This is a genomic window from Candidatus Competibacteraceae bacterium, assembly GCA_016713505.1.
Classification (GTDB): Bacteria; Pseudomonadota; Gammaproteobacteria; order Competibacterales; family Competibacteraceae; genus Competibacter_A.
Genome location: JADJPA010000001.1, coordinates 1 through 57671, shown reverse-complemented (window position 1 = coordinate 57671; position 57671 = coordinate 1). Strand labels below are relative to the sequence as shown.

Here is a 57671-nt window from a genome sequence, read left to right as displayed (position 1 = left end):
AAATCTGGGCATCATCGCCTTGCCGGTCGGCGCGCTGACGCTGGTGCTCGGCCTGTGGTTCCCCGGCCAGCGCATCGTCGCCGATCCGGGTCGGTGGCCGCTGGAGCTGCACATTTTCATCGCGATTTTGGCGTATTCGCTGCTGTCGCTGGCGGCGGTGCAATCGATTTTGCTCGCCGTCCAGGATCACCGTCTGCGCCACCGCCAGCCCGGCGGCTTCCTGCGCGGGATTCCGCCGCTGACCGCGATGGAAAGTCTGTTGTTCCAGCTCATCACCGTCGGCTTTATCTTGTTGAGCGTCACTTTGATCAGCGGTTTTTTCTTTCTCGAAGATCTGTTCGCCCAGCACGTGGCGCACAAGACCCTGCTTTCCCTGATCGCTTGGTGCGTGTTCGGGGTGCTGCTGTGGGGCCGCTGGCGCTTCGGCTGGCGCGGCCAGACCGCCATCCGGTGGACCTTGAGCGGCTTCGGCTTTCTGGTGTTGGCCTTTTTCGGCAGCAAGCTGGTGCTGGAGCTGATCTTGCGGCGCTATTGAGCGTGTTCCGGCCGATCCGGCGCCGGACTTCGGCGTTGCTCCAAGCCATGCCTTGACAGCCCGCGCCGGCAACCTTAAAAACAATGGGTCACACTCTGAACGAGGTTCTCCCGATTTGGAAGATATTCCCATAGGCGCTTTGTGCGTCGTTTTGGTACTGCTGCTCGGCTGTTCGGCTTTTTTTTCCGGTTCCGAAACCGGCCTGATGACGCTCAATCGCTACCGCTTGCGCCACCGCGCCAAATCCGGCGACAAAGCCGCGCAACGCACCAACAAGCTGTTGGAACGCCCGGATCGGCTGATCGGCCTCATTTTGTTGGGTAACACCTTCTTCAATATGCTGGCTGCCTCCCTGGCCACCGTGGTCGCCATTCACTTTCTGGGCGAGACCGGTATCGTGGTTGCCACCGCGATCATGACCGTCGCCGTATTGGTATTTGCGGAAGTCGTTCCCAAAACCCTGGCGGCCTTGTATCCCGAACGCATCGCCTTCCCCGCCGCCAGCGTATTAAGCCCGCTGCTCAAAGCCTTTCATCCGCTGATCTGGTTGATCAATGCGGTGGCAAACTGCTTGTTAGGCCTGTTCCGGGCAGCCGTCCAGACCGCGAGCCAGTCTTCGCTCAGCCCCGATGAGTTACGCACCGTGGTGCTCGAAGCCGGAGCAATGATCCCCAAACGGCACCGCGCGATGCTGCTCAGCATCCTGGAGCTGGAGGAGATCACCGTCGATGACATCATGGTGCCGCGCAATGAAATTGCCGGCCTCGATCTGGCGGATGACTGGCAACGGATCGTCGCTCAACTCAAGCGCAGTCCGTACACGCGTCTGGTGGTTTATCGCGAAAGCATGGATCAGATCGTCGGCTTTTTGCACCTGCGCAACGTGCTGAACCTGATGACGCGAAAGCCACGGTTCGACCGCGCCGACCTAGAAAATTTGTGTCGGGAGCCTTACTTCATCCCGGAAACCACTACCCTGACCCAGCAATTGGTCAATTTTCAACAATTGCGCCGGCGCTTCGGTCTGGTGGTGGACGAGTACGGCGATGTGTTGGGTCTGGTGACGCTGGAGGACATCCTGGAGGAGATCGTGGGCGAATTCACCACCGATCCCGCCACGCTCGGCAAGCCTAGTCTGATTCCGCGCGGCGACGGCGGCTACGTGGTGGACGGCCGCACCGCCCTCCGCAGCCTGAATCGCGCTCTGGACTGGAGGCTGCCCACCGATGGCCCGCGCACCGTCAACGGACTGGTCATGGAGCATTTGGAAGCCATTCCCGAACCGGGCACGCAGCTCAGCTTGGCGGGCCATCCGACCGAAATCATCGAAACCGCCGGCAATCAGGTCAAAACCGCCGTCATCTGGCCCGATCCGAACCCGGATTCCGCGGACAGCACCGCTTAATCGACCAGTTTCTCGATGGTTTGCCGGGTTTCGGTCCGCCATAGCCAGTCCTCGATGCCGTTCTCGGGCTGATATTCCGCCACCGCTTCCCGCAAGATCGCTCGCACGGTCGGATAATCGAAGGCTTGCGCGGCGGCGTCCAGCCGTTTCAGGCAGTCCCGGATGTCGGACCAGGACTGGCACCCCTCGCGGGCACGGCGAATCATCGGGTGCGCGGTCGGCAGATCATCGGCGCCGATCAGCAATTCCTCGCGCAATTTTTCGCCGCTGCGCAAGCCGGTGAATCGAATCTCGATATCGCCATCGGCCTGGTGTTCGTCCCGGATTTCCAACCCCGACAAGCGGATCATCCGCCGCGCCAAATCAAAAATCCGCACGGATTCCCCCATGTCGAGCAAGAACAAATCGCCGCCCTTGGCCATGGCGCTCGCCTGAATCACCAACTGGGCTGCTTCGGGGATGGTCATGAAATAGCGTTCGACTTCCGGATGAGTCACGGTCACCGGTCCACCCTTGCGAATCTGCTCGCGAAACAGCGGCACCACCGAACCGGAAGAATCCAGCACGTTGCCGAAACGCACCATGCAAAATCGGGTCGCGCTCCCCTCGCCCGCCAGTCCTTGCAAAATCAACTCCGCCAGCCGTTTGGTGGCGCCCATCACGTTGGTGGGGCGTACCGCCTTGTCGCTGGACACCAGCACGAAGGTTTCGACGCCGACCGCGCTGGCGGCTTCGGCGGCGTACAGGGTGCCGAATACGTTGTTCCGCACCCCTTCGATGGGATTGTGCTCGACGATGGGCACGTGTTTGTAGGCGGCGGCGTGATAGACGGTCTGCACGTCAAAGCGCTCCATGACGCTCCGCAACCGCCGTCGGTGGATCACCGAACCCAACAGGGGAATCAATTCGATGGGCGGTTGACCCATGTTCGCCAGCATCGCGCCAAGCTCTTGCTCGATGGTGTACAAGGCGTACTCGGAGCGCTCGAACAACACTAACCGGCTGGGGCGCAAGGCCAGGATTTGCCGGCACAATTCAGCGCCGATCGAACCGCCCGCGCCGGTGACCATCACCGCCTTGCCGCTCACTCGGGTCCGCAGTAAGGTCTCGTTGGGCTTGACCGAATCCCGACCCAGAATATCCTCGACATCGATTTCGCGAAATTCATCGATGCGCCGGGCGCCGCTGGTCAGTTCCGCCAAGGCGGGCAAATCCATCACCCGCACCGGCAAGCCCGCCAACGCTTCAAGTATCTGCTGGCGGCGCTGGTGCGAAATGGAAGGCAGCGCCAACAGCACCAACTTGGCCTCGTGGCGGGAGATCAGCCGCGACAGCTTGACGGGCGCTCTCACCTTGAGTCCGAGCACCACGCTCCCCCACAAGCGGGCGTTGTCATCCACGAAGACGACCGGCTCGAACTCAGCGCTGTAACGCAGCGCATTGACCAATTGCGCGCCCGCCTCGCCCGCGCCGTAGACGATAACCGGCGTCCGGCGGGCGCTCAAGCGGAACCGCCGCCGCAGATAGCGGCGCAGCACCAAGCGGCCCCCGCCGACCAGCGCCGTAAGGACGAGCCAACAAATCAGCCACGACGAACGCGGCACCACCCCTTCCCGCAGGAACACCCAAACCGCCATCATCAGCAGGATGCCGGCGCTCGCTCCCAACAAGATGGTATAGAGCAGGCTTTCGTCGGCGTAGCGCAGAATCGGCCGATACATGCCGACCGCGGCAAACGTTGGAATGACAACGATCACCGCCAGCGGAAACAGCCACACGGCGTCTTGCAGCAGGTAGGGCCACCAATCACCGAGGCGGATGGCGAAGGAAGCCCAGACCGCGACCAACACGGCGAGCGTGTCGCCGGCGACCAGCAGCAGGCGGCGTACCAGGGCGGGCAGATTCAGGAATTGTTCGAGCATCACGGGATAGATACTCTAGCACGCCGCCGTTCGAGCCGCCCGACTCCCCACATCAGGAGGCTATAAACCAACCACCAACCCACGAGCAAACTTATTTGGCCGGCGGGCGACAGACGGACCGCCCACACCGCCGAACCGGCGCACGCCAGCATCAGCGCATATTCCGTCAGCACCGTCCGGCGATGGCCCCAACCGAGCAACACCAACCGCTGGTAGTAATGCGTTCGATGGGCCTCCAAAACGTTCTCGCCGCGCAGCAAGCGCCGCAGTAAAGTCACGGTCGCATCAACGACAAACGGCGAAAAAATAAGCAGCGCCGCCCACAGCGGAAACAGGCCGATTTTATTGCCCCACAGGCTGCACGCCGCCGCCAGAAAACCCAGCATGATGGAGCCGGTGTCACCCATGAAGAGTCTGGCGGGTGGAAAGTTGTGAACCAGAAATCCGGCGCTGGCGGCCGCCGCGATCAGGCAGGCGCTCATGAAAGCACTGTCTGCCCGACCGAGCCAAGCCAGCGTCGCGAAGCCGATCAAAGCCATGCCGCCGGCGAAACCGTCCATGCCGTCCATGAAGTTATAGAGATTGATCATCCAAACGCCAAACAGCAGAGTCAGAAGGAAAGCGAACCCGCTGGAAAGCGGCATAACCAACCCTGGCAGCTCGAACCAATCGGGTTTATAGCCCGCCAAAACCAAACTGAACGCCGCCCAAACGTGCGCCGCGAGACGCCATTGAAACCGAATCCCACCGCGGTCATCGAGTAGCGAGACGACGGCCAGCGGAGCCAACCCGAGTAGCAGCAATCCCAGGCCAGGACGAGAAACGGGAAGCGTCCAGCCAACCAGAAAGCCACCGATCAAGCTTGCGGCCAGCATGGCGAGACCGCCAGTGCGCGGGATGGGCCGCTGGTGTAACGACCGATCGTTCGGATGATCGAGCAGAGTGATGCGTGCAGCCGGCCCAGCCAAATAACCCGCAAGCACCGACGCGGTGGCGAACACCACCAGGCCGACCCACACGCTCATCACGATACCGGCCCACCCGAGGATTGTCGGAAAAGTCCGAACAGAAAAAACTCAATCACTGCCGCTAGCGCACTGAAGATGGACGGCAACGGTCACTTTCATACACAATACCGGCCCGCCTTGGAGCCTTTCAACGCAGACGGACGGTCAGCTCCTAGAGGCTGATTTCCGCCTCTCGCCAGCCGAAAGAAAGATCGAGAAAAGTCTCTACTATTATCGATCTGCTCTAAAAACCGCCCAAAAAACATAGGCTTGATGACATGCATTCTACAGATTCCGGGCCGAGTCCATTGACCCTTGACGCCTTGGTCGCCGCCGTTCGCCAAGAGGCACGACGGCGCGGCGATACCGAATCGGCTCCAGGTACGATGCCTTTCCGCCGCTCGCAACCCTCGCAGAGGCGCCAACGCTTCGTCAATGAGATCCAGATCGCTCATGGCGGCCATGTTAGAGATTTTCTTCCCCTTTATGGTGAAGAGTTTTTAATTATCGCCTATCAATCGATGCTGGGGCGCAGCCTCGATTCCTCTGGCGCCCATCATTACCTAAGAGCCTTGCTAAACGGCCGGGTCAGCCGCTGGGAACTCCTGGCCCGCCTGCGACTTTCGCCGGAAGGCCGCGCCAAAAAAATGCGGTTGCGCGGTCTGTCGCTCGCTTGTCTGGCTTCCCTGATTTATCGCTTACCCCTCATCGGCCCCACGGCCGGCTTCATCGCCCAAATGCTGGCGTTCCCGCCATGGCTGCTGCCCCAGCGCTCCCACGAGATGCTATTGGGCCATATAGAGCGCCATGTCGGCTGAAAAATAAAATCCCTCCTAACAAACAAGCACTCTAAATCAAGGATACGTTTTGAGAATTGCCATTGCCACGGTACAAGTCCCTTTCATGCAGGGTGGCGCTGAAGCACTCGCTGAAGGATTACAAGAAGCTAGCCTGCAAGCCGGACATCAAGCCGATATTATTTCACTGCCTTTTCGGTTTTCGCCAGAATCGGAAATCCTACGATCAATGCAAGTCTGGGAAAGCGAAGATTTCACCAAGTTGAATTGTTACGAGCCGGACCGGGTGATATGCCTGACTTTTCCATCGTTTTATCTCAATCACCCTGTAAAGCATTGTTGGGTTCTCCATCAATTTCGCATGGCTTACGATCTACACGAGCCTCAAAATCCACAAAGCCTGAGCGATGCAACACGCCGTTTAATCACGGAACGAGACACAGAGCATCTGACCCACTGTCAAGGCTTATTCGCGCTTTCGCACACAGTCGCCGAGCGTTTGGCTCGCTACAATGGCCTGAAAGCGGAGCCGCTTTACCACCCGCCACCCTCAGCCGATCAATTCTACTCGGCACCGCACCAGCCCTACATTTTCTCGCCTAGCCGGCTGGAATCGCTCAAACGGCAGGACTTACTGATTGAAGCCATGCGCCATGTCAAAGCGCCGGTTTGGGCCATCATTGCCGGTATGGGTGGCCAATACGGTCACTTCAAAGAAATGGTGCGGCTTTACAAACTGGAAGATCGAGTGCGGTTAGTCGGTTATCTTTCTCCAGAAGAATTAAGAGCGTTTTACGCAAATGCGCTGGCGATTTTTTTCGGACCCAAGGATGAAGACTACGGCTACATCACCCTAGAGTCCATGCTAGCCTGCAAGCCCGTCATCACATGCACCGATTCCGGCGGGCCGTTGGAGTTCATCAGCCACGAGTCAGAAGGCTTGATCGTGGAGCCGGATGCAAAAGCCATTGCCGATGCCATCGATCGCCTGGCCGGCCATCCCGTTGAAGCCATGAAAATAGGGATCAATGGCCGCGCCAAATATGATTCCCTCGAATTATCCTGGAATAAGGTTCTCGAAGCCTTGCTCAATTGACGGATCGATAAGCATGAAAATCGCCGTTGTCGCTCCTTGCCCGCAACCCTTTATTGTGGGAGGCGCTGAAAAACTCTGGTGGGGTCTGGTACGCCACCTCAACGAGAACACCGTCCATCAGGCCGATATCATCAAGCTTCCCAGCCCGGAAGCGGATTTCTGGTCGCTGATGGACAGCTACCAGCGGTTCAGCCTACTCCGCCTGGACGGCTTCGATCTGGTCATCACCGGCAAATATCCGGCGTGGATGATCGAGCATCCCCGTCACGTCTGTTACATGCTCCATCGTTTGCGGGGGCTTTACGATGCGTATCCGGGCTCCGCGCTGGCGGCCCGATCGAGCTATCCGAGCGCCATACAACAGGTGTTGGCCCTGTTGGACAGCAACCCCGGACAGCGGGAAATCTTGCCCGAACTGTTTGGCCGGCTGGAAGACATCGCCGCTGTGGAGGGAGACGCCAAAGCCGTTCTCAGCTTCCCTGGACCCATCAGCCGCGCGGTGGTGCATTTTTTGGATAACGTCGCGCTGGACCCGAGCCGGATCGTCCGCTATGCGAGCATCGCTCACACCGTGGCGCGGCGTGAGGATTACTTCCCGAAAAATACCGAAGTAGCGGTCGCCCATCCGCCCAGCAATCTGGCGGTGGCTCCGGGTCATGATTTTCAATACTTCTTCACGGTCAGCCGCCTGGATGGTCCCAAGCGCGTCGGTCTGCTCATCGAGGCCATGCGCCACGTCAAGACCGACATCAAGCTTTTGATCGCCGGCGTCGGGCCAGAGGAGAACCGGTTGAACGCATTGGCCAAGGACGACCCACGCATCAACCTGTTAGGCTTTCAAAGCGACGCCCAACTGGCGCGGCTTTATCAAAACGCGCTGGCGGTGCCCTTTGTTCCTTATCAAGAAGATTACGGGCTGGTAACCGTGGAAGCCATGCTGGCCGCCAAAGCCGTCGTGACCGTGCAAGATTCGGGCGGGCCGACAGAGCTGGTGCGCGACGGCGAAAACGGTTTGGTCGTGGAAGCCACCCCACAAGCCTTGGGCCGTGCCTTGAACCAACTGGCAAGCAATCCAGCGTTCGCTAAATCGTTAGGTACCCAAGGCCACCAGGACGCGCAAAGAATCACCTGGGCCGCGGTCGCCGATGCGTTGCTGGATTTACCGGAACCCAGCACACAGTCCCGTGTTGCGCGCCCTGCCCGAACGCCTGCGGGCAAATTGGTGGTGGTCGTCACTTTTTCTATTTTTCCGCCGCGACACGGCGGTCAAAATCGAGTTTACAATCTCTATCGTCATTTGGCCGCCGCCTTCGATATCGTCATCATCGCCTTGACCGATCCGCACGTTCCAGCATCCGATACCGAAATTGCGCCTGGATTGCGGGAAATTCGGATCCCCAAAACGCCCGATCAAGCCCGGCGGGAGGCCAAGCTGCAAGAGCGTTTTGCCATTCCCATCACCGACATTGCCGCCAGTCAATTTTATCGCTCTACGCCGCTGCTGCTCGACACCATCCAAAAGGAAGCACAAGACGCCACCGCGCTGGTGGCTTGCCATCCCTATTTGTTTCCAGCGTTGGCGGAAATCGAAGGGAAGCCGATTTGGTATGAGGCCCAAGACATCGAGTTTCAACTCAAAGGTCAAGTCTTTGCTTCGCAAAAAGACGGCCCGGCGTTGGTGGCTCAAGTTCGAGAATTGGAGCACGATTGCTGTAGGGCAGCACAATTCATCTTGACTTGCTCGAAAGAAGACGCTTCCGTTTTAGCCCATACGTTCGACATTCCCTCGCACAAATTTATCGTGACTCCGAACGGCACCAACTGTGACGAAATTCAGTATGCCGATGGGATAGCCAGACAGCGTTTTAAACAACGCTTGGGTGGCGGCAAGCAGCCGTTCGTTTTGTTCATGGGCAGCGGACATCATCCCAACATCGAAGCCGTCGGCGAGATTTTTAAAATTGCCGCGACATTGCCAAAAATCATATTTCTGATCGTCGGTAACGTCGGTTATGCTTTCGATCCCATGCTCAAGCCGGAAAATGTGTGGTTGTTGGGCGAAATCACCGAAACCAGCCGCAAGATCATCCTGGAGTTAGCGGATATCGCCTTGAATCCCATGCTGGCCGGATCGGGAACCAATCTCAAAATGCTAGATTACTTTGCCGCTGGGATTCCGGTGATTTCCACGGCCACCGGCGCGCGCGGTCTTGACGTGCGAGACGAAGACCACCTTCTGATCCGACCCATCGAAGCAATGGCCGCCACTATAGAAAGCTGTCTTTCTCAACCTGAACACATGGCTCGTATCACTCAAACGGCCAGAAAGCATGTCGAAGAATATTTCGATTGGCGCGCAATAGCCGAGAAAGTCATGCTGAGCATCAAAAATGCCCCTCGGCCCAGCAGCTCCCACGGCAACTCGACAGACGCTCCGTCGGGCATCGCTCCCACTTACAGTCCTTAAAACGCCCATGAGCAACTTCGATCACCAGCGTTTCCCCCGTCGCTTGAACCTGGGTTGTGGTTTCGATCATCGAGAAGCTTATCTCAACGTCGATCTGAATGAATTTCACAAGCCGGATTTGGTCGCCGACGTCTGCGAACTGACGATGCTACCGAGCGGTTACTATGAGGAAATCATCGCCCAAGACGTTCTCGAACACCTACCGCGAACTTCGACCAGTAAGGCGCTACGCGAATGGAACCGCTTGTTGCAAGTGGGCGGCCGACTTTATCTACGGGTGCCCAGCCTTGAAGCGTTGGCGTCGCTATTTCAGCAAAGCAACAGCTTCGAACGCCATGCCGAACTGATGCATTTTTTGTTTGGAACCCAAGCCTATACCGGCGACTTTCATCTTACTAGCTTTACCCAATTATTACTGGAAGGCTATCTGAGGCAAGCGGGCTTTCAACCCGAAACAATAACCATTCTGCACGATTGGCTGTTTGATGCATCCGCTAAAAAAATTTCTGCTTTAATTCCTGACAGCCTTGAACAAGGGAAAAAGAAGCTTTTTGAAATCAGTGAGCCACGCGACTTTGTTGCAGCCGCCTACCGTTTGCTGCTGAGGCGCGAGCCAGATTCTGAAGGCCAAGCATTTTTTCTGGACGGGTTGCGGGCAGGTCATTTGGAGTACGCTCAAGTGGTGGCGATCATTGAAGGCTCACCCGAGTACCATCAACTTCAATCCGCTCCCAGCGTGCTGAATTCCATCGAGAACTCAGCCGCGGATAGCCAATCCCACTGAACTACCATCTCGGTTTTATAAGCAGCGACCTATCTTAAACAGCCTTGATTGATGATCTGCGTGACCCGACTTTGGAATTCAGGAGAGCGCAGAAAATCCACACGCACCTGCTCGCGAGTTTGGCTACCCGTATTCAATTGGTTCACCCAGTGGTTAAAACCGCTCAGATCTCCGCCCCGGCGTAAAAAGGCGTAGTAAAGATCAGCCACATAATCCGAATTGCTCCGGTTGCGGCTAGTATATTCAGCGCTGGCCAGAAACTGGCGCGAAATGGTATCGACTTCGGCGTTTACCGCCGCCGCTCCCGAACATTGCGCGCCGCGGAAACGGCCTAACCAATATTGAAATCCACTGCTGTCCGGCAATCGGTTAAGAAAACCCCGGTAAAAATCCACTACCGCATAAACCTCACCCCGGCTGGTGGTATCACCCAGCAACCCTTTCATGTAGCTGCCAAATTCCGGCGAGAACATAAAAGAAAAGAGAATCACGCTACGCGGCAATCCGGCGGCCAGTTGGCCGCTCCAATAAGCCAGACCGCCACCATCGGGTTCGCGGCTGAAAAAAGTGCGATATAATTCTATAACATATTGATTATTATCTGTATTCTTAGCAAGATATTCAGCGCTGGTAAAAAACCAGCCCGCCATGACCCGAAAGGCTTCCTGAGTGTCCACCCCCAGCCCTTCCAAACGAGTGGTCTCACCCTGCCAGTAGGTCAAACCCCCTGAATCTGGACTGCGCCCGAGAATAAATTGGTAGTAATGCCGGATTAGATCTGTTGCGGCAGTCGAAGCAACCACCGTGAAAGAGCGATAATAAATTTCCGAACCAAAAGACCCCTCCGCCGCATTTCTGAAGTCAGCCCAAACAAAATGCAGCTTATTTTTGTGAAAAATCATTTGGGGGTGCATGGTATCGGCGCGCGTCGGCACTTGACTGGGGGCCGCCCAAGCAACGCCATCGTTGCTGCTGGTATACAGTATGGGTCCTGTGGCAAAACCCTCGACCGTACCGGTCGTTTGTTGGAAAGCGGCATACAACCCCAGGCCTGGCGCTTCCGCCAAGGAAGGCGCCAGGCCTTCGGCGTTGCTGTCTGCTTCCGGTTGGTTAAGGGAAAATCCAGTCAGGGCGATGGGAGCTTCCCAACCTTGATTTTCGGGCGCTCCGCGCCGGAAGGTTACGTTGGTGCCCCGCGTGCGATCCCAGTACGCTACGGCCAGACGTCCGTCGCTGGTGGTCAATAAAGTGGGTGAATAGATGGCGGCATATTCTTCCGGGTAAAGAGGCGACAGCGCTTGAGCGGGATAAAGCCAGCTCGCCCCTCCCGGACATCCCAGCGCAACGGATCGCACTCCAAAGAGTGAAGACGGCGGCCAACCTTGTTGTGGCCGGCCCGCGCGGGTACTACGGAAAATCAAATACAAATTACCGCTGGGCAATTGTCCGAGCCGTGGGTACTCACTATCAGCAATTCCATCATTTTGTGTGACATTTTGTTCTGGTGTCCACGATTGCCCGCCATCACAACTCATCCGATGGTAAATCTGGCCATAACCGACATTACGGCTGTCGTAATAACCCAAATGCAGGTTACCGAAGCGGTCCACCCATAAATCCGTAGCGTGCGAATAACCATTGCTGGAATTACTGAGTTGTTGGGGAGGCTGCCAAGTTGCACCACCGTCGGGGCTGCGCCTGAAATAAACTTCACCGCTAACAGGATCAGCGGTCCAAGCCACATAAACATTGTTACCGGCAACGGCGATTAAAGGCAATGCATCGTTACGGCCGGCCGCATTGCTAAGATTGACTGGAGCGGTCCATGTAATACCATTGTCAGGGCTTCGAATATAATAAACTTCTGGTTCATAATTAGGATAAACGAATTCAGTCCACGCCGAATGCAGCATCCCATTCGCCGCCGCAAGGCGTGGAAAAACTGAAGGGCCTTGAACGGTTGTAAGTCTAATTTCCGGACCAAAATTAGCTTCGGCCGTAAGGCCGGCAAACGAGAAGCCGATTATCAGGCCGCTTGCTAAAAAGTACTTGACCATAGCCTATCACTCGTTTATTAAGGGCACGTTGGATTGTTATCCTGATAAATTCCTGCGCCATCGGTCAACAGAAAAAGAGAACCACCGCTGCGTTTGACGTGATTGATCGCCGCTGGTAGGGTATTTTTCGTCATCCAAGAGACTCCATCATCATTACTGCAATAATAATAACCAGCGTAATCAGCGCCGAATAGTCGCCCATCAGCAGAATATTGTAAACTGCTTAAAACCAGCCGCCGCAATCCCGAAGTCGTTACTGGAAAGAAGGAGCCACCTCCATCGACCGAGCGATACACCCCATTGTTGGTGGCTGCCACAACAATAGTGGGAGCCGTTGGTTTTTCCGCAATCGACAGAAATTCAAGACGGGAAAAACCTGGCGTGCTTGCGTTTATCCTAACCCAGCTTAGTCCATTATCATTGCTAAAATAAGGCAGATCATCAAACGAAATTAAAAAGAACTTGTTGGCAAGAACGCTGGATATTACCGAACCGTTGATTTTCAATCCCAAGATATTCGAAGTGGTGCTGACCTGCCAAAAGCCGTTCGCCTGCCTTCGAAATAGCCCATAGTTAGGATCGCTACCGGGGAAAAGCGAGTAAAATACCGTATTATTGTCAAAAGGTGAAACAGCTAATCCAACTTGATTGGTAAATGATTGCGGCACACCCGCCTCCATGACTTGAGACCAAGCTGCACCATTCCAACGAAACAAGCTTAGCGGCTGCCCAGCATCCAATAAATCATTACCACCAGACGCGGCATAAATTAAATTCGGGTCATTAGCACTCGCAGATAGCTGGGTAACGCCGCGAATCAGATCTCCCGCAAAGCCGATATTCAAACCATTATTCACAGGTGTCCACGTACCACCACTATTAGTGCTTTGCCAAGCACCACCACTCTTTAAACCCATAAAGAAATTAGTGGCTACCGCAGTACCGGTAAAAGCCATAACGCGATCAGCTTTCAGCCCATTTCCCGTAAAAAGCCATGGACTAATCTGTAAAGAATTGGTGGCTTGGGCGGTCTCGGAGCGAAATAAGCCGTAGCCTTTTACCGCCGCCAATACTCTCCTAGGCTGACCCGGCAGCGTCGTCAGCGCATAGATACCACCGAGCACATCTGGATTGACGCCAGGATCGACGGCCTGTTGCCAAGTCAAGCCATTATCGAGCGAGCGCCAAACCCCAACAGCTCGGGTGCCCGCCCAGACTATTGCAAGATTATTAGCATCCCGCCGCAGCGTATAGATTCCAAACAAATTACGGGTCAGAGACCAAGCTCCGTCACCCACTTTTCGATAGATGCCGCCGCTCACGTCTCTAGGGTCCATTGTTCCCGCCAATAATGCCCCTGTACTATCCACCGTTAGTGAAGTTACAAATTTATTCGGTAAACCGTTGTTCCAATTCACCCATGACGCACCACCATCCGCCGATTTGAAAACTCCTCCGATATTGAGCGCGGGATTATGGGAATTATTGCGCGTCGCAACGTAGGCGACGCCCGTATTGGCGGCAGGATCGAACAGCAGATCGACAAAATCTAGGCTATCGAGTCCAGCGACGGTGTTAATGAAGGTTGCGGCGCCGTCCGTGCTCCGATACAATCCAGCACCGTTGATGCCCGCTAGCACTTGATTGGCGTTAAAGGGATTGAGGGCCACCACGGTCACTGGATCGAACAAACGCTGGCTCCAGCTCGCGCCACCATCGCTACTTTTGTACAAACCCGAGGTCGAAGCAACGTAGAGCACGGATCCGCTCCCCGCGAGACGGTGGATATAGCGGGCCGGCAACGCGGCCAGCCGACTCCAGTTCAATCCTCCGTCGTTGCTTTTGTACAACCCCCCGCCAAAAGTGGCGGCGTAAACCACCGCACTGTCCGCTGCATACATGTCTCGAACTTCACCAGCTTGTACAGACCATTGTACTAGCGCCTCAACGGTCGAAGGGCGCGCCAGTATCAGAAGCAATATGATCAGAATTCTTAGTGGCATTGAGCAAGGCCTCCGATTCATTCTATCTATAACAACGTTTCGGCAGTCCGTTTCAGACTTTATAGGCTCATTGTAAGCTCATCGAAAATTCAAAATATACTGCTAATTAAGTCATTCTTTTGATAGCCTCAAAAAAGCCAGTGCCATTGTATGTTTTTTTAAGAGGCCACTCTCTCACGGCCATGGATTATTAAGGGCATCTGACCGCCATCTGGCTAGATGCCTTAAATTCAAAGTGGCTTTTACCAAAATCTCGTAATGATGCCATGATAGACTTGGTTATGTTTCGCTCCCTCTGGCAATTCAGAGGGTTCATGTTGGGCGCGGTGCAGCGCGAGTTTCAGGGCCGCTATCAGGGTTCGATGTTGGGTGGCGTCTGGGCGGTTCTCAATCCCTTGACCATGATCATTATTTACACTTTGGTATTTTCCCAGATTATGGGGGCTCGCCTGTCAGGTCACGAGGATAGTACTTTCGCTTACAGCATTTACCTCTGCGCGGGCTTGTTGCCGTGGACGTTGTTCGCCGAAGTCCTCGCACGGCTGAATTCGGTCTTTCTAGAAAACAGCAATCTCATCAAAAAAGCGCAACTGCCGCGGGCTTGTCTGCCCGTCATCGTGGTGCTCTCGGCGCTGTTGAACTTCGTCATTGTGATGGGTCTGTTTTTTCTATTCCTGGCCGCCACGGACAACCTTCCCGGGTGGCCGCTATTGCTAGCCTTTCCACTGATCATTACGCTACAACTGGCTTTTACGCTAGGGCTGGGCATCATCTTAGGAACCTTAAACGTATTCTTTCGAGACGTGGGGCAGTTTACTGGTGTTATCTTACAGTTCTGGTTTTGGCTGACCCCTATCGTCTACATTCCTAACATTCTATCACCAGAGGCTCAAAAACTATTTGCACTTAACCCGATGTGGCCGATGGTGAATGCTTATCAAACTATTTTCGTCGAACGTCGCTTTCCCGATGGATGGCCGTTAGTACCAGTCGTGCTACTATCGTTGGCCCTGTTGCTGCTGGCAGCTAAGATTTTCCTCGCCCGCGTGGGCGAGATCGTGGATGAGTTGTAATGGGTTATTTACGGATTAGAAGTCTCGGCAAAGTCTACAAACGCTACCCTAACAACCGAGCGCGATTGTTGGAATGGCTGAGTCCATCGCGCCAGCGTCACGCACAACATTGGGCATTACGCGGCGTCAGCTTCGAAGTGCATCCAGGCGAAGCGATAGGAATTGTCGGCAACAACGGCGCTGGCAAGAGCACCTTGTTAAAGATCATCGTCGGCACCACGCACCCAAATGAAGGGCACGTTGAGCTCGGCGGGCGAATTGCAGCCCTGCTGGAATTGGGAATGGGCTTTCATCCCGAATTCACCGGGCGTCAAAACGCCTATATGAGCGGGCAGATCTTGGGCCTCACGGGGGCGCACATCAGCAAGCTGATGCCGGAAATCGAAGCATTCGCCGAAATTGGCGACTATATCGACCAGCCGTTGCGAACATATTCTAGCGGCATGGTCGTGCGTTTGGCTTTCAGCGTCGCGACCGCAGTACGACCGGAAATATTGATTGTGGATGAGGCTCTGTCCGTCGGTGATGCCTATTTTCAGCACAAAAGCTTTGAAAGAATCCGCCAGTTTCGCGACGAAGGTACCACACTGTTATTCGTATCGCACAGCCCAGGCACCATAAAGAGTTTATGCAATCGAGCCATCCTGTTCGATCAAGGAATTTTGATCCGTGATGGCGAACCCGATAACGTTCTGGATTATTACAACGCCATCATTGCTAAAAAAACGGCCGACCAGCAGATTCGTGAAATCGAATCAGATGTACAGAAAAGCGTTATTCGCTCCGGCAGCTATGCAGCCACGATTGAAGAAGTGGACATGCTGGATGCCAGCGGCAGTGTTAGGGCAATCAGGATCGGTGACCCAGTGCGTTTTCGGGCGCATGTAAAGATCAACGAAACACTCGCCGAGTTGACTGTCGGAATATTGATCCGGGATCGATTAGGTAATGATATATTCGGTACCAATACTTGGCATCTAGGCGCAAGCCGTCGTGACACTCGGGCCGGCGAAAAATATTGGGTTGAATTCGATTTACCCGCCTTGAATCTTGGGGCTGGCAATTACAGCGTAAGTTTTGCTTTGCATAGCGGAGAAACACATGTCACTAATAACTATGACTGGTGGAATCAAGCATTAGTCTTTCAGGTAATTCCTGGACCAGGACCCTGCGCCATCGGCGTCAGCTATCTACCAATTGTAAGTCGTTGGGGCCACTGATCTTTTCGAAGATGAATAAAACCTTCTGCACCGATACTGATATCGAACACATAATGCAGCACATTCTCGATGAAATAGCGAGACGCAAGCAACAGGAATCTCTCATTTTTAACAAATCAACTTGCACTGGTGAAATTCTTAGTACGCTTGACGCATTATTGCAGAATAATGATAGAGAATTTCTCATCCAGGCTTATCGTAGCCTTTTAGACCGAGAACCTGATCATACCGGTTTAGAGTTTTTTTTAGATCGTTTGGCATCCGGCTCAACCAGTAAGATCGACATTCTTCGAGAGATCCGATATTCACCAGAAGGCAAGCATAAATCCACACAGATAATTGGGCTATTGCCGCCAATAGAACTTGAATGGAAGCAAGTTATCTCTTCGATTAATAGCATAAATTGCTTAGAAGATATTTCGCACTTATTTACCGACAATCTTTCATCACCCTATTCTTACTTAGGTGAAAAGCCGTTTTACTCGTTAAGTGAATTCCTGCAATTTCATAATACAGATTTTGTTAAGAATGCCTACCTGACTTTGCTCTGCAGAGAGCCTGACCCTGATGCACTCCAATACTACTCGATAAGATTAAGCCAAGGTAGCCTGACAAAAGTAGACATTCTTGGAAGACTGCGTTATTCCCGTGAAGGGCGATTAACCCATAAAAAGATAAAAGGTTTGCTGCTCCCTTTTATAATACAGTTAACTTATCATATTCCGATTTTAGGCCATTTGCTTTCAGCCGTCAGCTTATTGGTTAACTCACGCAAACTTATTAGACGTATACGTACGCTGGAGGAACAGGCTGATTATCAAACCATTCAAAACAATGCTTTTAATAATCGAATGTCGAAGTTAGAAGCCATCAATTTACGAGCAATAAAAAAATTTCAACAGATGGTCGGATATTTTCAACAGCTTGCTACATGTCAGGCTATTGAATTCACCCAACTGAAGCTAGTCGCTGATACTAAAACGAATCACAGCGAGTTAAGCTGCTTAAAGAAACGCCTTCAAGACTTCGTTCAAACTAAAACAGTAGTTGACCATTCAGCCGAAAGTCTGACTCAACTGAAAACCTTACTGCACTCCAAACCCGATACCAACGATCTCACCCAACTCGCTCAGCAACTGCAAGCAACCATAGCTGCCAAAGCAAGTGCTGCCGACCTCGCCCAACTCGCTCAGCAGCTTCACGCGACCGTCAATGCTAAAGCCAGCACCGACGACCTCGCCCAACTCGCTCAACAGCTTCACGCGAACGTCAATGCCAAAGCCAGCACCGACGACTTGATCTATCTTGCACACCAACTACAAGCAAACGCCGATGCCAAAGCCAGCACCGACGACCTTGTTCAGTATACCCAGCAAGTTCAAAGCCTGATTGATGACCTCCGAAATCAGCTCCGCGATCACAAACGCACGATTCTCGACCAGCAGCGACGATTAAGTTTGCTTTTAGAAGAAACGCGCAAGCGGTTGCCAAAGCCTTTGGATACCGAGCAATTAAATATGCTAGCCGATGCAGAAAGCCATCGACTGGATGCAATGTACGCCACTTTCGAAGATCATTTTCGAGGAACTCGAAAGGACATTAAAGAACGACAGAGTATATACTTAACTATCATTCGCAATTCCGGTGCTGGCTTCGAAAAATCGCCCGTACTCGATATTGGTTGTGGCCGAGGGGAATGGTTAGAGCTGCTACGTGAAAATAAGCTCACGAGCTATGGCGTAGACTTAAACGATATATTTGTACGACAATGCCAGGAAGATCAATTGAATGTAGTCAAGCAAGATGCACTAGTTTATTTGCGCGGCTTACAAGACGACACGTTGGGAGCGATCACTGGCTTCCATATTATCGAACATTTACCAATAAACAGTTTGGTCAGCTTACTAGACGAAGCAATCCGAGTGTTGCGGCCGGGTGGAGTAGTCATTTTTGAAACTCCCAATCCAGAAAACTTGGTAGTGGGAGCTTGTAATTTCTATATGGACCCAACACACCGTAATCCACTACCACCCGAAATGAGCTTATTTTTGGTTGAGGCGCGAGGATTCGTTCAATGCGAGATTAAGCGAGTGAATCGACAAGAGTTAAGCGATCCCATAGCCTTCTTGGAACCGGGATTTTTGGGTGCGAAAGAATTGAATGCATTGATCCAGATAACAAATGACTATTATTTCGCCGCACCGGATTATGCAGTAATTGGCTACAAAGCTTAAATTACATCTAATAACCTCTCCCAAATTTTTTGGATAGAAAATCAAGAATACTCAAAAATGCGCATTGTAATGGATATACAGGCTGCTCAAGGCGAGAGCAGACGACGAGGCATTGGCCGATATACGATGGGGCTGGCTAAGGCGATTGCCCGGAATGCAGGGTCCCATGAGATTTGGCTCGTTCTCAATGCACATTTTTCAGAATCAATTGAAGGTTTACGCTCTGAATTTACTGGCCTAGTCGATTTTAATAGAATACGTGTCTTCGAGACACCTGCTCCCTGCTTCGAAATAATTCCAGAGAATAAAACACGCGCTCGAATCGCGGAAAAACTACGGGAAGCATTTTTAGCATCTCTTAATCCTGATATAGTCCATGTTTTCAGCCTTTTCGAAGGTTATATAGATAACACTGTATCCTCTATTAAGGCTTTTGAGAGCCGCCTACTTACTACTGTAACCCTCTACGATCTTATCCCTCTTACGAATACCAAGGCACACTTAACTTCTCCACAGCACATCTCATGGTATTTTCGGAAAATTAATTCTTTAAGGAGAGCCGATCATCTCTTTGCCATTTCAGAATACTCTCGCTCTGAAGCCATCAGTTTATTACAAATTCCAGAGTCAACCATCTCTGTTATTGGGGGGGCCGTAGACGAAGTATATCAACCCATCTTGCCTACTGAGACTTTGCGACAAGAAGTTTGGGGCCGACATGGAATTAATCGGCCTTTTTTACTCAGTATCCATAGCGGCAGCGATCCTAATAAAAATGCTGCGGGATTAATCCAAAGCTATAATATGCTGCCCCGTGAATTACAGAACCAATATCAACTTGTACTAGCTGGAAATATTTCAGAGACCGAACGAGCGAAGTTGTTAGCTCTATATTATTTCGCAACCTTTCAAACAGATAACTTAGTCATTGTAGGCCGCATCTCTGACAATGACCTCATTATTTTATACAATACTTGTAGTTTATATATATGCCCATCTTTTCACGAAGGGTTTGGTTTACCACCCTTAGAAGCAATGGCGTGCGGTGCGCCGGTGATCGGCTCAAATTGCTCAGCCATCCCTGAGGTTATTGGACGGGAAGATGCACTTTTCGACCCTGCGAATCCAACTAACATTAAAAATAAAATCGAACAAGTCTTGTTAGATCCAAGCTTTCAGAATTCTCTAAAAGAGCATGCTCAAAAACATGCTAAGCGTTTTTCATGGGGCGCTTGTGCCCAACGAATGCTCGAATTTTGGGAGCAAGTATACTCTCAACATCAACGAAAAAACCTTAAAGTACTGCTAACCAATTCAATCGGCGGGTTGCCAAGATTAGCGCTAATAACACCAATGCCACCCGAGCATACTGGAATCGCTGACTATAGTTCAGAATTAATACCCTATCTTTGCCGATACTACGACATTACTCTTATCGTTGATCAAGAAATAGTAAATGATTTATGGACTCAATCAAGCGTGCCTATTGAAAATACCGCTTGGTTTGAAAAAAATGCTAGCCTTTTTGATCGCATTGTTTATCAAGTCGGAAATTCGCCTTTCCATAAGCATATGTTTGTGCTGCTACAACATTTTCCTGGTATTGTGGTGCTACATGATTTTTTCTTGAGCAGCTTGCAGCACTGGATGGAGTATACTGGTTGGAAACCTCATGCAATGGTGCAAGCTCTTTATAATACACATGGATTTTATGCTTTAGTAGAATTACAAAAACATGGAATTGATTATGTAAAATTGCGATATCCATGCAACGGTGATGTATTGACCGCTGCGACAGGACTCATTGTTCATTCTGAGTACGTCGAATCACGCATTGCAAATTGGGCTGACAATATTGGGCTTACTATAAGAAAAGTTCCTCAACTGCGCTCAACACCCTTAATTAGCGCGAATGTCCGTTCAAAAGCCAGGAAGTCTTTAGGTCTATTAGAAGAAGATTTTTTAGTTATCTCCATTGGGATGATTTATCCTACAAAGCTTAACCATCTTCTTTTAGAGGCTTGGCTGTCATCTACATTAGTAGCTGACCCACGATGCCATTTGGTTTTTGTTGGAGAGCTTCCTGGAGGAGATTATGGCGATAAGCTCGCACAGTTAGCAGAAAGCAAAAACCTTGGCCAGCGCATTATTTTCACTGGATTTGTAGATTCCGAACTTTATATCGATTACTTGTCCGCCGCTGATATGGCTGTACAGCTTCGAACGGATTCAAGAGGAGAAACATCACGTACAGTACTAGATTGCTTGGCTTTTGCTATACCATTAATCCTAAACGCGCACGGTACCAATTTTGAATTGCCTGATGGTGTTGCCATAAAACTCTCTGATAATTTTACCAATGAGGATCTACGTCAAGCGTTGGAACGCTTATGGAAAGAGGAAGATTTTCGCTTTGAACTCGGCAGATCAGGACAGAAATACATCCGCCATTATCATGCCCCTATCTCTGTTGCCAAGCAATATTATGACGCGATCGAACACCTTTCGTTGAATCATTGGCGCAAATCTGAGCAGCGTTTAATTGACTATACTATCGATTTAGGTGTGGCTGGAACTCCAGCAAACGAGCTCCGCCTAGCCATTAATGCCATGATCAACAATCGGATTAAGCCGCGTCTTAAAACATTATGGATCGATGTAAGTGTCGTCTCTGAGAACGACTTGCGCACTGGTATCGAGCGAGTTACTCGTGCTGTTGCCCGCGGCCTGCTTGATAGGCCTCTACCCGGCTATCGCGTCGAACTAGTACGGCTCGATAAATCAGGTTATATCACTGCTAACACTTTGACGTATCAGTTGTTAAGCATACCAGAGCTACAATGCGAGCATGTTGTTATTCCACAATGTGGCGATATTTTTTTAGGATTAGATTTAGTGGGTGATAGACTTTTGGAAGCTCAAGAATGGTTTATAAACGCACGTCGCCGCGGGCTTCTCATATTTTTCATAGTCTATGATTTGCTTCCTATTTCTCACCCAGAATTTTTCCCTTTCGGCTCACAAAATTGGTTTTCAGATTGGCTTCGCCAAATAGCGCTGCTTGCCAACGGTCTGATTTGTATTTCCCAAAACACTGCTGGCGAACTTCTCAAGTGGTTAAATGAAAATACGCCCAACTTACTTTCTTTACCAGAAATTACTTGGTGTCGTCTAGGAGCAGATCTGGAAATGACAACCCCTAGCACAGGACTTTCAGAAAATGATCCAAAGATATTGGAGCAAGTTTCATCTGTCCCTACCTTCTTAATGGTTGGAACCATTGAACCTCGCAAAGCTCATGCGCAAATTCTCACTGCCTTTGAAGTCCTTTGGGAAACTGGAAAATTAAATATTAATCTTGTTATAGTGGGCAAGGAAGGATGGAAAGGAGTCTTAGACCAAGATAGAGTTTATATTAACAACCTAGTAAATCGCCTGCATAGCCATCCTGAACTCGGGCAGCACCTCTTCTGGCTCGAAAACACGAGCGATGAATTTTTAAGTATTCTTTATGCAAACTGCCAAGCTTTGATTGCGGGATCATGGGCTGAAGGGTTCGGTTTACCTTTGGTTGAGGCTAGCCGGTTTGGGATTCACATCATCGCACGAGATATTCCAGTCTTCAGGGAAATTGGCGGAGATAATTTATTTTATTTTCGTGCTGATACTGCTGAAGAGGTAGCTTTGGAAATTTGTAAATGGCTAAAACATTACCAATTGAACGATCTACCGCCAACTGGAAGAATTCCGGTTCAAACTTGGGATCAGTGTTGCGAAGAAATTATATTTTCAATGCTGCACTATCAAGCGCATAGGAAATTTAATGAACATGCCTAAACCAGTAGATAAAAATTTCACAGAAAACACCCAATATTCAAATGAACAAACTATTGACCTGTTATATCAGGTCGCATTGAACCGCTTACTCCACCAAAAAGAAATCCTCGCCATTTCTAAAAAGATTGATGATGGAGAAATTTCTTCTAAAGATTTGCTGATTTCCATTATTTTATCTCCTGAATTTTGCCAAATATTAGGTCAAGAAGCCCCTCGATTTCATTTATATTTCATTCATAATACTAGAATTAAGCTTATCAAATTTGTCCTCCCCAAAGCAGATATAATTCTAGATATTGGTGGTGCAAATGGTTGCTTGATTGAATATGGGTACGAGCATAACTTCCAAAAAATGATTGTTACTGATATTCCACCAGACTCAAGAATTGATGAATTGAAGCAAGTCGATTTAGAAAAAAAATGGAGTTTGCACAGTAAGGTTGAAGTTTTGCTGACTTCAATGACAGATCTTTCCGCGATTGAAAGCGGCTCTATCGATTTAGTTTGGGCTGGTCAAGTCGTTGAGCATATCTCAGAAAATGAATTGAAAAAATCACTCGAAGAAATATACAGAGTACTGAAAATTGGGGGCAAATTTTGTTTTGATACTCCCAATGCCTTAATGGCGCGCATTCATTCTCCTGACTGTCTTCTTCATCCTGAACACAAAAAAGAGTATACTCCAAACGAAATGAGAAACCTCATTAGCTGTCATTTTTTTATTGAAAAAGAGTTAGGACTTCTCCCTATGCCGATTTCTTACAAAAATAACGATTTCTCTTATATTGAACTCATTATGAATAACTCATTTTCAGATAGTTTAAACTACAGTTACATCATGTACTTTGAATGCCAAAAGCGCTGAACTAGGCTGCTTATACTATGATTAGCGTCTTATTATAGATTTTAGACTTTCAGAAAAACAAATTTTTAATTATACGAACCATGACTATCACAATCAATTCCTTTGAAGAATTAGACAATTTTTTGAACTACGTTGAAGCCCTCAACGATGATGACGCGATGCGGAAGCATTGGTTGACCTTAAAACTAAATCCTTTAATTTTTAAAGATTTTGCTGAAAAGATAAAGAAGTTAGATCCATTTACTGACCAATATTATAGCCTGATTCAAGATTTTTTTGGTTATTTACAAGGATGCAAATATCATATTTCTAATGAAGGCCTTTTGATTGATGTAGAGCTAATGACGCATGTTGGTTATCCTTACAGTACTCGTTCTCCTGCCACGGTCGGCGCTTTCCTTATTGCATATGGATTTATTATTAAAACGATGAATGTTCCAATTCCGGCAAGAATACTCGATATCGGGACAGGCGTAGGCGCGCTGACCCAGCATTTAGCGAAAATGGGCTATGACCTAACCTGCGTGGATGTAAATGACGATTTTTTAGAAGTGATAAGACGAGCCTCTAAAGGCTTACCAAATCGGGTTGACTGCGTGCTAAGCAATATGGAAGAGCTTGACCTCAAACAAAAATTTGATGCAGTTTTGTTCATGGAATCCTTCCATCATTCCCTCAATCATCGAGAAACATTGAAAAAAGCGATCAACCATTTAAAGCCAAATGGAATTATTGTTTTTGCTGCTGAGCCCATCATAAAATCTGAAACTGATTATTTGCCATACCCTTGGGGTCCACGCCTTGATGGTGAAAGCATTCGTGCAATCAGAAAGCATGGTTGGATTGAATTGGGTTTTTCCGAAAGTTACTTTTATGAAATGTTGCACAAATCAGGATTACAAGCCCAAAGATTTAGCTCTTCCGAAACCCATTGGGCGGATGTTATCATTGCACGGCCCTATAAAAGCCTAAAACTAGGCAAAAGCTTATCGATGCGAGCCGGACAGGAGGGCACCTTTGCTCTGCTATCAGGCTGGAGCCAACCAGAGCCCTTTGGCACATGGACAGATGGCTCATCGCCGACTATTCGTTTCATTGTAGAAGATACCCCTGAAACTTACCAACAACTTCAACTGAATTTTGAATTAATCCCTTTTTTAGCATTCACTCATACAGAACAGCAGATTAAGGTATTTATTAACGAACATCATGCGGAGACTTGGTTATTTAATGGTACTGAATCGACCGAAGAGAAAAGAACTATTATTTTTTTAAAAGAGTTTCTTGATGAATCTAAGGTTATAAATATTCGTTTTCAAATTTCTTCTCCGATATCACCCTCATCGCTGGGCTTAAGTAATGATACTCGCCAAATTGGTTTGGGATTGATCTCGATTTCTTTAGACGCATGGCGGAAATGAGATGAAACGTGCAATTATTACCGGCATCACCGGCCAAGACGGTGCTTACCTCACCGAGCTGCTGCTGGACAAGGGCTACCAGGTCTTTGGCACCTACCGTCGCACCAGTTCGGTCAACTTCTGGCGACTGGAAGAGCTCGGCATCCAGAATCATCCCAATCTCCGGTTGGTCGAGTATGATTTAACCGATCCCGGCGCCAGCATCAGAGTGCTCCAGCAAGCCCAGCCTGATGAGGTTTACAACCTCGCCGCTCAAAGCTTCGTCGGCGTCTCGTTCGAGCAGCCCGTAACCACCGCTCACATCACCGGCCTCGGGGCCTTGCACTTGTTGGAAGCCATCCGCATCGTCAATCCGAAAATCCGCTTCTACCAGGCCTCCACCTCGGAAATGTACGGCAAGATTCACGAAATGCCGCAAACCGAGACCACCTTCTTCCACCCCCGCAGCCCTTACGGCGTCGCCAAGCTGTTCGCCCACTGGTCCACGGTCAATTACCGCGAATCCTATGGGCTGTTCGCCTGTAGCGGCATCCTGTTCAACCATGAATCGCCATTGCGCGGGCAAGAATTCGTCACCCGCAAGATCACCGACGCCGTCGCCAAGATTCATCTCGGCCAGCCAGAGGTATTGGAACTCGGTAACCTCGATGCTCAGCGCGACTGGGGTTATGCCAAGGAATACGTCGACGGTATGTATCGGATGCTGCAACACACCGCGCCGGATACCTACGTGTTGGCCACCAACCAAACTTGGCCGGTCCGCCATTTCGTGGAGCTGGCTTTTCAAGCGGTGGAGATAGCGCTCGAATGGCAGGGCCAGGAAGACAGCGAACTGGGTCGCGACGCCCGTACCGGTCAGGTGCGGGTGCGCGTCAATCCCAAATACTATCGACCTTGCGAGGTGGATGTCTTGTGCGGCAATCCGCAAAAAGCCCGCGACCTCCTGGGCTGGACGCCCAGCACCAGCTTGGAAGAGCTTTGTCGGCTGATGGTGGAAGCGGACCTGCGGAGAAACCAGCGTGGCGTCTCCTTCTAAGCGGGTCTTGATCACCGGTGCCAACGGTTTTACCGGCCGTTGGCTCGGCCGTCATCTCGCCGCCTCAGGCTATCAGGTCCATGGCTTGGTGCAGGGTGCGGCTCAAACCGCCGCCGAGATCGAGGCCGACCTGCGCGAGCCCGCCGCTCTGCGCGCGGCTCTGGCAACCGTGCGACCCGATTTCATCGTGCATCTTGCCGCCATCACCTTTGTCCCCCACAGCGACAGCGCTGAAATCTATCAGGTCAACCTGTTCGGCACGCTAAACCTGCTCGACGCCGTCCTGGCGGCCGGCCTACAACCTCGCAAAATACTGATCGCGAGCAGCGCCAACGTCTACGGCAATCCGCCGGTGGAAGTCATCGACGAGACGGTCTGTCCCGCGCCGGTCAACCATTACGCCATGAGCAAGCTGGCGATGGAATACATGGTCCGCACTTACCAGGACCGCCTGCCGCTGATCGTCACCCGGCCCTTCAATTACACCGGCGTCGGCCAGGAAGAACACTTCCTAATCCCCAAGATCGTCGCACACTATCGGCGGCGGGAGCCGATGATCGAGCTCGGCAACCTGGACGTGGTGCGCGACTTTTCCGACGTGCGCTTTGTGATCGAAGTGTACCGGCGCTTGCTGGAAAGCGACGTTCGCAATGAAACCGTCAATCTCTGCTCCGCTCAAGGCGTGGCTCTGGATGAAATCATCAAGTGGATGAATCGGCTCGCCGGCTACGCGATCCAGGTCAACATCAACCCCGCTTTCGTGCGCGCCAACGAAGTGCGCCGCTTGATCGGCGATAACAACAAGCTGCGCCGCCTGATCGGTTCCCTTCCAGTCTTTCCGATCGACGATATTCTGAGTACCCTTTACCACAACTCGACCCCGCCGTCGGGCTGAACCAGCATTTTGGCCTTTCGCCATTCCGATTTGCGAGCGCCCGATATGGAAAGCAGTCCCCTTTCCGCATGAAACTGATCCTGAACGTCGACGCCATCACCCACCCGCTCACTGGCATCGGCCAATACACGCTGCGGCTGGCGCGGGGGTTGCGAGCGCATCCGGCGATCGAGGAAACCCGCTTCTACTCGGCGTATCGCTGGATCGAAGATCCCGAACAGGTGTTAGCCGCCAATCGACCCATCGCCCGGATCCGGCGCTGGACTCCCCTTCAAGCCGCTGGCCTTGAACATCTACAGCGCGGTGCGCAGCCAAGCGTTTTTTGGCAAACCCGCGCCCTGAAACAATACATCCTGCATTCTCCCAATTACATTCTGCTGCCTTTCGACGGTCCGGCCGTTGCGACTATCCACGATCTGTCCTATCTCCACTACCCCCAGCACCACCCCCGCGAACGCATTCTGTTCATGGAACGTCACATGCCGCGCACCCTGGCGCAAGCCGCCGCCATCATTTGCGATTCCGAGTTCATCCGCCAGGAAATCATCACCATCCTGGGCGTACCGGCGGATAAGGTGACCGCGGTCCCTTTGGGAGTCGATCCCGCGTTTCACCCGCGCGATCCCGCGACCCTACAACCCGTGCTGGCCCGCTACCACCTCGACGGCCTGTCTTATCTGCTGGCCGTATCGACGCTGGAGCCCCGCAAGAATCTACCGCGCCTGCTGATGGCCTACGCGCGCCTGCCGGACGCGTTGCGCGCCCGCCATCCGCTAGCGCTGGTCGGCGCGAAAGGCTGGTTGAACGCCGAACTGGAGCGCCATCTGGCCCCGTTGGAGCGCACCGGCCAGCTCCGCCGTTTGGGTTACGTACCGCAAGATGACCTGAATGCTTTGTACGCTGGCGCTCACGCTTTCGCCTATCCCTCGCTGTACGAAGGGTTTGGCCTGCCGCTGCTTGAAGCCATGGCCAGCGGCGTCCCGGCTCTGTCTTCCGATTGCTCGTCGTTGCCGGAAGTCGCCGGCGACGCGGCGCTACTGGTCGATCCTGAAGATATCGACGCATTGACCGCCGGCCTGGCACGCCTGCTGGATGACGGCGACTGGCGGCGTTCGGCCAGGGACCGAGGCTTGGAACAAGCCCGCCACTTTTCCTGGCAAAGCTGCGTCGAAAAACGGTCGTCGTCTACCAGCGCTTGCTGGAGGAACCCGCCCATGGCTGAGCGCCACGCGACCGCGCGTGACCTGCCGGATAACGCTGGGCAGGCGGGAACCTTCGAATACGATTCCGCCACCAGATCGCCGCCCTTCGTGGACGAGCTCGCCCAGCTTTGGCACTATCGCGATCTGGTCTTGTTGATGGCCGGCAGCATCCTAAAAAATCGCTACAAGCGTTCCCTGCTGGGCATTCTCTGGATGCTGTTGAATCCCCTGTTGCAAACCATCGTGCTGGCAATCGCTTTCGGCGCCTTGTTCAAGTCGGCGTTACCCCACTACGCCATTTATTTGTTGAGCGGTCTGCTGGCCTGGAGCTTCATGACCCAGACCACGCAATACGCCATGGCCGTCATGGCCGGCGGCGGCGGCTTGCTCAAACGCATTTATATTCCCCGCGCCACCTATATCGTCGCGGTGGTCGGCAACGGCCTGATCAACTTCCTGGTGTCGATTTTGCCGCTGGCGCTCATCATCCTGGTGTTTCAGCATCCGTTCAGCGCCAGTTGGTTGTTCTTGCCGTTCAGCATCACGATTCTGACGGTATTCACTCTGGGACTCGCGCTGTTGCTAGCCACCGCCTCGGTTTTTTTCACGGACTCCATCGACATTTATCAGATTGTGGTCCAGGCCGGTTTCTTCCTGACCCCGATCATGTATCCGCCCGCGGTGCTGCCCGAGTCGCTCGGCGGTTGGCTGCTGTTGAATCCCTTTTATGTGCTGATCGAACTGTTTCGAATCCCGATCTATGCCAACGCCGTTCCCGACCCCGGCCTGATCGCGGGCGCGGTCATCCTGGCGGTTGGCACGCTGCTGGCCGGCTGGATCGTGTTTAGCAACAAGGCCGATCAATTGGCTTACCGGCTGTGAGCATGAGCGCCCCCATCATCCAGATCGATAACGTGACGGTGCGCTTTCGCATTCCGCACGAGCGGATTCCCACGTTTCAGGAATACGCCATTCGCTGGCTGAAGCGGCGCGGCGTTCGCTATGCCGATTTTAATGCATTGAATAACATCAGTTTCCTGGTCCGGCCGGGCGAGACCATGGGCATCGTCGGCCCCAATGGAGCCGGTAAGAGCACCTTGCTGAAAGTGATCGCCCGCGTGATCCGCCCCACTGAAGGGCGCTTGCGCTTGCGCGGGCGGGTGGCGCCCTTGTTGGAGTTGGGCGCCGGTTTCGATTACGAAATGACCGGCCGGGAAAACGTCTTTCTAAACGGCACGGTTTTGGGCTTTAGCCGTAAAGACATGGCCCGGCGGCTGGATCGAATCGTGGATTTTTCCGGGATCGGCGAGTTTATCGACGCCCCGGTACGCACCTATTCCAGCGGCATGGTGGCGCGCCTGGGCTTTGCGGTGGCGACCGACGTGCGGCCCGAAATCTTGATCATCGATGAGGTGCTGGCGGTCGGTGATGCCGACTTCCAGAAAAAATCGGCGGCGCGTATCCGCGAATTCCGAGAGGGGGGTTCGACCATCCTGGTCGTTTCACACAGTCCGGTGTCCATCAAATCCTTGTGCAACCGTGTGCTCTGGCTCGAACACGGCGTCATCCGCCGGGTCGGCCCGGTCGATGTGGTCGTCGACCAATATATGACCGGCTCAACCTCCGAATGATGCGGGCGGATTGAAACCATGCAAATCATCGTTCTTGGAATGCATCGCGCCGGCACTTCCGCCGTAACGCGGTTGATCAACATGATGGGGGCTTATCTCGGCCCGAATAATTTGTTGATGCCCGCCAGTTCCGACAATCCTAAAGGTTATTGGGAACGTGTCGACATTCAGCAGCTCAACGAGTTTGTCCTGAAAAAATCCGACGCCAATTGGCGTAACGTTTCAAAAATCGACCCCACTAACATTGATCCGACCGTTCTTGACGAGTTCAGGCAGCGCGCCAGTAAAATCATCGTCGAAATGAACGGGCATAGTCCTTGGATTATAAAAGACCCAAGGCTCTGTCTACTTTTTCAACTCTGGCTTCCTCTGCTGCAATTCCCGTTATGCATTCATGTGGCCCGTCATCCCATGGCGGTCGCCCAATCCCTGAAGAAACGAGATGGACTCCCCCTCCACTTCGGAATCGCGCTTTGGGAGCACTATAATACCCGCGCTATCTTGGCTTCAAACGGATTGCCGAGGCTGACAGTGAGCTACGAACGGCTTATGGAAAAGCCTAACGAAGCGGTTGAAGAGCTTTATAAGGCGCTTAGCGCTCATGGAGCGCCTTCTCTTCAGCTGCCCAACAAGCATAAAACAGCGGAATTTCTCAACAACGAATTACAACATTATAAAATCGCTAAAGATAACAGCAGCGACTTTCTGACGCTCGGACAAACAAGGCTATGGAATATACTCAACGCTGAAAAAATGGAATGGCACTATGCCTTCAACAACCTTGATGTTGGTATGGCCGCACTGAAAGATTATGAGCAACTCTTTACCGATCTTGGCAAACTGCGCACTGAAATACACCATCTCAATGTCAAAGCAACTGAACATGAGAAGAAAATAAACCAGCTGGAACTCAATGCGGAATTAAATAATACCAATAACGACAGTTTAATCAAAAAGTATGTATCGGACGTCAATACCATGATACGTCTTTTTGAAAGCTTGCATCATGATACTCAGCTCGCCTTCGATTCAATGACTTGGAAACTGGGCTATCTGATCGCCGAAGCGGGTCGAAAAATCGGGGTGCTTCAAAGAAGCCCCATGGTGCAAGATCATATCAAGAGAATTATTAAATCCTACCAGATTTGGCGCAACAAAAATCCGTTCATCTCTAAAGACACTCATCGCTCGATTATCATTCTAGCGGATATTAAAAATACTTTTAATTATAACAATTCCCTTGAGAGTTTAAATTTTAAGGAAGAGCATGAAGAAGAATATTTGAATTTTAACGAAGAAGATTACTTGAATCGATATCCAGATGTAAAAGACGCGGTGGAGCGCGGCCAATTCAGGAACGGCTTAGAGCACTACCAGCTTCTCGGGCGCAACGAAATCCTGGGAGGCACGCGCCCTTACAGTACATCCAACTCAAGCCTTCCGCTTAAAATTTATAATGAAGACGATAGGATTCAATGCAAGCTGGAAATCGAAAAATGGCAAAGAAAGCCCGTCATTTCAGTCATCATGCCGGTCTATAACGTCGAGCTAAAATGGCTGAAAGCCGCGATCAATTCCGTTCGGCATCAAATTTATCCTCATTGGCAATTGTGCATTGTCGATGACCATTCATCCCGCCAGGAAACGCTCGACTATCTCAAGAGCCTTGACCATCCCGCGATCCAGCTAAAAATCCTAACCGAGAACCAAGGAATCGCGCTAGCTTCCAATGCTGCACTGTCTCTCGCGACCGGTGAATACCTTACCTTTTTAGATCATGATGATGAAATAACTCCTGACGCATTTTATGAGATCGTCAAAATTATCAATAAAAGTGATCCTGATCTCATCTATTCAGACGAAGACAAACTTACTTTGGAAGGTTACTATATTGAAACGCACTTCAAGCCCGATTATTCTCCCGATCTGATTTTTTCAATCAATTATATTTGCCATCTCAGCGTTTATCGTAAAAGCTTACTTGAAAAAATCGGCCACTTTCGCACCGGCTTCGAGGGCGCTCAAGACTACGATCTATTGCTTCGAGCGCTCGATCACACCGACCGGGTTTTCCATATCCCGCGAATTCTTTATCACTGGCGCAAAATATCGGGCTCCACGGCCGCAAAATTCAATAACAAGCATTACGCCTGGGAAGCAGGCCGGCTGGCCATTGCCGATACGCTCAAACGCCGTAACATCGAAGGCACGGTTGCGCTGGGGCATATTCCCGGTAATTATCGCGTCCAACGCAAACTGCTAAAAAGCCCCAAGATCAGCATTATCATCCCCTTCAAGGATAAGCCCGATTTATTAAAGCAATGCCTTGACTCGATATTGCTTAAAACCACCTATCCTAATTTTGAAATTATTGGCGTCTCTAACAATAGTAGCGAGGCGGAAACCTTTTCACTGATGGACGCTTACAAAAATCAGGACGCGCGGATTCGCTTTCTGTCCCATGATATCCCCTTTAACTTTCCCGCTATCAACAATTTCGCTGTCAAACAGGCCACCGGCGAGCATTTAATATTGCTCAATAACGATATCGTCGTCATTACGCCGGATTGGCTGGAAGCTTTATTAGAGCATTCGCAACGCCCGGACGTTGGCGCCGTGGGGGCCAAACTCTATTACCCCGACGATACCGTCCAACATGGTGGCGTTATCATTGGCTTGGGCGGCATTGCCGGACACGCCCATAAATATTACCAACGCGGTGATACGGGCTATTTTCATCGGCTGAATTTAATTCAAAATTTCAGCGCCGTAACGGCGGCGTGTTTGATGGTCAAAAAGTCGCTTTATGAACTGATCGGCGGCATGGATGAGGCGAATTTGCCAATCGCTTTCAACGATGTGGATTTCTGCCTGCGCTTGCGTGAGAAAGGCTACCTCAACGTTTTTACTCCTTATTGCGAACTGTACCATCATGAGTCGAAAACTCGGGGCTATGAGGACACCCCTCAGAAAAAACAGCGCTTTGCCAAGGAGATCGCCTACATGCGCAAACGGCACGCCACCATCCTGCGCGATGGCGACCCGTACTACAACATCAATCTTCCGCTGGACCGCGAAGACTTCGGAATGCTGTAAATGCAAATGCCGATGACCGAGATCATCCTACCGGTTCATAACGGCCTGAGCCTGTTACGTGATGGCCTAGACGCGGTGCTGGCCCATACATCGCGCCGCGCCAGCCGGCTTTCGATCGTGGACGATGCCAGCGATCCGGTCACCGCCGCTTGGCTGCGCGAGCGCGCCGCCGCCGAACCTCAATGGATCACGCTGCGGCGGCAGGATGAGAACCTCGGCTTTCTGGCCACCTGCAATCAGGCCATGGCTCAGGGCGATTCCGCTTATGTGGTGCTGCTGAACAGCGATGTGCTGGTCAGTCCGGGCTGGCTGGAGCGCTTGCTGGCCTGCGCCGAAGGCGATCTTCGTCTGGCGGCGGTCAACCCGCTCAGCAACCGCGCCGACAACATCGACTTGCCGATGGCGCCCGGCGCCAGCTATCTGGCGATGAACGAGTATCTGGCGAGCCAGCGCCAAGGCCGCTGTCACGATGTAGTCACCGGGGTCGGCTTTTGCCTGTTGCTGCGCCGCAGCGCCTTGAAACAAGTGGGATTATTTGATCCTTGTTACGGACACGGCTATTGCGAGGAGTCCGATCTATGCATGCGGCTGATCGCCGCCGGCTTTCGCACCGTGGTGGCGGAAGATGTCTACGTTTACCATCGCGGTGGTGGCTCGTTCAGCGACGGTCACGCCCGCTACCTGCACAACCGACGGCTGTTCGACCGCCGTTGGGGTCAGGACTACCGACGGCAATTCCGCGCCTTCCGCCGCGCCGACCCGCTGCGACCGGTGCGCCGCTTGTTCGCCCTACCCTCGCGCTGGGAGCCGACTTCGGCGGTCTGGCAAGGCGCCCGCGAACTGCTGGCGGAATGGCGCGGCCGACGCTCGCTGCAAAAACTAGCCCGCCTGAGCGTCCGCCATACGTTGCGGGTGGTGGCCGCGCGCCGGCCTTGCCCGCGCCGGGCGCTGGCGCAGCGCTTGACGCCGCCCGGACGGCTGCGCGTGACTTATGTGCTGGATCGGCTGGTGGTGGCCGGCGGCGTGCTGTCGGTGCTGCAACTGGTCAACGAACTGATCCGGCTCGGCGTCGAAGCGCGGGTGGCGGCGCTGTACGAAGATCCGCTGATCCACGACTGGCGCCCGCTCTACACCCGGCCGTTGATCTATCGCAACGCCCGCGCCTTGCTCGCCGAATGCCCCGATAGCGACTTGGTGTTCGCCACCCACTGGAACACGGTGGACTGGGTTCACCGGCTGCTGCAAACCGGGCGGACCCGCGCCGCCGGCTATCTGATTCAGGATTACGAGCCCTGGTTTTTCCCGATACGGCCGCAGCGCAACGGGAACGGGTGAAAGCCGGCTACCGGTTGCTGCCCCACCGGATCGTCATGTCGGATTGGTTGCGCGGCCGGCTGGCGGAGGACGGCCACGACAGCCACAAGATTCCCTTAGGGATGGATTTGGGCCAATTCTATCCGCGCCCGACCGCGCGCGGCCCGCAACCGGTGGTGCTGGCCATGGCCCGACCCGGCACCCCGCGCCGGGGGTTTCCGGCGACCATCGCCGCGCTGGCGGCGGTCAAGCAGGCTCGACCCGAGGTGGAAATCGTGCTGTTCGGGGACCGCTTCCTCGACCGCTGGCGCATTCCTTTCCCCTTCCGCAACGAAGGCTTGGTCATCCGCCAGGACCGGTTGGCCGAACTCTATTCCGGGGCCGATATCTTTCTGGACGGTTCGGAATTTCAGGGTTTCGGGCGCTGCGCGCTGGAGGCGATGGCCTGCGGCGCGGCCTGCGTGCTGACCGATCTCGGCGGCGTGCTGGAATATGCCCGCCATGAGGATAATGCCCTGTTGACGCCGCCCGGCCACGCCGAGGCTATGGCCGCCGCCATCCTGCGCCTGCTGGACGATGCTCCGCTCCGTTGCCGCTTGACTGCCCAAGGCTTCACTACGGCCGCCCGCTACTGTCACCGCCGGGAAGCGCGCGACACGCTGGCTTGGATCGAACAACGCCTGACCGCTGGAGCCACCGCATGATCGCGGTCATCGTCGTCAACTACCGGCGCGCCGCCGACACCGTGGAGTGTCTGGACTCGCTGTTGCGGGTGGCCGCGCCCGCCTTCGATATTTTCTTGGTGGACAACGGTTCCAGCGCCGCCGATGTCGCTCAGCTACGCGACTATGTCGCCCGCCATCCCGAGCGCATCCACTTCACGGCATTTCCCCAAAATTTAGGATTTACTGGCGCGCACAACCGTTTGTTCGAACAATGGGTTCCCAGCCATCGCTACGAATTCTTTTTGCTGGTCAACAACGATGCGGTGGTCGAGTCCGACTTTCTGGAACACATGCTGGCGCGGCTCGATCCGTCCCAGCAAGTCGCCATGGTCGCGGCGCGGGTCATGAAGTACGCGGATCGCAGCCAGATCGACAATCTGGGGCATCACTTTCTATAAATGCGGGCTGGCATCCAATCGAAAATCCCCGGATGATCCCTTGCTCGGGCCTAGCGGCAACTGCGCGCTGTATACAGCCGAGCTATTGCGCGCCATCCATCAGGCGACCGGCGAGTACTTCGACGAACACTTTTTCTGTTACGCCGAAGATACCGACTTGGCGTGGCGGGCGGTCTTGCTGGGCTATCGGGCGGCTTACGCCGAGGATGCCTTGGTCTATCACAAGGGCTCGATTTCCAGCGGCGGCCCCAACAGCGATTTCGTGCTCTATCACGGCATTCGCAATTCGCTGTTCGTGCTGGTCAAAGACATCCCGGCCCGCTTTCTGCTCGGCAATCTATTCTGGATGGTTGTATTGCACGTCGCCATCCTGCTGCGTTACACCGTTAAGGGTAAGCTCGGCGTGGTGGCTCGGCTGTACCGCGACTTCGTGCGCGGCATTCCAGGAATGCGCCGCAAACGCCGGCCCATCCAGCAGCAACGACAGATTCCCCCGCGCGAGATCCGCCAGCGGATCAGCCGGCTGTTTTACGAGCGCGGCTATGCGCTGGGTGCGCTGCGAGATTTGTATTGAACCAGCACACTCAACGCTCGATCCCCCTGCTGCTCGCGCTCCTGGCACTGACGGCGGCGCTGACGGTTTATGCGCGTTGCGTTTTGGGTTATCCGATCTGCGGAACCGACGAACAGAATTACCTGAAAATCTTCGACTGGCTGGATGGCGGGGATCGTGGCCGATCTCAGGACCGGGCTATGCCGGGCTGATTTTCGAGCTGCGAGACTGGACCGGACTGGCCACCCGACCGCTCGTGGCCGCCGTTGCTTCCTTGAACAGCGCGTTCGTGTTGCCGCTGGGTTTGTGGCTGTTTTATCGCGCCAGCCTGAACGATATCCGTTCGGCTTGGTGGTGCTTGGCGTTTCTGTTCGCCGGCAGTTATTTTCTCGGCCCTTGGCTGGAAGGCCGCCCGCAGCAGCTCGGCATGTTGCTGGCGGCGGCCGGCGCTGGGCTGGCGTATCGTGATTTACGCGAACGCGGTACGTGTGGTCCGGCTTTTTTCCTGGTTTGGGTGCTCTGTTTCGGCTATCACATTTTGAGCTTCGTGGTGCTGACCGTGCTGGTCTTCGGTTTCTGGGCGCGCCGGTTCATCCAAAACCATTCGGATTACGGTGCGCTGGCCGCTTTGTTGCTGGGGCTGACGCTTTGTCTGGCGCTGGGCGGACTGTGGTATCCCCTGGTTTGGCTGGACATCCGTAGCAATCACATCCTTGGCGCGCACGCTTTCGTTTTCTTTGGCCAGATGATGCTGGCCGCGGCGGGAATACTGCTGTCGTTGCATGGCTTGCGCGCCTACCAGATCGGCCAACGCTTGGTCGGCGGGCTTCGCGCTGGCCTGGCGTTACCGTTGTTACCTTGGCTGACGGCGGGGCTGGTCGGGCTGGCTCTGTTCTGGCAATACGCTTGGCTCGGTCCCATCTATCGAACGGTCAATCCATTTCAGCTCATCTGGTATCAAGGTGGGAATATTTTACTGGCCGTGTTGTTTCTCACCGGTTTTTGGCGGCTGATCCAAAAGCCGGTTTCGAACATGGATTTTTTTATGGAAGCTTGCTTGATTCTGATGGCGCTGGGGACTCTGTTCTTGCTGCTGACGCCGTGGCTGCGGGACCATAACTGGACGCTGCGAATCATCACTTATTGGACGTGGTACGCCGCCCCCATTGCGGTCTTGGGATGGCAGGGATTGCCCGCGGGCTGGCGTCGGAGCGTCTTGTTGCTCTGCGTGCCGTTGCTGGTGGGTGGCTTGCATCATACCCTCTACGCCCCGACCTGGACTTGCCAACTGAACGGCTAATTTTAATTTTATCTCCAACACCACAACCGTGCGCGGCTCCGGGATCTCCGACCCTTTTTCCAGTCTGTCTTTGCCCAGCAAGACAGAAAATAATAAATCGTACTTTTTTATCTCTCTCTGCTGTTGCCTACCATTATTGTATTTGGCCTGGGTCAACCGCCATTATCAGCTAGATGATGCCCTGATCTATCTTCGATACGTCAGGAATTTTTTGAATGGAGAAGGACTAGTTTACAATGAAGGGGTTTATTTTAACGGTCTAACTTCTTCACTCTATTCATACCTGCTCATTTTGGCAGGTGTTTTAATCTCTGATTTACAAGTTGCCACTATTTTATTGGCGGCGCTGCTTCATGCTTCAGCGTTGCTTGTATTATCGGAAACTTTTTTCGCTAAAAGGCCGCTAGCGGCAAAGTGTCTATTCATCATCCTGGCGGGAACTTTTCCTTATTTCTTCTTGACCTACGGCATGGAAACTCCGCTTTTCATACTACTTATAGGCTTAAGTCTCTACTGTTACCAGATTGAAAAATTTTTTTGGCTTGGCCTTTTTCAGGATTGCTGATCTTGACCCGCGCCGAAGGAATTTTCCTGATAGCCACTTTTTTAGGTGGTTACCTCATTAAATATCGCCGCCTTCCTGACTACCGTTACTTTATCATCCCACTCATTTTCATCGCGGTGAATCTACTGTTCAATAAGTGGTACTATGGAGCCTTCCTACCGGCTACCGGCAGCGCCAAGCTAGGGCAGGGCCAGTCAGGGCTCTGGGGTGATGGTTGGCTCTTTTTGGATTTCGGCTATCTCTCTCGCTTGATCTTTGGCGCCAATCACTTTTATCTCTTTACTGTTTTGACGTTGGCGGCGCTAGGGTTTTCAAGCAGCATCAGACTACCAGAAAATCGAGAAACCCATTTTATCGTACTTGCTTTTCTGATTAGCTACTCCTGCTTTTACCTCTTGCTAAACATACCCAATTATCACTGGTATTATGCGCCTTACTTCATTTTTATGATGATCTATTGCACAGAAGGATTGTTTTTAACCGGCACTAGTCTGGTCGCGATTTTTCATGCGCCCCGTTGGTTAAGCTATTTACCGCTCCTATTACTCGCGCCCATTCTGATCTACTGGGCGAGCGGCATATCGGCGCGGGCGCGGGAGCCTTTCAAACCCTACAAAGACATTGGCATCTGGCTTAGCCAGAATACCGAGCAAACCACGCAAATAGCGATGGTTGAGATCGGTATTATCGGCTGGTATTCCAACCGACCTATTATTGATATCTTGGGGTTGGTCAATCCGCTCAACGCACGATTTATCGGCGAGCGCAAATTTGCAGAGTGGCTCAAGCATTATTCACCGGATTTGATCCTCATTCACGACCCAGCTTGGCCGCACGAGGTTGGGGCGGTAAACGCTCTGGCGGCAGGCCGGTTTGAACCCGATCCGCGTTTCGACTTCCCAAATTACCGCTTGTTAAGAAAAACGCTAACTGCCCAGCCGCCGTAACTTATGAGCGGACGTACCATCAAGCCTGACAAGCAAGCATACGATCGTGGCCATTGCGCCGCCAGAACAGAAAAAGCGGCCGATCTTACCGGCACTAATTTATAGGAATCATGGCGCGGAACCACTATGCTTCCTCCGTCCTTGCAAGGCACCGGGCTTAAGCAGCAGCGTTTTTCGGAAGCTATAGCGTCCCTTGCCGGGGCTAGCAGCACAATAGGACAACTGGTTTGTTGTAAAATTGAAAAGAGTTGTAAAATTGAAAAGATTGTTGTAGATTGGTTCTTAAGGTTCCGCATGGGTAGAGTATGTAGTGCATCCTTTATGCTGCCTGATTATGATTTTATTAGCTTTTCCTGTAGCGGCCGACACGGATGTTGCGGCTGCTCCCGCTGCGATTCCAGTTCCAGCCGATCCGGGACCGGATAGCGTCGAAAAGCGGCGAGCAGCGTTGGAACAACGGGTTACTGCTAAGTGGGATGCCTTGATTCGTAAGGATTTCGCCTCCGCGTACTCCTTGACTTCACCCGCGTACCGCAACCTGTTCTCGCTCGAGGCCTTCAATCGGCAATTCACAGTCGGCAGGGTTGATTGGCGACGCATTGAAGTGGTGGATGTCGATTTCAAGAGTGATGACGCCGCCGTGGTCGGCATCAATATTCATTTCGTGTATCATCAGCCGCAAGCTGAGAATGCCATCGAAATGAAGACCTACACTCAGGAACCTTGGGTGCGGGTTGACGGGCAGTGGTGGTACGTGGTTAAAGACAAAACATGATCGGGCGTTGGTGATTTCGCTTAAATGTGATGAGCTGTTAGCCGATTGTTTCCTAATCTCTGTTGGAATCCTCTAAGGAGCGTTCAAGATGATGAAATGTAATATCAAGAAAATGGCGCTGGCCGTGGGCACCGTCTTGGGTGGCCTAAGCATGGTCCCATCCGCTCAGGCGGTGAATCTGGCTACCGACGGTCTGGGGCAGTCGCTGATCTTCCCCTATTACACCACTCGCGCCGGCTGGAACACCCTGTTCAACATCACCAACACCAGCGATCAGATTGTGGCGGTCAAAGTGCGCTTCCACGAGGGCTACAACTCGCGCGATGTGTTTGACTTCAACGTGGTCCTGTCGCCGAAGGATGTCTGGAACGGCACGGTGTCGAACGGTCCCGGCGATGTGCCGGTCTTCTCGACCTCCGATACCTCCTGCACGGTCCCCCAGATTCCGGCCGCCGGGCAGCCCTTCCAAGGCAGCGGCGCCAACGGCATATTGGCTTACACCAACGTACCGGGCGGCGTCCAGGCGGCCGACGGCGGTCCCGCCGACACCGATCGGATGCGGGAAGGTTATGTGACCATGACCATGATGGGTTCGTCACCGCCCTCCGGCTTGGCGGCGGGCGCCATCCACACGGCGGCTCGCGTACCTGTCAACTGTGGCGTTTTGCAAAGCTTGTTCTCGCTTAACGGCTATACCTTCGCCCAGCTGCAAGGCGCGTTCCCCGGCTACGTCGCCAATCCTCTGAAAGGCGCCTTCAGCTTGGTCAATGCGGCCAACGGCTGGAACGCCAGCGGCAGCGCCACCACCCTGGCGAATTTCTCCACGGGCGCTCCCAGCCTGATCACCGCGCAGTTGCCGCCCGCCCAGGTGGGTTTTGCAGCTTCTTTCCACTTGCCGACGCTGGCTTCCGCCTCCACGGCGGGCACCGTTCTTCTGGATGCCACCGGCGCGGTTGCTTCAGGACCGACGGGCGCGGAAGGTGTGAGCTTCGTGCTGCAACGGGCCAGCATCGTCAACCAGTGGGCCAATCGCGTTGCCTCCGCGGCGACCGGTGGCTGGTCGGTTGCGTCGGACTGGGTTGTCACCTTCCCCACCAAGCGCTTCTATGCTGATACGGCCACTCACGAGTTCTCGGGCCGCGCGACGGGTCGTACCGGTTTGCCCGCGGGCCTCGCGCCCTTCACTCAGGCCTTTGCTGGCGGCAGGTCTTGCGATCCGGTGAGCTACACCATTTATGATCGCGAAGAGCAGAGGGTTGCCGCCGCTGGTGGCGCGGTGTTCTCTCCGGCTCCGTCGCCGCAAGGCAACGAGCTGTGCGCCGAAGTCAACGTGCTGACCTTCGGCGCCGCCGCGGCCGCCACCTCGACCAACGTTCTGAAGTCGCCCATGCCAGGCCGTTTGGCGGGTAACGTCCTCAGCCTGCCGGGCGAAAACGGTTGGATGCAGCTCGACTTCCGCAATGGCGCGCGTGCTTTGCCTGTCACGGGATTCTCGGTCATCAACCGTACTTCTCCCGGCGCGAACCTCAACGAGTCCTTCATCGTTGACAACGCCTATATCCGCTAACCCAAACAGCGCACATCCCCGGATGTGCTGCTGATTGGTGAGTTTTTCAAAGCTGTACCTTAGGCCCGCCTCATGCGCGGGCCTTTTTCATTGCAGCGCTTTGACATGATCTTAGCAAAAGTATCCCAATGATCAACAAACTGATTTTATTAATATTCTTTCAGCTATTGGCCGTATTGCCAGCCTGGGCCGCCGAAATCGAGCCCCAAGTACTGCTAAAAGCAAGCGACATCGCCGTCACCCAATCAGACCTACAGCAACGCCTGCTGTTGCTACCTGAAGCCGAACGCGCTCGAATCCTGGCCAAGCCTGAAGCGCTCAAGAATTTCTTGAGCGGGATTTATCAAACGAAAAACATGGTGGCCACCGCCGAACGCTTGAAGCTGGACGAAGAGCCCTTGGTGCAAGCGCAATTGGTGGTCGAGCGCCAGCGGATCTTGGCCGAAGCCTTGCGCGAACAGACTCGAAAAAAGATTCAGCTACCTGATTTTGCCGCTCTCGCGCGCGAACATTACGCCGTGCGTCGCGATGAGTTCCAATTACCCGAGCAATTCAAGGCGGCTCATATCCTGAAAAAAGTCGAGTGCGCCTGCGAGCGCGAGCCAAAAAAGACAAATCCTCGAACAATTGCGAGCCCGCCTGCAAGCCGGTGAAGATTTTGCCACCTTGGCCAATACCGAATCGGACGACACCGCCAGTGCCGCTAAAGGCGGCGACTTGGAACGCTGGTTGAAGCGCACCGACGTGGTAGCGCCTTTTGCCGAGGCGCTAGCCAAGCTGGAAACCGGCCAAGTGAGCGATGTGGTGGAAACGCAATTTGGGCTTCATCTCATCAAAAAGCTCGACTATCAGCCAACGCGCTTACAAAGCTTCGATGAGGTTCGACAGTCCCTCGAACAGCAGCTGCGCCAAGACTACGTCAAGGACCAACTGGCGCAACGGGCGCTGGACTACTTACCGCCCGCGAATGCGACGTTCGACGAGCCCGCCTTGCAGTCTTTGCTCAACAGCCATTGATCATGCTGGATTTCCTAGGAATCGGCGCTCAAAAAGCCGGAACCACCTGGTTGTACGAACAGTTCAACCATCACCCGCAACTGGCCTTTCCTCTGGGCAAGGAAGCGCATTTCTGGAACCGACCCCACGACATGGCGGCGGTTGAAAACTATTTAGATCACTTTGCCCGGAGCGACGCTATCGCTGGTGAGATAACCCCTGCCTACAGCATGTTACCGGTTGAAACGATCCGAGAAATCCATCGCCACGCGCCTCGGGTGCGCTTGCTTTACGTGATTCGCAATCCCGTCGAGCGAGCGTGGTCAGCGGCCTTGATGGCCTTGCAACGCTCGGAAATGACCCTTGAAGAAGCCAGCGATCAGTGGTTTTGCGACCATTTTCATTCAGCCGGCTCGCGCCGGCGCGGCGACTACCAGACCTGTCTAGAAACTTGGCGTTCGGTGTTTCCCGACCCGCAGTTGCTGATCCTTCGTTTCGAGCGGATCGCCTTCGAACCCGAATTAGTATTGAATCACTGTTTTCAGCATCTCGGCGCCGCGCCGCAAAGCCCTTCGCGGTTGCGGCAGCACGGCTGTCGCGAGCCAGTTTTTGTCGGACCGGGCCATGCGCTGCGTCCTTCGCTGAAAAAAGTGCTGAAAGATCTGTACCAACCGCGGATTGAACGACTGGCAACCTATTTGGCCCTGGATTTGAGCGCGTGGCTGAATTTCTGAAAGCTGTTTATGAGGCATGGCGGGCTCGGGCGGTTTGGCCAGCTGGGGGAAAGCGGCGCTCATCGCAGAAAAAAGTCCTGTTTTATAGAGACTTTCTAGGCTTTACCGGCGGCCACCTAAAAGTGTGGGACTACTTCAATCACGTCCGGCATTCAGCGCATCATCAGCCGTGCATCGCCTTTTCCACCAACACGCTTTGGAACGACACCAACCCTTGGTTGGCCATGCGCGGTCAAGCGTTAGCCGCCTGGTCCGCCGAGCGAGCGGATATGCTGTTTCTCGGAGGGATGGATTGGGCCGTGCTCAGCGAAGCGCAGCGTCGCTCTCCTCCCAAACCGGTGATCAACCTGATCCAGCATGTACGCCATGCCGACCCAAACGAATCCCTTTACCAATACCTCAGCTATCGAGCCATTCGGATCTGTGTCAGCGCCCCGGTCGCCGATGCCCTGACAGCGACCGGCCGAGTCAACGGCCCTTTATTCACTATTCCTAACGGCATCGACCTCGCCGCGCTGCCACCCCCGCCAGCCTGGGAGGCTCGCCGGCTCGACCTTCTGATCGTGGGGATCAAACAACCTGCGTTGGCAACGGAAATCCATCAGCGGCTCAAAACCTCAGGCCACCGCGTGCAGGCGCTGACCCAGCCGCTAGCAAGAGCTGATTTTCTGGAATTGCTGGGGAATGCCAGAATCGCTTTGCTGTTACCGAATCCGACGGAGGGATTTTATCTGCCGGCTTTGGAAGGTTTCGCGCTGGAAACGCTGGTCATTTGTCCCGATTGCATTGGCAACCGCTTGTTTTGCCTGCCGGGTCGAAACTGCCTGCAACCAGACTATACCCTTGAGCTCTACTCCATGCCGCTCGCGACGCGCTACACCTGATGCCGCCAGCAAGGTATGCTTTTTTAGAAGCCGCTCGTCACACGGCGCGCCAGCATTCCCTGTTGGAAGAACGCCGGTCTTTCCTGGATATCCTTCAGCAAACCGAAGCCATCTGGGGGTAGCTGAACAGCACAGCGCGGATGCGCCAGAAAGTGATTTTGCCTGTGTTCCAATCACTCAGGATGGCTTTGCACACTCTGCCGCCCCACCCAATCGCGGGCAAACTGCCAGGCCACTCGGCCGCTGCGCGAGCCGCGCTGCAAGGCCCAACGGAGCGCCTCCGCGTGCGCCGCCCCATCCAGCCCTTCCGATAACCCCAACTGATCCAACCAGTAGCCGACGATCGCCAGATAGTCCTCCTGGCTGAACGGATGAAACGATACCCACAAACCGAACCGTTCCGACAACGAGATTTTTCCTCCACCGCTTCGCCGTGGTGTAATTCACCCTCGACAATCCGGGTCTCTTGATTGTCCCGCATATACTCGGGCAGCAAATGACGGCGGTTGGAGGTGGCGCACAGCAACACGTTGTCGGGCGCGGTGCTGATGGAACCGTCCAGCATCGCCTTGAGCGCTTTATAGCTGGGATCATCCGCTTCGAACGACAGATCGTCGCAGTACAACAAAAACCGCTCCGGCCGCTCGTACAAAGGCTCCACGATCTCGGGCAGGTCGAGCAAATCATGCTTGTCCACCTCGATCAACCGCAAGCCTCGATGGGTATATTCGTTGAGCAACGCCTTGACGAGCGACGATTTACCGGTGCCGCGCACCCCACAACAGCACATTGTTGTAAGGCTGTCCCGCCAGAAATTGTCGGACGTTCAAATCCAGGGCCGCCTTCTGGCGGTCGATCCGACGCAGGTCCGCCAAGCGCAAGCGGTGAGGGTGCCGGACCGGCTGCAAGTAACCGCGTTGGCCGATCCGCCGCCAGCGAAAAGCCCGATAGTCTTCCCAGTCGGACAGTTTTGGCGCCGCCGGTAGTACGGCCTCCAACCGCTCAAGCACCCTGGCCAACCGCTCGGCCAAGACGCCATCGAGGGTCAAAGTCACCCCCGGCATGACTCGTCAGCGCCCCATCACCAAAGCGCTCGCCGCGTCGCTGGAACCCTTCAGCGCGATCAGATCGCCGACGATACGGGCGCTCTCATCCAGCGCGGTATCCACCACCGCGCTGTCCTTGCCCTCGGGAATGTCGTCGCCAGGCTTGAGCGGCGCCAAACCTTTGAGCGTCCGGAACCGATTCTCCCGCTCCCGTTGCCACGTCTCGATACGCTCCCGCTCGGCCCGCCGCTGGCTTTCCAACAAAGACACCGTGGTTTTCTCGCGCTGTTGCCGGGTAAATTCCAAATCCCGCAGAAAGGCTTGATAGTCGGCGTTGCCGTCGATGCGCACCTGATGGCGCCGCGCCAGCTCCGGCAGCAGATTCGCCAACCCTCGATCACCGCGATAGCGGGTCGGTGCGATCTCATCCCAGGGCAAGGCGTTCTTCTGCGCGCTTTCCCTGACTTCCTCGCTGTCCACCACCGAAGGAATGGCAATATCGGGCCGCACGCCGCGGTGCTGAGTGCTGCTACCGCTGACCCGGTAGAACTTGGCAATGGTCAGTTTGAGCTGACCCTGCGGTTCCTTGGCCCGAGTCAGTCTGTTCAAATCCACCAGGGTCTGCACCGTGCCCTTGCCGAAGGTCGGATCGCCGATGACGATCCCGCGCCCGTAGTCCTGAATGGCGCCCGCAAAGATCTCCGAGGCGGAGGCGCTGGCGTGATCGACCAGCACCGCCAAAGGCCCGTCGTAGGCTTGACTGGGATCGCGGTCCTTCTCGATCTCCGCATCATCGTTGCTGGCGCTTTAACCTGGACCACCGGTCCGTCGCCGATGAACAAGCCGGTCAGATCCACTGCCTCTTGCAGGGAACCGCCGCCGTTCTCGCGCAAATCCAGCACCAGTCCGTCGATCTTGCCCCGCAAGTTATCGAGCAGGACGCGCACGTCGCGCGTGGTGCTGCGGTAATTGCGATCTCCGCGCCGGGCGGCGTCGAAATCGCTGTAGAAGGCCGGAATGGTAATCACCCCGACTCGCAGCTCGCGATCGTTGGCCCCGCGCAGCGTCTTGATCTCACTCTTGGCGGCCTGTTTTTCCAGCTTGATGGTGTCGCGCACCAAGCGCACGGCCTTTTCGGTCGCCGCCACACTGGCTTTGCCGGGTGCGATCTTCAAGCGCACCACCGAGCCGCGCTGGCCGCGGATTTGATCCACCACATCGTCCAGCCGCCAGCCGACCACATCCACCCAGGGGCCGCTTTCGCCCTGCGCCACCGCCACGATCCGGTCGCCGGCCTTGATCTGCTGGCTGAGATCGGCCGGGCCGCCGGTCACCAACTCGACCACCGTCACCTGTTCCTCGTCCATGCGCAACACGCAACCGATGCCTTGCAACGATAGCCGCATCTGAATATTGAAATTTTCGGTGTTGCGCGGCGAAAAATAGGCGGTGTGTGGATCGAAAGCCTGGGCGACGGCGTTCATGTAGAGTTGGAACACGTCATCGCTGCTGGATTGCAGCGCCTGCCGCAACCGATTGTCGTAGCGCTTGATCAACAGCTCGCGGGCGGCGGCTTGATCCTTGCCGGACAGCATCAACGTCAGCAGCTCGTGCTTGAGACGCTTGCGCCAAATCTCGTCGAGCTCCGCTGGGGTCTTGGCCCAGGGCGCATCCTTGCGATCCACCTCCAGCGATTCATCGAGGTCGAACCGAAACTCCTGTTTGAACAGGGTCTGGACGTGCGCGGTCCGTTCCTCCAGCCGCCGCAGATAGACGTTGAATATGTCGTAAGCCGGTTGCAGGTTGCCGTTCTTCAAGGCGTCGTCCAGCGTGGTGCGATAGCGCTCGAAAGCCGCGATATCGCTCGCCAGGAAATAAACGCGGCTGAAGTCGAGATCGTCGAGATACATGCTCAAGATGAGCGAGGACAGGTGATCGTCGAGCTTGCTTTGCCGGTAATGATACTGCGACAGCAGCTTGGAAATCGTTTGATCCAGCGACGTCAGCTGGGAGGTCGGCGCCAGCGCCTTGACCGGGACATCCGCGACCGGATCGGCGGTCTTGGCAAAGGTCCAGGACAGACTGACCGTCAGGGCTAGAGTCAGGGGCGCCAAAAATTTCAAAGTTCGAAGATTGCGCATGGTGCTTCTCGACAGGAACGTATCTCGACACGTCGCGCCGACCGATCCCCCTCAGGGCAAGACGATGGGATGCACGAGGATGATATCGGTGGCGACGGGCTGCTTGCCGTTCGGTTCGGCCAATGTGAACTCAAAAATATGGTTGCGGGACGGCAGTTTCATGACGTTGAAGCCGTCGGGCAAGCTGGAGTCATGAAAAAACGCCGTTCGATAGGGTGATTCCGAATCCCTGGAATCCGTTTTCCACAGAAAAGGCGATAACTTCACTAGAAACCGCATGAAGCCAAAACTCTTGTTGTCGTCGTGATGGTAACAATAGCCGCGCACTCGCGACCCCATGGAACCCCAGACCGGCGCGAAATAATCATCGCCACGGGTCGGCAGCAATCCCGGCACTAGATAGCCCGACACGAAGATGTCCGATTCGCGGCGCAATTCTTCAGACACGTTGTCGAAGGCCAGGGTTTCCACTCGACAGCCTTTGTTTTGCAAGGCGCGTACCACCTGCACGAAATCACCATCGCCGGTGGCTAATAAAACCCGGTCCAGATTTTCGGATTGCAACAACACGTCCACGGCCATGTCGAGATCGGCGTTGGCTTTCCCGTAACGGTTGCCCGCTTCATCCTGAAACCATTTGACCCGCTTCTCGATGACCTTATAACCCAGCTCGCGCAAGGCGGACTGATAAGAGCGCGCCTTGTCACGATAAACCATATTGGTTTCGGCGCGCTCCCTCGTCATAGGACAAATACACGTTCAACCGCAACGGCTCGGCCTGATCGCGACAGGCAAACTCGCGCAGCACATCGTATTGCATGCGCTGCCCTCCGTTGCGCGAAATGTTGGCAGCGTCCACATAAACGCCCACCTTGGCAAGGGATTTGAAATTGATAGTCATAATTTTTAGGATTTTCTCAAACTCGATGATTAACGCGCGCAGACCTTACCAAAGGCGGTTTAGATGCATTATCACAAAATCGTCACTAAACCGCCATTTATCAGTCTATTTTTGAACAACGTGACGGACATCCTCAGCAAGAAAGCCTTAAAGCCGGTTCCAAGCTTTAGCCGCCGGCTCGATCTCGAATCGCACAGTCCACGCCAGCCTCACGCCCGATGCAGCACAGCCGGCAACGGCCGGAATCAATCGGGTGCAATTGCAGCGGCCATAGCCTGCGGTCGCGGCTGGCGCTACCGCTCGGAACCGACCACGGAACACGGGGATAACGGCGCGGCTAAAAAGTGACAATGTTGTAAGTCAGCCCGCCAGATGAGGAGTCCAGGCCATTTAGGTCGCCGACCGTTCTAGAGGAGCCGAGCGGACCTTTAGCTAGAATCCGGGCATTATGCACGAGCTGAAAGGATTTCAGGGAGCGTGTCACAAACCGAGGCTGAGTCAGCCTTAGCGCCGTCGGCCCGAACCTCCCTGACGCTACCGATAACAGGAGAAACAGCCGCTTTCGCAAGCTTGCCACAAGCCAGCGCTCGCAAAGCATAGACCATTTTATCCGCTCATTAGTGCTTGTCATCGCCATCTTTTGTCTCTATATACCAAAGAGTGGCCGAGCAAATCACCCAACTGGCCGCAAGCAGGTAAAACTGAGAATTGTGCGAGCGAATTCTCTCTCGATAACAATCATTAGGAGTCCAGCATCATGATGGTATCGCGTATCGCCAGCCTTGGCCTGCTGGCCTGGTTAGTTTTCATCCCAGGGTTTTTCGCGCCCGATGCCGGCGCGGCCGCGCCCAATGCCGGCTTCAACAACAAATCCGGTGAAGAAGATGAGGGCATGGGCAGCGCTCAAGGCGAAATCGACCAAATCATCACGCCCGAATACCGGCGCCGCGGGATGCGGGTGGAACGGATGTCTAACGGCAACTTGCGGTTGCGCTTGCCCAGCGAGGTCTTATTCGAGCGCGACAGCGCCGATATCAGCCGCGACTTTGCCCCCACCCTACGCCAGGTCGCCCGCATCATGTCGCGCCGCCCTCGGCTGCACGCCAACGTGGCGGGCTATACCGACAGCACGGGTTCGGACAGCCACAATCTCGACTTGTCGGCACGCCGCGCGGAAAGCGTGACCACTATTTTGAAAGCCGAGGGCGTCGAAGGTTCCCGCTTGCATCCCGAGGGCCGCGGCGAACGGGAACCCGTGGCCAGCAATAGCACCGCCGAAGGCCAACAGCTCAATCGCCGGGTGGAAATCATCCTGTACCGCCAGCGCGGCGACCGGATGCGCCGGGTTCGGCCTTGATTCGCTAGCTGCTTGGATCAGCGGAGGCCGGCTTGCGGTCTCCGCGTTGAGGCGGTCCGCCTGACCGACCTCGACAATCAGTTCAGGGTCGAACGCCGCATTCTCGCTCACGCCATTTTTCACGTAACCGCGCGGGTTGCAGACCACGCGGGTGCCGTTCACGGTGTAATCGAAGCTGTCGTGAGTGTGGCCGTGAATCCATAAGGCCACGCGGCCTTTGCCCATCAAATATTCCACATCGGATACGAAGCAGGCGCTCAACGCCGCATTCGCAAAGCGCGGATGCAGGCTTTGGGGCGATGGCGCATGATGGGTCACAACGACGGTCGGACCTGGAAACGGTTGGTCTAACTTGCCCTGCAACCAAGCGGCATGACGCGCGAACAACGCTATCGCGGCAGCGGGTGAAAAAAGCTGCTCCAACTTTCATCCACGTAGATTCGGTGGAAATCGCGCACCCAAAGCCGCGCTTGCACCATTGCCCACTCCCGTGGTTCGCCTTCGCCAAACAGCAGGAAATCGGTCCAGAGGGTCGCGCCTAGAAAACGCACGTCACCGAGCACAACTTCGTCGCAATCCAACACTTTGACACAGGTATTCGCACTGAGCCGTTTGAGTTCCCGCACCGTTCCCTCCAGAGCGCCGCCATAAAATTCGTGGTTGCCGGGAACATAAACCACGGGGCGTTCTGGACTCGCAGCCCAGCCCATCGCTTCGTTCGGACGGGCGATATCTCCCGCCAGCACGCTGATATCGGCATCGATTTTCGGTACCTCCAGAGCGGCCACGTTCAAGTGCAGATCTGAAAGCACATGCAGGTTCACGCCTTAGCCCTCCAACGCCTCACGAATCCTCGCCGCCAGCGTCTTAAGTTGCTCGGGATCGGCCGGCGCGCGGCCGTGCGTGCCGATTCGTTGGCCGTCTTGCATCGGTATCAGATGAACGTGGTAGTGAAACACGCTTTGCCCGGCGGCGGCGCCGTTGGTCTGAACGATGCGAATGCCGTCCAGGGCCAACGCCTTGTGCATCGCGCGGGCGACTCGCTGCACGGTCCGGGTGACCACGGACAGCTCGTCCCCAGCGATTTCGAACAGATTGGCGGCGTGCGTTTGGGAATCACCAGGGCATGGCCAGGGCTGGCGGGTTGGATATCCATGAACGTCAAGGTCGCGTCGTCCTCGTCGATCTTGGTCGCCGGGATCGCCCCGCGCGGATTTTGCAGAAAATGCAGTGGCTAGGCTCTGACATGATCGGGATTTCCTGAAAAACAGTGTGAGTAAGGGAACAGCGTTAGTAATGAACCGGTTTGGGCCAGGCGATCGGCCGATAACTTTCGCAACGCCACGAATAAAGCGTTCGCAGGACGCCGCCGTCTCGGGCGACGGCCGGCACCGGCGGCAAAGGCTGACATCTGGCAAAGCTTGCAGCAAGCGCGGGGGCAAAGAATCGTTGGTCGTTACGTAAACACCATCGCGACCCGCCTCTCGCTCGATACCCGGCCAAAAATCGTGCTGGCTGAAACGACGGTTCTCCGCGACCGGATGAACCGACAGCCGTTCCGGCCAGTAAAATGCGACGCCTCCCGCCAAATGGTAGCTAGGAACCATCAGAAACTGTACCGACTGAGCCTGTTGCGCCACCGTGGCAACAGACTCCCGCCAACCGCGCAAATCCTTGAAAGGCGCCTTGGTCGACGCTAGCCCAAAGCACAGCGGGAAAAGGCGACCACCAACAGCAGCACCGAACTCGCCACGCCCGCCACCACCCACCGTCGCCAGCGATCCGTCAACCCATCGATCCGACCGGCAAGCAACAAGAGCAAGCCGATATAGGCCGGCGCGGGCCAATTCAGCTGCACCTTACTGACCGTGGCTTTGGCAAAACCCCAGAGCCAGCGCTGCTCGGCCGGACGCGGCGGACGGGCCAGCGCGCGCAACAGCGCCACGGCGACCAGCGGTGAAAGCGCCAACCACTGCCCACCGAGAAATTCCAGCAGATCGCCCGCATTTTCTTCCCAGCCGCCCTCCTCGGTCACATTGAGGACATGACTTTGCTCGTGGTGCAACATCGGCCAACCATGCGCGGCATTCCACAGCAGGACCTGGCTGAACCAACAGCGCCAGCAACACGCCACCCCAGGTGGCCAGCGGCCGACACGGCGGCCGGCCGGCATAAGCACAAAGCCAACCCCAAGAAAAAAAGGCAACAAGCCGATGCTGAACTTGGCCAAACCGCCGATGCCCACCGCCGCGCCCAGCTCGTACCACGCCGAGTCCTGGTGCCGGTACAACGCTCGCCACGCCGCCCACAGCCCCAGGTCCAGCAGACAAACAGGAATACGTCAGTGGTCACGACCTGGCCGAGCGGGAAATACAGCGGCGTGGTCAGGCCGAGAGCCACCACTCACCAGCCGGCTCGCCGACTTTGCCAGAACTGGCGCGCGAACCCAAACAACAGCAGCAGGAACAGATCGTAAGCCAGCCTGCAAACAGCCGCACTTGCCATTCGTAGTGACCGAACAGGCCCGTACTCGCCGCAATCAACCAAGCGACCAGCGGACCGTTGGAGTAGTAGCTCCAGTCGAGCTGTTGCGACCGATTCCCAATATTGCGCTTCGTCGAAATGCAGATCGAAACCGCCGGCTTCGGCGATATAGCAGCGCAAGATGGGCAAAACCACAGCCAATCCCGCCAACAGCGCTATATCGCGCAAGGCGACTGGCGCCGCGTCGGCCGCGACGGCGGATGAGGGCTCAACCATGCGGCATCCGCCAACCGGCCTCGGCGGTCAACTCCTGGGAGCCATCCGGGCGAACGGCATAGGACGAATTGGCGCTGGAGGCAAAATAGGTGCGGGTAATGAGTTCGCTCAGCACTCCGGTGGTGAGGAATTGCACGGCCATCAGCACCAGCAAGACACCGACCAGCAACAACGGTCGAGTACCGATATTGGCGGCGAACAACAATTTCTGCACGAATAGAGAAGCTAGAACCAGCAAGCCCGCTCCCCGCTTGGCCAAACCGATCCGGCCGAAAAATGGCCGGGCCGGGTCAGAAACCGCAGAAAAAGTAGACGGAGAGCAAATCCACCACCGCCCGAAAGGTCCGACCGATCCCGTACTTCGATTCTCCGTACTGGCGGGCGCGGTGGTTGACCACTTCCTCCCGAATGCGGCTGGGGCGGTCTGCACCGACATCCAGGCCGGAATGAAGCGGTGCATTTCACCGTACAGCCGCACCTGCTTGATCACGGCGGCGCGATAGACCAGGAGCTGCACCCGTAGTCGTGCAAGCGGACCCCGGTGATGTTGCCGATCAGGCGGTTGGCGATTCGCGATGGGATGGTGCGCAACCACCGTTATCCTGGCGATGCCGCCGCCAGCCGACCACCAGATCGAGATTTTCGTTGAGGCAGCCGTCCGACCAAGCGGGGATATCGGCTGGGTCGTTCTGCAAATCACCGTCCAGCGTGGCGATCACGTCGCCGCGCGCGGCGTCGATGCCGGCCTGCATCGCGGCGGTCTGGCCGAAATTGCGCTGCAAGGTGAGGACCCGAACGTGAGCGCCGAAACGGCTCGCTTCCGCCGCCAACCGTTCCGCCGTGCCATCGCTGCTGCCGTCATCCACCGCGATCAGTTCCCACGGATAGGGATAATTCGCCAACACCTCGTGAATCCCCGCCAGCAAGGGGTCAACGTTGTCTCGTTCGTTGTAGAGCGGCACCACCAGCGACAGCCGGTGCGGCGGCGGGATGGCATCAGGATCGGCTTGACTCATTCATCGAGCTCTCGGTTGGCGGCGGAAGAACGGAACGGTGGGCGGGTTCGATCTCCAAGCGGCGGGCTGAAAACCGTTGGATAACGGACGACCAACCACGCCCCCAAGCCGCCGACTGCTACGCCGATCACCGCGCCGGCCAGAACCTGACTGGGATAATGCTTGCCCAAATAGATGCGCGACAAGCCCACCAGCAGCGCGGCGGCGCACAGGCCGACCCGCCAGCCGCGCCAGGGGTCACTATCGCGACGAAGCTCGCGGCGGCAAAAAGTTGATGGCGTGATTGGACGGCGTTCCGTTCAGGGCAGTACCACAACGGTCGGCCACCGCACCGCCAAGGGCGCGCAACTGCTCGAAGACGGCCTGACACGGACGCGGTTCAGGCGAACCATTCCCCCTGAGCAGATCACCGAGTACATCACCGACGGCAACCGTCGCCGCCAGCATCAGGAACCACCGCAGGCCGCCGCGACCGCAACGGCGAACGCTATCGTACAGCAGGATCAACGCCAGGGGTAAAGCAAACCACAGCCGCTGCGACACCCACCAGAACAGCCCGTCCAGCAACGGCTGGCCCCAACCTTGGTTGACCCATAGCAGCAAGCGTTCATCCATTGTGGCGCAGCAGTCCGGCGGCGGGTCGATCATGGCTCAGCAAAAACCCCAGCGCGCCGCCAAGCAACGACAAGCCGAGCATGAACAGATGCAGGTTGACCGCCGCCGCCAACGCCGCCGCCGTCGGTATGTCGAATGGCGTCAGGGCCGCAACGACCCCGGCTTCGCAGGGTCCCCGCGCCCGCAACGCCGTGCACCGGCAACACGCTGGTCAGATCGCCGCCGATGGCGCCCATCACCGCCGCCGCCCCGGCATCGGCGCAAACAGCCGCAAAATCCAGGCGAACACCGCCAACTTCACCAGCCAGTTGAGCTGCGTCCACAACCAAGCCCGCCAAAATGCGGTCGGGGTTTGCGGCAGCCCTGCTCGCGCTCGCGCCAGCCGCTCTCGCCAACGCGCCGGCAAACGTTGGCCCAACCGGGCCAACGCCGGCGCTGCTCAACCGGAACGACCACCACGGCAGGCCCAACCAAACGGCTGTCAGCAAGCCCGCCCACCCCACATCCAACCAGCGACCACCGACGGCGAGCAACGCCACCGCCGCCAAAGCGTGCAAATCCATCAGGCGAAACCATAGCAACGCGGCCAGCGAACCAGCCAGCGGCGTGGCGAAATAGCGGGTCATCAGCACCGGAAACGATACTTCTCCGGTTCGCATCGGCAACAGATTATTGAACAGGTTGTGCAACAGGGTCAGCTTGAGGCAGGCCACAAAACCCGCCGTGCGTGACCGGCAGAAAATAATCGTACAACCGCAGCGCCCGCACGGCATAGCTACCCCAGAAGTCAACAGCGCCGCCGACACCAGAGCGGCGGGCGGAAATGAAGCGCCAGAGCATCAGAAGTTGGCTCCAGCCGATCAGCCACTGGACGCCGGCTATCACCAGCACCAAGACGGCCAGGCCGAACCACAACCGAACGTTGGCGGTCATTCAACATCGATCCGTTTCGGTTCTGAGGCGCGCTGCTTCCTGGCGCTCCACCGCCAGTTGATAAGCGACCCCAGCAAGACCAACAACGCCAAAATACGTTGCAAAAGGTCGGCTTGCGGATAACCCGTCCGGTAAAACAGTAGCGCGCTCAGGGCGCAACCGACCAGCAGTAGGGTCAACCAACGCCGCCCGGCCGGCGTGACGCCCAAGCCCAACGCTGCGCCCAAACGGTACCGAGCACCGCCGCCAGCCAACCGCCCGTCACACCGGCCAGCACATCCAGCGGCCAGTGCGCTCCGACGACGACGCGCGACAGGCCGACCAGACCGGCCAAGACCAGCAGCAGCCAAGACCAGCGCCGGCGCCGGTCATCCGGTAAATGTAAAACGATAACACCGGTCAACATGGCCACCGTGGCGGCATGGCCCGAAGAAACGAAAGGGTCAGCAAAACCCGACCGATGACGTGAAACTGCTCTGGCCAAGCGACGCCGGACGCGGCACAGCCAGCGAATGTTTGAAACCGTGCACGAACAGGAAGGTCCAGCACTCCGCCAGCACTCCCGCCCAAACCAGTTCCGGCCAACGCCGCACCAGCGGCAAAAATAGCGTCAGTGCAATCAAGGCATCCCCCCGGAACGGTTAAGTTGGCCGAATCCGTCGCCAGTAGACGCGCTCAACCGATTGAATCCCAAAAACAGCGGCTCATTCGCTGTAATACGGCGATCGCCACCATGCCGGCCAGCGCCGCCAGCGGTAAATCCCAATACCAGGGATTCCAGCGGCGAGCGTACTGGCGCCGGGCAGGCATCACGGCGTTGGCCCGGTGGGTTAAAGGAACGGGCCGTGGCCGGCGCACGCGACGCAGCCTCGTCGTCAGCAACGGTCGGTGAGATCCGCGCCAGCGCGATCCCGTGTTGCTGGTAGAGCGTTTCGTGCGAGGCCAGCGCCGGCAAACGCGCGCTTTGGGTCAGCACCGTCGCCGGGACGCGGCTCGCGACGCTCGACAATCCGCCCGCTGTAAACGCTGAAGCTTGGCGCATTGATGCCCGACATCACCGCGGGCGCTTGCAGTTGACGCGCCAACAAACCCGCCTCCTTCACCGGTAGTTGCCGGACGCTGACCACCAGCGGCACTTGATTGGAGACCCGGAAAACCAGCGTCAACCGCTGGCTAGCATTTTATAAGCCAATGCGATCCGCGGCTCGCGCATCCAATAGACCGTCAGCAGCAACGCCCCACCAACAGCAGAGATAATAAGCGAGCGGAAACGCAAGCCTTCGAGTTGGGCGCGCACCAATTCATCCCGCACGCGCGGCAAGGCCACCGCCACCGCCGCCGGCAAAACCAACAACAGCGCCAGAAACAGCAGTTGCGGCAACAGCGACCAACCGCCCGGCAGGCTGTCCAAATCCGGGGCCATCAACAGAAACAGCCCGGTGTTTGCTAGATCAGATAATGCGGCAGCTTGGTGGCCGCCAGCGAAAACAGCACGAACACCAGCCCGAACCAGATCAGCAAATAGCGGCCCAGCGGATCGGCGAGCGTTTCCCGCCAGCGGCCCAGCACCCGCAGCAGCAGGGCGGTATAGGGCAACACCCCACCAACAACACCGGAAGGTAATACCACCAACCGCCGCCGTGCCCTTCCAGCGGTTCTTGGAAGCGACCCAGATTGTGGCTGAGAAAAAGCCCAAAAAAATCCTTCTCCTTCGCGCAGATATTGCACGATATACCAGGGCGCGGCGACCGAGAAAAACACAAGCCCCAGGCCCGCCAGTCCACCGCCAGCCGCAGCCAGGCCGCCCCTTCGCCCCGACTGGCGCAGTACGCCAGCTGACCGCGGCGGAATCGCCACCGCAACCGGACCCTTGGTCAGGAACCCCAAGGCCATCGCCGCCGCCGCCGCCATGAGCCAACCCCGTGCCCTTCGCGCAGATAGAGATACAACGCCAGCAGACTGGCCGACAACAAAGCGGATTGAGCAAGGGGATCAGCGGGTGGCCGCCTTGCCGATCACCGTCACCGCCAGCGAGGTCGCCAGCAGCAGCGCCATCGTCGCTCCCGACGGCTGCCGGCCACCCGACGCCCGAACAGAAAAACCACCAAGGTCCAGGCGGTGGCGGCCAGCGCCGACGGAGCGGAGCCAGACCCATTCATCGACTCCAAAAAGCCGTACCGCCGAGCTGCTTGCGCAGCCAATAGCTGAGAATGGGTTTGTCGTAACGCGGCCGACTGGTTGAGATAAGTCGAACCGAAATCGTCGCGCAAGAACATTCGACGGGTGGCCTGACCGAACGCCTTCATCCAGATCAGCCCCGGCACCGCGCCGAAAGCTTATGAGAGAAGCTGGCCCCACAGCGCCAGCGCCAGCCACCCATCAGCGGCCAGTCGCGTTTCACGACGCCGGAGAACCGAAAACGATCGAACCGCATTGCTAAGAAAGTTTGCCGGCGGCCAAATTCAGGGACGTTCGACCGCCCGAGGTTCCATGCGCAGCACCTCCTTCTCATCCTTTCGTAGCGTGGGCCGCACCGGCATATAACCCAACTCCGGGCGCGGACCAGCCGTCGGAGTTTGTCTTGCCGGGTTTGGTTGACTGATCCGCCGCGCAGTTTGCCGACCGAGTCCCAGCGTTTCCTCGCCTTCGTTCTTGGATCTGATAGAATCCAGTTCGATCCCGTCCGGGAGACAACTCCGAAGGAAAATCACCGCGCCGCAACCGTCCACATGACCCGCAAATTTCAAGCTCAACGGGTTCAGTACGCCGGGCGACAGCGGCAGCGTGGCTTTCATCATTATCGCTGGCCGGTTGCTGCGCCGGCCAATCAGTAATTCCCGCCGTTGCTTTTTCTTAGGTGTCTCCACCCGTCGTTTCGTATTGGGGTTGGGCGGACAGCGCCATCGCGAATTTCACCGCTCATGCTGCTCGTCGATCTGCCTGAAACCAGCGCAGCCAATAAACCGTAGGCCGGAACCTGAGCGCTCATCTGATAGGCGTTCCTGGGCCGGTGGCGGTCAAGGTCGCATGACCGCATCGCCGATGAAAACCCGGAACCCGTGGACACTTTCGCTAGCGGGCCTTAAAAGGATTGACGGGCAGACTACTCAGAGTTGGCCGCCGGCGCGACACCACCAACAGCAGCGAACCGAGCAGCGCGACGGCGCGAAATAAAGCTTTCCGGGCGACGTCTCCGCCGGTTCGTTTACCGGCCAACAGTTTCGAGGATCGACCGTGCATGATAAACGATTTCTTGCCAGCCGGAGGCGAGAACTGGCCAGATCGGACGATCAGGCTCGCAATTGGAGAGAGCTGGGTCGCGGCGCTCGCGCAACAGCGTTTCATAGGCGCGGCTGAGATGCCTTCGTAGGCGCAATCGCCTTCTTCGCCCATCTCGCAAGCGCGCCTCGAAAAACGCGATTTCCTGGCGAAAATCCGCCGCTCGGTAGTCGGCGGATCGGATGGCCCCGGCCCGTGGGGCGGGTGCCCAGCATAATTTCAGCGTACATCGGTTCTTCCCCTCAATATTCGTTCTTTTTGGTTTCGATGATCCGAGCTTGT

49 protein-coding genes and 7 pseudogenes (1 of these 56 running past the window's edge) are annotated in these 57671 nt (G+C 55.2%); 32 read left to right on the top strand and 24 right to left on the bottom strand.

The window, feature by feature from the left end:
- Positions 1-535 carry the 3' portion of a cytochrome c biogenesis protein CcsA gene (ccsA, locus tag IPK09_00280; protein ID MBK7982051.1) on the top strand. Its footprint begins 272 nt before the window's first position, so only the last 535 of its 807 coding nucleotides appear in the window; its start codon lies beyond the left edge, outside the window; the stop codon is at positions 533-535.
- A 115-nt stretch (positions 536-650) separates the two neighbouring features.
- Complete coding sequence (locus IPK09_00275) at positions 651-1940, top strand: HlyC/CorC family transporter (protein ID MBK7982050.1); 1290 nt, start codon at positions 651-653, stop codon at positions 1938-1940.
- On the opposite strand, the gene IPK09_00270 is transcribed toward IPK09_00275, so the two are convergent.
- On the bottom strand, positions 1937-3862 hold the full coding sequence (locus IPK09_00270) for a polysaccharide biosynthesis protein (GenBank protein MBK7982049.1): 1926 nt from the start codon (positions 3860-3862) through the stop codon (positions 1937-1939). The genes IPK09_00275 and IPK09_00270 overlap by 4 nt on opposite strands.
- Complete coding sequence (locus IPK09_00265; protein MBK7982048.1) at positions 3862-4887, bottom strand: glycosyltransferase family 4 protein; 1026 nt, start codon at positions 4885-4887, stop codon at positions 3862-3864. Before IPK09_00265 ends, IPK09_00270 begins: the two co-directional genes overlap by 1 nt.
- A 260-nt stretch (positions 4888-5147) precedes the next feature.
- Between IPK09_00265 and IPK09_00260 the strand changes: the two genes are divergently transcribed.
- From IPK09_00260 to IPK09_00245, 4 genes are read left to right on the top strand one after another with little or no spacing between them, the layout of a single operon-like run.
- The gene (locus IPK09_00260; GenBank protein MBK7982047.1) at positions 5148-5687 is read left to right on the top strand and encodes a DUF4214 domain-containing protein; all 540 of its coding nucleotides are present in this window, start codon (positions 5148-5150) and stop codon (positions 5685-5687) included.
- Between the two features lie 49 nt (positions 5688-5736).
- On the top strand, positions 5737-6762 hold the full coding sequence (locus IPK09_00255) for a glycosyltransferase family 4 protein (GenBank protein MBK7982046.1): 1026 nt from the start codon (positions 5737-5739) through the stop codon (positions 6760-6762).
- Between the two features lie 13 nt (positions 6763-6775).
- Positions 6776-9229, top strand: coding sequence for a glycosyltransferase family 4 protein (locus tag IPK09_00250; protein ID MBK7982045.1), 2454 nt, complete (start codon positions 6776-6778; stop codon positions 9227-9229).
- Positions 9230-9236: 7 nt separating this feature from the next.
- A complete protein-coding gene (locus tag IPK09_00245) occupies positions 9237-10013 on the top strand; it encodes a DUF4214 domain-containing protein (GenBank protein ID MBK7982044.1) in 777 nt (258 codons plus the stop codon).
- Positions 10014-10042: 29 nt separating this feature from the next.
- Here IPK09_00245 and IPK09_00240 read toward each other — a convergent pair whose 3' ends face one another.
- A complete protein-coding gene (locus IPK09_00240; GenBank protein ID MBK7982043.1) occupies positions 10043-12070 on the bottom strand; it encodes a DUF4214 domain-containing protein in 2028 nt (675 codons plus the stop codon).
- A gap of 17 nt (positions 12071-12087) precedes the next feature.
- Positions 12088-13971, bottom strand: a complete 1884-nt coding sequence (locus tag IPK09_00235) for a hypothetical protein (GenBank protein MBK7982042.1) — start codon at positions 13969-13971, stop codon at positions 12088-12090.
- 368 nt (positions 13972-14339) lie between these two features.
- On the opposite strand from IPK09_00235, the gene IPK09_00230 reads away from it, so the two are divergent.
- From IPK09_00230 to IPK09_00110, 25 genes are all read left to right on the top strand, one after another.
- Positions 14340-15146, top strand: coding sequence for an ABC transporter permease (locus IPK09_00230; protein MBK7982041.1), 807 nt, complete (start codon positions 14340-14342; stop codon positions 15144-15146).
- The gene (locus IPK09_00225; GenBank protein MBK7982040.1) at positions 15146-16366 is read left to right on the top strand and encodes an ABC transporter ATP-binding protein; all 1221 of its coding nucleotides are present in this window, start codon (positions 15146-15148) and stop codon (positions 16364-16366) included. Before IPK09_00230 ends, IPK09_00225 begins: the two co-directional genes overlap by 1 nt.
- Before the next feature lie 11 nt (positions 16367-16377).
- Positions 16378-18600 (top strand): DUF4214 domain-containing protein, encoded by a 2223-nt coding sequence (locus IPK09_00220; protein ID MBK7982039.1) that lies wholly within the window; start codon positions 16378-16380, stop codon positions 18598-18600.
- Positions 18601-18657: 57 nt separating this feature from the next.
- Positions 18658-22437 carry a glycosyltransferase gene (locus IPK09_00215; protein ID MBK7982038.1) on the top strand — a complete coding sequence of 1260 codons (3780 nt, stop codon included), beginning with the start codon at positions 18658-18660 and terminating at the stop codon, positions 22435-22437.
- Positions 22430-23302 (top strand): class I SAM-dependent methyltransferase, encoded by an 873-nt coding sequence (locus tag IPK09_00210; protein ID MBK7982037.1) that lies wholly within the window; start codon positions 22430-22432, stop codon positions 23300-23302. Before IPK09_00215 ends, IPK09_00210 begins: the two co-directional genes overlap by 8 nt.
- A gap of 80 nt (positions 23303-23382) precedes the next feature.
- Complete coding sequence (locus tag IPK09_00205; protein MBK7982036.1) at positions 23383-24723, top strand: class I SAM-dependent methyltransferase; 1341 nt, start codon at positions 23383-23385, stop codon at positions 24721-24723.
- A 1-nt stretch (position 24724) separates the two neighbouring features.
- Positions 24725-25759, top strand: a complete 1035-nt coding sequence (gmd, locus tag IPK09_00200) for a GDP-mannose 4,6-dehydratase (GenBank protein MBK7982035.1) — start codon at positions 24725-24727, stop codon at positions 25757-25759.
- On the top strand, positions 25743-26654 hold the full coding sequence (locus IPK09_00195) for a GDP-mannose 4,6-dehydratase (GenBank protein ID MBK7982034.1): 912 nt from the start codon (positions 25743-25745) through the stop codon (positions 26652-26654). Before gmd ends, IPK09_00195 begins: the two co-directional genes overlap by 17 nt.
- Positions 26655-26722: 68 nt before the next feature.
- A complete protein-coding gene (locus tag IPK09_00190) occupies positions 26723-28738 on the top strand; it encodes a glycosyltransferase (GenBank protein ID MBK7982033.1) in 2016 nt (671 codons plus the stop codon).
- Between the two features lie 2 nt (positions 28739-28740).
- On the top strand, positions 28741-29487 hold the full coding sequence (locus IPK09_00185; GenBank protein MBK7982032.1) for an ABC transporter ATP-binding protein: 747 nt from the start codon (positions 28741-28743) through the stop codon (positions 29485-29487).
- Between the two features lie 18 nt (positions 29488-29505).
- The gene (locus IPK09_00180; GenBank protein MBK7982031.1) at positions 29506-32583 is read left to right on the top strand and encodes a glycosyltransferase; all 3078 of its coding nucleotides are present in this window, start codon (positions 29506-29508) and stop codon (positions 32581-32583) included.
- On the top strand, positions 32584-33918 hold the full coding sequence (locus tag IPK09_00175) for a glycosyltransferase family 2 protein (protein MBK7982030.1): 1335 nt from the start codon (positions 32584-32586) through the stop codon (positions 33916-33918).
- A complete protein-coding gene (locus IPK09_00170) occupies positions 33915-34601 on the top strand; it encodes a glycosyltransferase family 4 protein (protein ID MBK7982029.1) in 687 nt (228 codons plus the stop codon). The genes IPK09_00175 and IPK09_00170 overlap by 4 nt, the downstream gene beginning before the upstream one ends.
- On the top strand, positions 34598-35020 hold the full coding sequence (locus IPK09_00165) for a glycosyltransferase (protein MBK7982028.1): 423 nt from the start codon (positions 34598-34600) through the stop codon (positions 35018-35020). Before IPK09_00170 ends, IPK09_00165 begins: the two co-directional genes overlap by 4 nt.
- Before the next feature lie 40 nt (positions 35021-35060).
- Positions 35061-35594, top strand: a complete 534-nt coding sequence (locus IPK09_00160; protein ID MBK7982027.1) for a glycosyltransferase family 2 protein — start codon at positions 35061-35063, stop codon at positions 35592-35594.
- Positions 35591-35785, top strand: coding sequence for a hypothetical protein (locus tag IPK09_00155; GenBank protein MBK7982026.1), 195 nt, complete (start codon positions 35591-35593; stop codon positions 35783-35785). The genes IPK09_00160 and IPK09_00155 overlap by 4 nt, the downstream gene beginning before the upstream one ends.
- A gap of 44 nt (positions 35786-35829) precedes the next feature.
- Positions 35830-36873, top strand: a complete 1044-nt coding sequence (locus tag IPK09_00150; protein ID MBK7982025.1) for a hypothetical protein — start codon at positions 35830-35832, stop codon at positions 36871-36873.
- Between the two features lie 142 nt (positions 36874-37015).
- Positions 37016-37438, top strand: a complete 423-nt coding sequence (locus tag IPK09_00145; protein MBK7982024.1) for a hypothetical protein — start codon at positions 37016-37018, stop codon at positions 37436-37438.
- 2 nt (positions 37439-37440) lie between these two features.
- Positions 37441-38385: a hypothetical protein gene (locus IPK09_00140; protein MBK7982023.1), complete on the top strand. Its 945-nt coding sequence runs from the start codon at positions 37441-37443 to the stop codon at positions 38383-38385.
- A gap of 334 nt (positions 38386-38719) precedes the next feature.
- Complete coding sequence (locus tag IPK09_00135; GenBank protein MBK7982022.1) at positions 38720-39160, top strand: hypothetical protein; 441 nt, start codon at positions 38720-38722, stop codon at positions 39158-39160.
- 88 nt (positions 39161-39248) lie between these two features.
- The gene (locus tag IPK09_00130; protein ID MBK7982021.1) at positions 39249-40727 is read left to right on the top strand and encodes a hypothetical protein; all 1479 of its coding nucleotides are present in this window, start codon (positions 39249-39251) and stop codon (positions 40725-40727) included.
- A 128-nt stretch (positions 40728-40855) separates the two neighbouring features.
- Positions 40856-41380 carry a hypothetical protein gene (locus tag IPK09_00125; GenBank protein MBK7982020.1) on the top strand — a complete coding sequence of 175 codons (525 nt, stop codon included), beginning with the start codon at positions 40856-40858 and terminating at the stop codon, positions 41378-41380.
- Entirely contained in the window at positions 41355-41744 is a 390-nt protein-coding gene (locus tag IPK09_00120) for a peptidylprolyl isomerase (GenBank protein ID MBK7982019.1), read from the top strand. The genes IPK09_00125 and IPK09_00120 overlap by 26 nt, the downstream gene beginning before the upstream one ends.
- Before the next feature lie 2 nt (positions 41745-41746).
- On the top strand, positions 41747-42457 hold the full coding sequence (locus IPK09_00115) for a sulfotransferase domain-containing protein (GenBank protein ID MBK7982018.1): 711 nt from the start codon (positions 41747-41749) through the stop codon (positions 42455-42457).
- 122 nt (positions 42458-42579) lie between these two features.
- Positions 42580-43341: a hypothetical protein gene (locus IPK09_00110; protein MBK7982017.1), complete on the top strand. Its 762-nt coding sequence runs from the start codon at positions 42580-42582 to the stop codon at positions 43339-43341.
- A 173-nt stretch (positions 43342-43514) separates the two neighbouring features.
- Here the strand turns inward: IPK09_00110 and IPK09_00105 are convergent.
- The 3 pseudogenes from IPK09_00105 to IPK09_00095 form a co-directional block, all read right to left on the bottom strand.
- Positions 43515-44405 (bottom strand): annotated as a pseudogene (locus IPK09_00105) (ATP-binding protein).
- A 6-nt stretch (positions 44406-44411) separates the two neighbouring features.
- Positions 44412-46510, bottom strand: a pseudogene (locus IPK09_00100) (carboxy terminal-processing peptidase).
- Between the two features lie 69 nt (positions 46511-46579).
- Positions 46580-47429: pseudogene (locus tag IPK09_00095) on the bottom strand (NYN domain-containing protein).
- Between the two features lie 757 nt (positions 47430-48186).
- Here IPK09_00095 and IPK09_00090 point away from each other — a divergent pair.
- Positions 48187-48786: an OmpA family protein gene (locus IPK09_00090; protein ID MBK7982016.1), complete on the top strand. Its 600-nt coding sequence runs from the start codon at positions 48187-48189 to the stop codon at positions 48784-48786.
- Positions 48787-48852: 66 nt separating this feature from the next.
- On the opposite strand, the pseudogene IPK09_00085 reads toward IPK09_00090, so the two are convergent.
- The 17 genes and pseudogenes from IPK09_00085 to IPK09_00005 form a co-directional block, all read right to left on the bottom strand.
- Positions 48853-49610, bottom strand: a pseudogene (locus tag IPK09_00085) (metallophosphoesterase).
- A 3-nt stretch (positions 49611-49613) separates the two neighbouring features.
- Positions 49614-49942 (bottom strand): annotated as a pseudogene (locus tag IPK09_00080) (HIT family protein).
- 540 nt (positions 49943-50482) lie between these two features.
- Positions 50483-51076 carry a hypothetical protein gene (locus IPK09_00075; protein ID MBK7982015.1) on the bottom strand — a complete coding sequence of 198 codons (594 nt, stop codon included), beginning with the start codon at positions 51074-51076 and terminating at the stop codon, positions 50483-50485.
- Positions 51077-51189: 113 nt separating this feature from the next.
- Positions 51190-51546: a hypothetical protein gene (locus IPK09_00070; protein ID MBK7982014.1), complete on the bottom strand. Its 357-nt coding sequence runs from the start codon at positions 51544-51546 to the stop codon at positions 51190-51192.
- Positions 51539-52562, bottom strand: a pseudogene (locus IPK09_00065) (glycosyltransferase family 2 protein). The gene IPK09_00070 and the pseudogene IPK09_00065 overlap by 8 nt, the downstream one beginning before the upstream one ends.
- A complete protein-coding gene (locus IPK09_00060) occupies positions 52559-52846 on the bottom strand; it encodes a phosphatase PAP2 family protein (GenBank protein MBK7982013.1) in 288 nt (95 codons plus the stop codon). Before IPK09_00060 ends, IPK09_00065 begins: the two are co-directional and overlap by 4 nt.
- Positions 52803-53177 (bottom strand): hypothetical protein, encoded by a 375-nt coding sequence (locus IPK09_00055; GenBank protein MBK7982012.1) that lies wholly within the window; start codon positions 53175-53177, stop codon positions 52803-52805. Before IPK09_00055 ends, IPK09_00060 begins: the two co-directional genes overlap by 44 nt.
- Positions 53170-54110 (bottom strand): annotated as a pseudogene (locus IPK09_00050) (flippase-like domain-containing protein). Before IPK09_00050 ends, IPK09_00055 begins: the two are co-directional and overlap by 8 nt.
- Positions 54107-54289, bottom strand: a complete 183-nt coding sequence (locus IPK09_00045) for a hypothetical protein (protein ID MBK7982011.1) — start codon at positions 54287-54289, stop codon at positions 54107-54109. The pseudogene IPK09_00050 and the gene IPK09_00045 overlap by 4 nt, the downstream one beginning before the upstream one ends.
- Positions 54286-54624 carry a phosphatase PAP2 family protein gene (locus IPK09_00040; GenBank protein MBK7982010.1) on the bottom strand — a complete coding sequence of 113 codons (339 nt, stop codon included), beginning with the start codon at positions 54622-54624 and terminating at the stop codon, positions 54286-54288. The genes IPK09_00045 and IPK09_00040 overlap by 4 nt, the downstream gene beginning before the upstream one ends.
- On the bottom strand, positions 54554-54733 hold the full coding sequence (locus tag IPK09_00035) for a hypothetical protein (GenBank protein MBK7982009.1): 180 nt from the start codon (positions 54731-54733) through the stop codon (positions 54554-54556). Before IPK09_00035 ends, IPK09_00040 begins: the two co-directional genes overlap by 71 nt.
- A 252-nt stretch (positions 54734-54985) precedes the next feature.
- Complete coding sequence (locus IPK09_00030) at positions 54986-55276, bottom strand: hypothetical protein (protein ID MBK7982008.1); 291 nt, start codon at positions 55274-55276, stop codon at positions 54986-54988.
- A complete protein-coding gene (locus IPK09_00025; protein ID MBK7982007.1) occupies positions 55273-55533 on the bottom strand; it encodes a hypothetical protein in 261 nt (86 codons plus the stop codon). Before IPK09_00025 ends, IPK09_00030 begins: the two co-directional genes overlap by 4 nt.
- 23 nt (positions 55534-55556) lie before the next feature.
- Positions 55557-55739: a hypothetical protein gene (locus tag IPK09_00020; protein ID MBK7982006.1), complete on the bottom strand. Its 183-nt coding sequence runs from the start codon at positions 55737-55739 to the stop codon at positions 55557-55559.
- A 392-nt stretch (positions 55740-56131) separates the two neighbouring features.
- A complete protein-coding gene (locus tag IPK09_00015) occupies positions 56132-56434 on the bottom strand; it encodes a hypothetical protein (GenBank protein MBK7982005.1) in 303 nt (100 codons plus the stop codon).
- Between the two features lie 138 nt (positions 56435-56572).
- Positions 56573-56908 carry a hypothetical protein gene (locus tag IPK09_00010; protein MBK7982004.1) on the bottom strand — a complete coding sequence of 112 codons (336 nt, stop codon included), beginning with the start codon at positions 56906-56908 and terminating at the stop codon, positions 56573-56575.
- A 274-nt stretch (positions 56909-57182) separates the two neighbouring features.
- On the bottom strand, positions 57183-57350 hold the full coding sequence (locus tag IPK09_00005) for a hypothetical protein (protein ID MBK7982003.1): 168 nt from the start codon (positions 57348-57350) through the stop codon (positions 57183-57185).
- Positions 57351-57671 lie beyond the last annotated feature (321 nt).

Coding starts and splice junctions, on each gene's coding strand:
- IPK09_00260 (MBK7982047.1), top strand. CDS start 5,148: ATGCATTCTACAGATTCCGGGCCGAGTCCATTGACCCTTGACGCCTTG.
- IPK09_00235 (MBK7982042.1), bottom strand. CDS start 13,971: ATGTATGCAGCGGACAGTGCGGTGGTTTACGCCGCCACTTTTGGCGGG.
- IPK09_00265 (MBK7982048.1), bottom strand. CDS start 4,887: ATGAGCGTGTGGGTCGGCCTGGTGGTGTTCGCCACCGCGTCGGTGCTT.
- IPK09_00220 (MBK7982039.1), top strand. CDS start 16,378: ATGAATAAAACCTTCTGCACCGATACTGATATCGAACACATAATGCAG.
- IPK09_00215 (MBK7982038.1), top strand. CDS start 18,658: ATGCGCATTGTAATGGATATACAGGCTGCTCAAGGCGAGAGCAGACGA.
- IPK09_00165 (MBK7982028.1), top strand. CDS start 34,598: ATGATCGCGGTCATCGTCGTCAACTACCGGCGCGCCGCCGACACCGTG.
- IPK09_00135 (MBK7982022.1), top strand. CDS start 38,720: ATGATTTTATTAGCTTTTCCTGTAGCGGCCGACACGGATGTTGCGGCT.
- IPK09_00090 (MBK7982016.1), top strand. CDS start 48,187: ATGATGGTATCGCGTATCGCCAGCCTTGGCCTGCTGGCCTGGTTAGTT.
- IPK09_00175 (MBK7982030.1), top strand. CDS start 32,584: ATGCAAATGCCGATGACCGAGATCATCCTACCGGTTCATAACGGCCTG.
- gmd (MBK7982035.1), top strand. CDS start 24,725: ATGAAACGTGCAATTATTACCGGCATCACCGGCCAAGACGGTGCTTAC.
- IPK09_00225 (MBK7982040.1), top strand. CDS start 15,146: ATGGGTTATTTACGGATTAGAAGTCTCGGCAAAGTCTACAAACGCTAC.
- IPK09_00190 (MBK7982033.1), top strand. CDS start 26,723: ATGAAACTGATCCTGAACGTCGACGCCATCACCCACCCGCTCACTGGC.
- IPK09_00250 (MBK7982045.1), top strand. CDS start 6,776: ATGAAAATCGCCGTTGTCGCTCCTTGCCCGCAACCCTTTATTGTGGGA.
- IPK09_00210 (MBK7982037.1), top strand. CDS start 22,430: ATGCCTAAACCAGTAGATAAAAATTTCACAGAAAACACCCAATATTCA.
- IPK09_00005 (MBK7982003.1), bottom strand. CDS start 57,350: ATGCACGGTCGATCCTCGAAACTGTTGGCCGGTAAACGAACCGGCGGA.
- IPK09_00240 (MBK7982043.1), bottom strand. CDS start 12,070: ATGGTCAAGTACTTTTTAGCAAGCGGCCTGATAATCGGCTTCTCGTTT.
- IPK09_00270 (MBK7982049.1), bottom strand. CDS start 3,862: ATGCTCGAACAATTCCTGAATCTGCCCGCCCTGGTACGCCGCCTGCTG.
- IPK09_00245 (MBK7982044.1), top strand. CDS start 9,237: ATGAGCAACTTCGATCACCAGCGTTTCCCCCGTCGCTTGAACCTGGGT.
- IPK09_00230 (MBK7982041.1), top strand. CDS start 14,340: ATGATAGACTTGGTTATGTTTCGCTCCCTCTGGCAATTCAGAGGGTTC.
- IPK09_00125 (MBK7982020.1), top strand. CDS start 40,856: ATGATCAACAAACTGATTTTATTAATATTCTTTCAGCTATTGGCCGTA.
- IPK09_00205 (MBK7982036.1), top strand. CDS start 23,383: ATGACTATCACAATCAATTCCTTTGAAGAATTAGACAATTTTTTGAAC.
- IPK09_00025 (MBK7982007.1), bottom strand. CDS start 55,533: ATGGCCCCGGATTTGGACAGCCTGCCGGGCGGTTGGTCGCTGTTGCCG.
- IPK09_00010 (MBK7982004.1), bottom strand. CDS start 56,908: ATGATGAAAGCCACGCTGCCGCTGTCGCCCGGCGTACTGAACCCGTTG.
- IPK09_00130 (MBK7982021.1), top strand. CDS start 39,249: ATGATGAAATGTAATATCAAGAAAATGGCGCTGGCCGTGGGCACCGTC.
- IPK09_00185 (MBK7982032.1), top strand. CDS start 28,741: ATGAGCGCCCCCATCATCCAGATCGATAACGTGACGGTGCGCTTTCGC.
- IPK09_00055 (MBK7982012.1), bottom strand. CDS start 53,177: ATGGATGAACGCTTGCTGCTATGGGTCAACCAAGGTTGGGGCCAGCCG.
- IPK09_00070 (MBK7982014.1), bottom strand. CDS start 51,546: ATGGTTGAGCCCTCATCCGCCGTCGCGGCCGACGCGGCGCCAGTCGCC.
- IPK09_00115 (MBK7982018.1), top strand. CDS start 41,747: ATGCTGGATTTCCTAGGAATCGGCGCTCAAAAAGCCGGAACCACCTGG.
- IPK09_00180 (MBK7982031.1), top strand. CDS start 29,506: ATGCAAATCATCGTTCTTGGAATGCATCGCGCCGGCACTTCCGCCGTA.